Source organism: Flavobacterium pectinovorum (genome assembly GCF_006438875.1).
Classification (GTDB): Bacteria; Bacteroidota; Bacteroidia; order Flavobacteriales; family Flavobacteriaceae; genus Flavobacterium; species Flavobacterium pectinovorum_A.
Map to the genome: position 1 here is coordinate 173,015 of NZ_RCZH01000009.1, position 57,671 is coordinate 230,685.

General features: G+C 33.2%; 49 protein-coding genes (2 of these 49 running past the window's edge). 31 read left to right on the forward strand and 18 right to left on the reverse strand.

Features of this window, described 5'->3' with window-relative positions:
- Positions 1-230, reverse strand: partial view of an aspartate kinase gene (locus EAH81_RS15090; RefSeq protein WP_140508542.1) — the start only. The gene continues 1,030 nt to the left of window position 1, outside the view; 230 of the gene's 1,260 nt are visible here — the first part of the coding sequence; its start codon is at positions 228-230; its stop codon lies off the left edge, out of view.
- A gap of 196 nt (positions 231-426) precedes the next feature.
- Positions 427-915, reverse strand: a complete 489-nt coding sequence (locus tag EAH81_RS15095; protein ID WP_140508544.1) for a GNAT family N-acetyltransferase — start codon at positions 913-915, stop codon at positions 427-429.
- A gap of 266 nt (positions 916-1,181) precedes the next feature.
- Here EAH81_RS15095 and fbp point away from each other — a divergent pair, with 266 nt between their 5' ends.
- Positions 1,182-2,189, forward strand: coding sequence for a class 1 fructose-bisphosphatase (fbp, locus tag EAH81_RS15100; RefSeq protein ID WP_140508546.1), 1,008 nt, complete (start codon positions 1,182-1,184; stop codon positions 2,187-2,189).
- Between the two features lie 167 nt (positions 2,190-2,356).
- On the opposite strand, the gene EAH81_RS15105 is transcribed toward fbp, so the two are convergent.
- A complete protein-coding gene (locus tag EAH81_RS15105) occupies positions 2,357-2,788 on the reverse strand; it encodes a TerB family tellurite resistance protein (protein WP_089353187.1) in 432 nt (143 codons plus the stop codon).
- 169 nt (positions 2,789-2,957) lie between these two features.
- Between EAH81_RS15105 and EAH81_RS15110 the strand changes: the two genes are divergently transcribed.
- From EAH81_RS15110 to EAH81_RS15130, 5 genes are all read left to right on the forward strand, one after another.
- On the forward strand, positions 2,958-3,551 hold the full coding sequence (locus tag EAH81_RS15110) for a HupE/UreJ family protein (RefSeq protein ID WP_140508548.1): 594 nt from the start codon (positions 2,958-2,960) through the stop codon (positions 3,549-3,551).
- A 5-nt stretch (positions 3,552-3,556) separates the two neighbouring features.
- The gene (locus EAH81_RS15115) at positions 3,557-3,988 is read left to right on the forward strand and encodes a deoxycytidylate deaminase (protein ID WP_140508550.1); all 432 of its coding nucleotides are present in this window, start codon (positions 3,557-3,559) and stop codon (positions 3,986-3,988) included.
- Positions 3,989-5,566, forward strand: coding sequence for a S41 family peptidase (locus EAH81_RS15120; RefSeq protein ID WP_140508553.1), 1,578 nt, complete (start codon positions 3,989-3,991; stop codon positions 5,564-5,566).
- A 17-nt stretch (positions 5,567-5,583) separates the two neighbouring features.
- The gene (locus tag EAH81_RS15125) at positions 5,584-5,949 is read left to right on the forward strand and encodes a nuclear transport factor 2 family protein (RefSeq protein ID WP_140508555.1); all 366 of its coding nucleotides are present in this window, start codon (positions 5,584-5,586) and stop codon (positions 5,947-5,949) included.
- Positions 5,950-6,036: 87 nt separating this feature from the next.
- Complete coding sequence (locus tag EAH81_RS15130; protein ID WP_140508557.1) at positions 6,037-6,348, forward strand: hypothetical protein; 312 nt, start codon at positions 6,037-6,039, stop codon at positions 6,346-6,348.
- Between the two features lie 166 nt (positions 6,349-6,514).
- Here EAH81_RS15130 and EAH81_RS15135 read toward each other — a convergent pair whose 3' ends face one another.
- From EAH81_RS15135 to EAH81_RS15145, 3 genes are all read right to left on the reverse strand, one after another.
- Complete coding sequence (locus EAH81_RS15135; RefSeq protein ID WP_140508559.1) at positions 6,515-7,120, reverse strand: FAD-dependent oxidoreductase; 606 nt, start codon at positions 7,118-7,120, stop codon at positions 6,515-6,517.
- A gap of 1 nt (position 7,121) precedes the next feature.
- Entirely contained in the window at positions 7,122-7,325 is a 204-nt protein-coding gene (locus tag EAH81_RS15140) for a hypothetical protein (protein ID WP_140508561.1), read from the reverse strand.
- A 109-nt stretch (positions 7,326-7,434) separates the two neighbouring features.
- A complete protein-coding gene (locus EAH81_RS15145; RefSeq protein ID WP_140508563.1) occupies positions 7,435-8,013 on the reverse strand; it encodes a MarC family protein in 579 nt (192 codons plus the stop codon).
- A 330-nt stretch (positions 8,014-8,343) separates the two neighbouring features.
- Between EAH81_RS15145 and EAH81_RS15150 the strand changes: the two genes are divergently transcribed.
- The 10 genes from EAH81_RS15150 to EAH81_RS15195 all read left to right on the forward strand — a co-directional run bounded on the left by EAH81_RS15150 (position 8,344) and on the right by EAH81_RS15195 (position 21,216).
- A complete protein-coding gene (locus tag EAH81_RS15150) occupies positions 8,344-8,913 on the forward strand; it encodes a DUF3109 family protein (protein WP_140508565.1) in 570 nt (189 codons plus the stop codon).
- A gap of 335 nt (positions 8,914-9,248) precedes the next feature.
- A complete protein-coding gene (locus EAH81_RS15155) occupies positions 9,249-10,226 on the forward strand; it encodes a ribonucleotide-diphosphate reductase subunit beta (RefSeq protein ID WP_041518445.1) in 978 nt (325 codons plus the stop codon).
- A 258-nt stretch (positions 10,227-10,484) separates the two neighbouring features.
- Positions 10,485-12,878 (forward strand): ribonucleoside-diphosphate reductase subunit alpha, encoded by a 2,394-nt coding sequence (locus EAH81_RS15160; RefSeq protein ID WP_140508567.1) that lies wholly within the window; start codon positions 10,485-10,487, stop codon positions 12,876-12,878.
- Between the two features lie 504 nt (positions 12,879-13,382).
- On the forward strand, positions 13,383-14,780 hold the full coding sequence (locus EAH81_RS15165) for a DUF1800 domain-containing protein (protein WP_140508569.1): 1,398 nt from the start codon (positions 13,383-13,385) through the stop codon (positions 14,778-14,780).
- A gap of 12 nt (positions 14,781-14,792) precedes the next feature.
- Positions 14,793-15,959, forward strand: coding sequence for a DUF1501 domain-containing protein (locus tag EAH81_RS15170; RefSeq protein WP_140508571.1), 1,167 nt, complete (start codon positions 14,793-14,795; stop codon positions 15,957-15,959).
- A gap of 184 nt (positions 15,960-16,143) precedes the next feature.
- Complete coding sequence (locus EAH81_RS15175) at positions 16,144-16,476, forward strand: addiction module protein (RefSeq protein WP_140508574.1); 333 nt, start codon at positions 16,144-16,146, stop codon at positions 16,474-16,476.
- Positions 16,477-16,992: 516 nt separating this feature from the next.
- The gene (locus EAH81_RS15180) at positions 16,993-17,820 is read left to right on the forward strand and encodes a prephenate dehydratase (protein ID WP_140508576.1); all 828 of its coding nucleotides are present in this window, start codon (positions 16,993-16,995) and stop codon (positions 17,818-17,820) included.
- A 104-nt stretch (positions 17,821-17,924) separates the two neighbouring features.
- Complete coding sequence (locus EAH81_RS15185; protein WP_140508578.1) at positions 17,925-19,070, forward strand: pyridoxal phosphate-dependent aminotransferase; 1,146 nt, start codon at positions 17,925-17,927, stop codon at positions 19,068-19,070.
- A 186-nt stretch (positions 19,071-19,256) separates the two neighbouring features.
- Positions 19,257-20,114, forward strand: a complete 858-nt coding sequence (locus EAH81_RS15190; RefSeq protein WP_140508580.1) for a prephenate dehydrogenase — start codon at positions 19,257-19,259, stop codon at positions 20,112-20,114.
- Between the two features lie 19 nt (positions 20,115-20,133).
- Positions 20,134-21,216 (forward strand): bifunctional 3-deoxy-7-phosphoheptulonate synthase/chorismate mutase type II, encoded by a 1,083-nt coding sequence (locus EAH81_RS15195; protein WP_140508582.1) that lies wholly within the window; start codon positions 20,134-20,136, stop codon positions 21,214-21,216.
- Positions 21,217-21,301: 85 nt separating this feature from the next.
- Here EAH81_RS15195 and EAH81_RS15200 read toward each other — a convergent pair whose 3' ends face one another.
- Positions 21,302-21,727 carry a hypothetical protein gene (locus EAH81_RS15200; protein ID WP_140508584.1) on the reverse strand — a complete coding sequence of 142 codons (426 nt, stop codon included), beginning with the start codon at positions 21,725-21,727 and terminating at the stop codon, positions 21,302-21,304.
- Positions 21,728-21,779: 52 nt separating this feature from the next.
- Positions 21,780-23,036, reverse strand: a complete 1,257-nt coding sequence (locus tag EAH81_RS15205) for a C10 family peptidase (RefSeq protein ID WP_140508586.1) — start codon at positions 23,034-23,036, stop codon at positions 21,780-21,782.
- Positions 23,037-23,316: 280 nt separating this feature from the next.
- Here EAH81_RS15205 and rsgA point away from each other — a divergent pair, with 280 nt between their 5' ends.
- The 12 genes from rsgA (at position 23,317) to EAH81_RS15265 (ending at position 40,119) form a co-directional block, all read left to right on the forward strand.
- Positions 23,317-24,294 (forward strand): ribosome small subunit-dependent GTPase A, encoded by a 978-nt coding sequence (gene rsgA / locus EAH81_RS15210; RefSeq protein ID WP_140508588.1) that lies wholly within the window; start codon positions 23,317-23,319, stop codon positions 24,292-24,294.
- 131 nt (positions 24,295-24,425) lie between these two features.
- Entirely contained in the window at positions 24,426-24,878 is a 453-nt protein-coding gene (gene dtd, locus EAH81_RS15215) for a D-aminoacyl-tRNA deacylase (protein WP_140508590.1), read from the forward strand.
- 86 nt (positions 24,879-24,964) lie between these two features.
- Positions 24,965-26,872, forward strand: coding sequence for a DUF3857 domain-containing protein (locus EAH81_RS15220; RefSeq protein ID WP_140508592.1), 1,908 nt, complete (start codon positions 24,965-24,967; stop codon positions 26,870-26,872).
- 4 nt (positions 26,873-26,876) lie between these two features.
- Positions 26,877-28,898, forward strand: coding sequence for a DUF3857 domain-containing protein (locus EAH81_RS15225; RefSeq protein WP_140508594.1), 2,022 nt, complete (start codon positions 26,877-26,879; stop codon positions 28,896-28,898).
- A 1-nt stretch (position 28,899) separates the two neighbouring features.
- On the forward strand, positions 28,900-30,915 hold the full coding sequence (locus EAH81_RS15230) for a DUF3857 domain-containing protein (protein ID WP_140508596.1): 2,016 nt from the start codon (positions 28,900-28,902) through the stop codon (positions 30,913-30,915).
- Between the two features lies 1 nt (position 30,916).
- A complete protein-coding gene (locus EAH81_RS15235) occupies positions 30,917-32,833 on the forward strand; it encodes a DUF3857 domain-containing protein (protein ID WP_140508598.1) in 1,917 nt (638 codons plus the stop codon).
- Between the two features lies 1 nt (position 32,834).
- Positions 32,835-34,829 carry a DUF3857 domain-containing protein gene (locus EAH81_RS15240; RefSeq protein WP_140508600.1) on the forward strand — a complete coding sequence of 665 codons (1,995 nt, stop codon included), beginning with the start codon at positions 32,835-32,837 and terminating at the stop codon, positions 34,827-34,829.
- Positions 34,830-34,831: 2 nt separating this feature from the next.
- Positions 34,832-35,158 carry a nucleotide pyrophosphohydrolase gene (locus EAH81_RS15245; RefSeq protein ID WP_140508602.1) on the forward strand — a complete coding sequence of 109 codons (327 nt, stop codon included), beginning with the start codon at positions 34,832-34,834 and terminating at the stop codon, positions 35,156-35,158.
- A gap of 133 nt (positions 35,159-35,291) precedes the next feature.
- Positions 35,292-36,515, forward strand: a complete 1,224-nt coding sequence (locus EAH81_RS15250) for a 3-phosphoshikimate 1-carboxyvinyltransferase (protein ID WP_140508604.1) — start codon at positions 35,292-35,294, stop codon at positions 36,513-36,515.
- 321 nt (positions 36,516-36,836) lie between these two features.
- On the forward strand, positions 36,837-37,886 hold the full coding sequence (gene queA / locus EAH81_RS15255) for a tRNA preQ1(34) S-adenosylmethionine ribosyltransferase-isomerase QueA (protein WP_140508606.1): 1,050 nt from the start codon (positions 36,837-36,839) through the stop codon (positions 37,884-37,886).
- Positions 37,887-38,057: 171 nt separating this feature from the next.
- A complete protein-coding gene (gene kynU, locus EAH81_RS15260; RefSeq protein ID WP_140508608.1) occupies positions 38,058-39,335 on the forward strand; it encodes a kynureninase in 1,278 nt (425 codons plus the stop codon).
- Between the two features lie 355 nt (positions 39,336-39,690).
- A complete protein-coding gene (locus EAH81_RS15265) occupies positions 39,691-40,119 on the forward strand; it encodes a glycine zipper family protein (protein ID WP_140508610.1) in 429 nt (142 codons plus the stop codon).
- Between the two features lie 63 nt (positions 40,120-40,182).
- On the opposite strand, the gene EAH81_RS15270 is transcribed toward EAH81_RS15265, so the two are convergent.
- Both EAH81_RS15270 and EAH81_RS15275 read right to left on the reverse strand, forming a co-directional pair.
- The gene (locus EAH81_RS15270) at positions 40,183-41,994 is read right to left on the reverse strand and encodes a hypothetical protein (RefSeq protein ID WP_140508612.1); all 1,812 of its coding nucleotides are present in this window, start codon (positions 41,992-41,994) and stop codon (positions 40,183-40,185) included.
- Positions 41,995-42,206: 212 nt separating this feature from the next.
- Entirely contained in the window at positions 42,207-43,769 is a 1,563-nt protein-coding gene (locus EAH81_RS15275; protein ID WP_140508614.1) for a hypothetical protein, read from the reverse strand.
- Between the two features lie 117 nt (positions 43,770-43,886).
- On the opposite strand from EAH81_RS15275, the gene EAH81_RS15280 reads away from it, so the two are divergent.
- Positions 43,887-46,277, forward strand: coding sequence for a penicillin acylase family protein (locus EAH81_RS15280; protein WP_140508616.1), 2,391 nt, complete (start codon positions 43,887-43,889; stop codon positions 46,275-46,277).
- A 317-nt stretch (positions 46,278-46,594) separates the two neighbouring features.
- On the opposite strand, the gene EAH81_RS15285 is transcribed toward EAH81_RS15280, so the two are convergent.
- From EAH81_RS15285 to EAH81_RS15315, 7 genes are all read right to left on the reverse strand, one after another.
- A complete protein-coding gene (locus EAH81_RS15285) occupies positions 46,595-47,044 on the reverse strand; it encodes a hypothetical protein (RefSeq protein ID WP_140508618.1) in 450 nt (149 codons plus the stop codon).
- Positions 47,045-47,249: 205 nt separating this feature from the next.
- Positions 47,250-48,707, reverse strand: a complete 1,458-nt coding sequence (locus tag EAH81_RS15290) for a serine hydrolase (protein WP_140508620.1) — start codon at positions 48,705-48,707, stop codon at positions 47,250-47,252.
- Positions 48,708-48,934: 227 nt separating this feature from the next.
- Positions 48,935-49,402, reverse strand: coding sequence for a nuclear transport factor 2 family protein (locus tag EAH81_RS15295; protein ID WP_241676571.1), 468 nt, complete (start codon positions 49,400-49,402; stop codon positions 48,935-48,937).
- 32 nt (positions 49,403-49,434) lie between these two features.
- Positions 49,435-50,964: a serine hydrolase gene (locus EAH81_RS15300; RefSeq protein WP_140508622.1), complete on the reverse strand. Its 1,530-nt coding sequence runs from the start codon at positions 50,962-50,964 to the stop codon at positions 49,435-49,437.
- A gap of 79 nt (positions 50,965-51,043) precedes the next feature.
- Positions 51,044-51,850, reverse strand: coding sequence for a helix-turn-helix transcriptional regulator (locus tag EAH81_RS15305; protein WP_140508624.1), 807 nt, complete (start codon positions 51,848-51,850; stop codon positions 51,044-51,046).
- Positions 51,851-51,887: 37 nt separating this feature from the next.
- Positions 51,888-52,721 carry an alpha/beta fold hydrolase gene (locus tag EAH81_RS15310; RefSeq protein WP_140508626.1) on the reverse strand — a complete coding sequence of 278 codons (834 nt, stop codon included), beginning with the start codon at positions 52,719-52,721 and terminating at the stop codon, positions 51,888-51,890.
- A gap of 85 nt (positions 52,722-52,806) precedes the next feature.
- On the reverse strand, positions 52,807-53,412 hold the full coding sequence (locus EAH81_RS15315; protein WP_140508628.1) for a GNAT family N-acetyltransferase: 606 nt from the start codon (positions 53,410-53,412) through the stop codon (positions 52,807-52,809).
- Between the two features lie 488 nt (positions 53,413-53,900).
- Here EAH81_RS15315 and EAH81_RS15320 point away from each other — a divergent pair, with 488 nt between their 5' ends.
- Positions 53,901-55,241, forward strand: coding sequence for an FAD-dependent oxidoreductase (locus tag EAH81_RS15320; protein ID WP_140508630.1), 1,341 nt, complete (start codon positions 53,901-53,903; stop codon positions 55,239-55,241).
- An 80-nt stretch (positions 55,242-55,321) separates the two neighbouring features.
- On the opposite strand, the gene EAH81_RS15325 is transcribed toward EAH81_RS15320, so the two are convergent.
- Positions 55,322-56,839 (reverse strand): helicase HerA-like domain-containing protein, encoded by a 1,518-nt coding sequence (locus EAH81_RS15325; protein WP_140508632.1) that lies wholly within the window; start codon positions 56,837-56,839, stop codon positions 55,322-55,324.
- Between the two features lie 379 nt (positions 56,840-57,218).
- Between EAH81_RS15325 and EAH81_RS15330 the strand changes: the two genes are divergently transcribed.
- Positions 57,219-57,671, forward strand: the 5' portion of a protein-coding gene (locus tag EAH81_RS15330) for a MotA/TolQ/ExbB proton channel family protein (protein ID WP_140508634.1). 372 nt of this gene lie beyond the right edge of the window; only the first 453 of its 825 coding nucleotides appear in the window; the start codon lies at positions 57,219-57,221; its stop codon lies beyond the right edge, outside the window.

The following is a 57,671-nucleotide window of genomic DNA, read 5'->3' on the forward strand; positions in this document are numbered from 1 at the left end:
TCTAATAAGATTTGATTGTGATATTTCTTTATTTCCTGTACAGATGAATTTAACTCTTCTGATTTATCAAAATAATTCTTGATAACAACCTCAAGAGCATTTGTCGTTTTTCCCATAGCCGAAACTACCAAAATCACATCTTCGTAACCTACTTTTTGTAAAACGTCATATACGTTTTTTATTCCTTCAGCATCTTTAACTGATGCTCCACCAAATTTAAATACTCTCATTATTAATTTTAGATTTAGATTTTCGACTTCAGATTTGGGCAATATGAAACCTAAGTATATTTTGTAATTTTTTTTGCCACAGATTAAAAGGGATTAAAAAAATTTTAAAATCTGTGTCCGTTCGCCACGAATTTCACGAATTAGCACAAATTAAATTAGTGTAAATTTGTGAAATTTGTGGCAAAAAAACTTATGTCTATTTTTTCTCTAAGAATGAATTAATTCCTGCTTCATCCATTTGAACAACTCTCCATTCTTCAAGGATTTTTGCACCGGAGTTTTCATAGAATTTAACTGCCGGAGTATTCCAGTCCAGAACATTCCAATCGATTCTTCGAACATTATCTCTTTTTCCTTGTTTCATTATTTCCGAATAAAGTGCAGATCCTAATCCGGTGCCGCGCATTTTTTCCTTAACAACTAAGTCTTCAAGGTGTATTGTTTTTCCTTTCCAGGTAGAATATCGGTAATAATATACTGCCATTCCAACAATTTCTTTTTGTTGTTCGTCATTTTCAATTTCTGCAACAAAAACGTGAAACAATGGTTTTTCGCCAAAACCGTCGCGAACTAAATCCTCTTCAGTGATCACAACTGCGTCAGGTTCTTTTTCGAATATTGCCAACTCCTGTATTAATCCTAAAACAGATTTCATGTCTTCGGGATTTCCTTTTCTAATATTCATATTATGTGCAATTTATTTTATTGGTCATATTATGGTATTGCTTTTTGTTTTTTCAGATGTTTTTTTACGCAAACGATCTTCTATAGCAATTTCATATATTCTTATTATTAATCAGTTATAAGCTAAAAAAGCGTGTTTTTCACCTGTACTTTTTGACTTTAATTAGCAAATATACAATAGTAGCAAACTAACAAAATAATTTTTAAATCATTCTCACAAAAAAAACGATATTTGTGACTTAAAAATAAATCTACAACGATATAGTAATGGAAGAACGCAATAAAACACTAGGAGAGTTTATTATTGAGAACCAAAAAGCATTTCAGTATTCGTCGGGGGAGCTTTCCCGAATTATCAACTCTATACGTTTGGCGGCAAAAGTCGTAAACTATAAAGTAAACAAGGCTGGTTTAGTCGACATTATTGGCGCTGCAGGCGAGCAAAATGTTCAGGGTGAGGACCAGCAAAAATTAGATGTGTATGCAAACGAAGTATTTATCCAGACGTTAATAAACCGTGAGATTGTCTGTGGAATTGCTTCTGAAGAAAACGACGATTTTATTACTGTTCAGGGGAGCGACAACAGTCATAATAATAAGTACGTGATCTTAATGGATCCGCTTGACGGATCTTCAAACATTGATGTAAATGTTTCTGTGGGAACAATTTTTTCTGTTTTTAGAAGAATTACTCCAATAGGAACTCCGGTAACAAGCGAGGATTTTTTACAACCGGGGATCAATCAAGTTGCAGCAGGTTATGTGATTTATGGTACTTCGACAATGTTGGTTTATACAACAGGTCATGGTGTAAATGGATTTACATTAAATCCTGCTATCGGAACATTTTATTTGTCACATCCAAACATGAAATTTCCGAAAGATGGAAATATTTATTCGGTAAACGAAGGAAATTATGTTCATTTTCCGCAAGGAGTAAAAAACTACATTAAATATTGTCAGCGTGAAGAAGAAGACAGACCTTATACTTCAAGATATATTGGAAGTTTGGTTTCTGATTTTCATCGAAATATGATCAAGGGCGGAATTTATTTATATCCAACAAGTTCGAAAGCACCAAAAGGGAAATTACGTTTGTTATACGAATGTAATCCAATGGCTTTTATCGCGGAGCAGGCAGGAGGAAAAGCGACAGACGGTTTTGGAAGAATTATGGAAATCCAACCAACAGAATTGCACGAAAGAGTTCCGTTTTTCTGCGGAAGTTATAATATGGTAGAAAAAGCTGAAGAGTTTATGGCGGAAGCGCTTTAGTTTCAGTCACAGTCTCAGTTTTCAGTCTCAGTTTACAGTCTGAACTAAAAAACAAACCCGACACATTTTAAAAATGTGTCGGGTTTATATTTTTATTTAGTTTTAACTGTCAGTTTGAAAACTGAAAACTGCGACTGTAAACTATTTTCAAATCTGAAAACTGAATACTATTTATGCATATGTTGCATTTCGTATACGAAAGTATCACCGTCTACTTTTTTGTCTACTAATGATAATGCTTTTGCAATTATATGGTTTACGTTGCTTGGAGTAAATCCTAAAGCAATTCCTAATTTTCTTAACATTACTTCTTGTTGGTCTTCAAGATGATGATCAACATGCACCATTCTGGTTAAATCGTATAAACGCTCTAAACGCTGAACATGCAAATAAGGTGGGTTGATAGGGTATTTTAATGGATCGTTAAGAATTTCTTCATACTCAGTTTCTGAAATTTCTAAACGTGAAGCTAATTTGTCCAAGAAATTCTTTTCCTCAGGATGTACAATTCCATCGGCTAATGCTACACGAACAATAGCTGAAAAGTGACCTTTATTTCTTTGTTTGAATTCGCTATCAAATAAATCTGAAAATGACATAATTATAGTTTTTTTAAGCTACAAAGATAAATCTTATTTTAATTTAACAATTTTAAATTTCTCATAAAATTTAACTTATTTTTATTCGTTGTTTAGATGGTGAACTTTGTTGGTTTTTCAAAATAAATCGTAAGTTTACAACCCCTAATCAATTAATATTATTGCCCCTATGTCAGATTTTTGGATTTATTTTCAAATAGGATTGAAGCACGTTCTGGATATTCATGCTTATGATCACGTTCTTTTTTTAATCGCATTAACAGTTCCTTATTTATTTAAAGACTGGAAACGCATTTTGCTTTTGGYTTCTGTTTTTACAATAGGTCATACCTTAGCATTATTACTTTCGGTTTACGGAATCATTGCTATAAAAGTAAATATTGTTGAATTTTTAATTCCGATTACAATTTTAATAACGGCTGTTTTTAATCTTTTGACAGCAGGGAAGGCATCTAAAAATGATGGTGTAAATTTATTATTTTTTGTGACCTTGTTTTTTGGGATTATACACGGACTTGGGTTCTCAAATTATTTTAAGACTATTTTAGGAGGTTCACCAAGCTCAAAATTACTACCTTTAGGAGAATTTGCGCTAGGAATCGAAGCGGCACAATTAGTAGTTGTGTTTGTAGTCTTGGTTATATCATATATAGTACAAACGGTATTTCGTTTTTCAAAACGCGATTGGGCGCTTGTAATGTCGGCTTTTATCATTGGAGTTGTGATTCCGATGATTATAGAAAGCCCAATTTGGAACAGATAAATTAAATGAAGCTAAAGAAATTAAATAAATACGATAAAGCTTATTTGCGCATCGCAAAAGAGTGGAGTTTACTCTCGTATTGCAAACGAAAACAAGTTGGGGCTATTATCGTAAAAGACCGGATGATTATTTCTGACGGATACAACGGCACACCATCCGGATTTGAAAATTGCTGTGAAGACGAAGACGGATTAACCCGTTGGGATGTTTTGCATGCCGAAGCAAATGCGATTTTGAAAGTTGCCCGATCAACTCAGTCTTGCGAAGGAGCAACGTTGTACATAACATTGTCGCCATGTAAAGAATGTAGTAAATTGATCCATCAGTCCGGAATAAAAAGAGTGGTGTATCAAAACGGATATCGCGATGATTCCGGTATTCAATTTTTATTAAAAGCTGGTATTGAAGTCGAACATATTCCTGTTTTAGAAGAGTAAATGAAATTTAATTCAAAATATTTGCCAATCGTTATCGGAGCAACCTTTGCTCTTGGAACCGTACTCGGAAGCAGAATGAATGCGCCCGTTGATGATCAGTTATTGGCTAAGAATTACTCTAAAACCAAGCTGAACAAATTGATTGATTTTATCAATAACGAATATGTTGATAGCATCAATACCGATTCTATTGTGAACTTAACAGTAGATAATATTCTATCAAAATTAGATCCGCATTCCGTTTATATTCCACCAACAGAACAAGCTGAAGTTGCCGAAAGTATGAAAGGGGATTTCGTAGGTATCGGAATTAATTTTTATATGTATAAAGATTCTGTTGCGATCATAAAACCTATCGAAAACGGACCTTCGGCGAAAGCGGGAATTAAATCAGGAGACCGAATTTTATTTGCCGGAAAAACAAAATTGTTCGGAAGAAGCTTGCCGTCAGATAGTTTGTTTTCTAAGTTGAAAGGAAAACAAGGAAGCGAAATAGAATTAACTGTTTTTAGAAAATCAGAACAAAAGAAGCTTAAGTTTAAAGTAAAAAGAGATATTATCCCGATAAAAAGTGTCGATGCTTCTATAATGATAGGAAGTAATACCGGTTATATCAAAATCAATCGTTTTGCTGAAACTACTTTTGACGAATTTAAAACAGGATTAGCCAGATTAAAACAAAACGGAATCGAATCTTTAGTAATTGACCTTCGAGATAATGGCGGTGGCTATATGGAAGAAGCTATTGCTGTTGCCGATGAGTTTTTGAAAGACAAACAACTAATTGTATTTACTAAAAATAAAAATGGTACTACCGAAAAAACTTATGCTACAAAAGCAGGAAGTTTTGAAACAGGTAAAGTATATATTTTAATTAATGAAAATAGCGCATCTGCCAGTGAAATCTTAGCTGGAGCACTTCAGGATAATGATCGCGGAATTATTGTGGGACGTCGTTCTTTTGGAAAAGGATTGGTGCAGCGTGAAATGGACTTTAATGATGGATCTGCCGTTAGACTGACAGTAGCGCGTTATTATACGCCAACCGGAAGATCGATTCAAAAACCATACAAAAAAGGAAACGAAGAATATTTTAAAGAATCTGAATCTCGTTTGAAATCGGGAGAGCTTTATGCAAAAGACAGTATTAAAGTGGCGGATTCTCTAAAATTTAAAACACCAAAAGGTAAAATTGTTTACGGTGGCGGCGGAATTGTTCCGGATATTTTTGTGCCAATTGAAGCTGAACACGGAAATGAGAATGTCGCTTATTTGCTTCAAACGGGGATCGTTGGTCATTTTGTTTTTGAAGAATTAGATAAAAACCGTAACGCATTTTCAGGTCTTCATTTTAATGAGTTTTTGGCCAAAATGAAAACTTCAGATACGTATTTCAAAAAGTTTAAAGCCTATATTTTAATGACAGGTTTAGACTTAAAATTAGATAAAACCAAAGCTTTAGTGAATCGCTATATTACTGCAGAATTTGCCAGACAATTGTATGGTGAGTTGTATTATTATGATGTGATTTTGAAAGAAGACGCGATGATTAAAGCAGTTTTGAATCCAAAAAAGTAACTTTAATTCATTTTTATATGAAAACAGGAGAGATCGTGAATGCTGAGATTGAACTTTTGACAGCAATTAAAAATGCTGATGTTTCTGCTTTAGAAAAAATGCTTCATGATGACTTACTTTTCAATTTGCCGGATGGTCAGACAATTACCAAAGAGTTTGATTTGACTGTATATCGTTCCGGAAAAATGAAAATTGACGCTTTGGAAGCTTCAGATCAGATAATTAATATAATTGACGATACGGCGGTTGTTGCAGTTACTGTTCTGTTAAAAGGGAATTATGATCAGAGCCCTTTAAACGGAATTTTTAGATATATCAGGGTGTGGAAACAATTTGATGAAAACTTAAAGGTCATTGCAGGAAGCTGTGTTGAATTGAAATAGAATTAATAATAACTTAAATAAAACTTAGCGAACATAGGGTATCGCGAGGTTTCGGGATTGCGAATTTTGCGGTTAATAAAATAAAATATGAAAAATTTAAAAAGAGTAGGTTTTTTAATAATGCTAATGACTTTTGTAATTTCTTGTGCGACTATGAAAAGTAATAATGCAGTTTCGGGAAAAGTAGATTCAATCGAGTCGGGGAAAGATGGTTACACAGCTAAAATTTCTACAGATGCGAAAGAAGTTTATTTTGCAACAATTAGTATTGTAAACCTTGGTGGACCTCAAAATTATAAACAATTAAAAATTGGAGATGTTGTCTCATTAAAAGGAGAAATCTGGAAAACCGATGATGAAAAACATATCAAAGTAACAGAAATTGTTTCGGTTAAATAAAAAATTAAACATAATTTTTTGAACCATTAAGAAGATATTTAGTTTATTAAGCTTTGCGGCTAAAATAGTTTTACCATTAAGAGATTAAGATTATTAAGTATCAAACCTTAATTTTTCTTAATCTCTTAATGGTTCAATATAAAAAAAAACTTATGTTTTAAATTTTTTATCGAATGCTGTCGTGTGCATGAGTTTGTACGCCATTATTCCATAAAGTTAGAATATCTGTGGCAACAGCAGCGCCACTTCCGGCAGCAATATCGAGTTGGCTTCTCCAACCTGCTAAAGTTCCAATAACATAAATACCGTCGGCTACTTTATGATCGTCGTTTTTAAGCTGAATACGTTGTTTTTCAGGTAACGCTTTTTTATGCGGTTCTATATATTGCATTAAACCTTCGATGTCAAAAGTATTGGCAGAACCAATCCCCACAACGATATTTTTGGTTTTATAAGAGTCTTTGTTAGTTGTTACAGTAAATTCGGGATAAGATCCTGCGACCTTAATTACTTTTTCGTTTGGGATTTGTGTAATGTGCGGGTAGCTTTCGGCTAAATGTTCTGTGCTTTCAGTCAGTAATTCTGAACCCAATTTGCCTGGTTTTATGCCGTAAGCATTGTAGAAAATTGCTTCTTGTAAAGAAGAACTTTTTTGATGTGTAAAAACACCGATTTTTTTATCGGTAGCAAAAGCTTTGTTTTTGGCAGATCCTAAAACCAGTGCACAAGACATACTCGAAACACCACCGCCAATAAGTAAAACGTCAAACATATTATCTGTTATCGTGCATTTTTTCTTCAATCCTTTTAGAAATTCTAAAAATCAAAAGAATCAATACGGCACAAAACGAAGCTGCGATTCCAATAAGCGCCACACCACTATCTCCTTGAAAAGGATTTTTGAAGTCTAATTGTGTAATATTAAAAACAATTAAAGCTAATGCTAAAAGCACTAAGATTGTAGTAAAAATTTTCATATGGTTGTTTTGTTTGTCTAAAATAATAAAGTAAAACCTTCAGATGTTAAAATAATGTCCTTAAGTTGTATTTTAGAAATTTTATGGGGTAAATTTATAAAAATAATTGTTAGACGAACAAACCTTTAACATTAGCAGCAAATAATTTAACAGCAATTGCTAAAAGTATGACTCCAAATGTCTTGCGGACCACGCCAAGTCCGTTTTCTCCTAATAAATTCTCGATTTTTTTGGAAGATTTTAAAACAATATAAACTAAAATTATATTCAATAAAATGGCAATAATGATATTAATGGTGTGAAATTGAGATCGAAGTGATAATAAAGTCGTCATAGTTCCTGCTCCGGCAATCAACGGAAACGCCAAAGGAACAATAGAGGCAGATCCAGGTTCTTCGTCACGATAGATTCTAATTCCTAAAATCATCTCTAAAGCAAGAAAGAATAATACAAACGAACCTGCAACGGCAAATGAATGCACATCTATACCGATAAGGCTTAAAAAACCTTCTCCAACAAAAAGAAATACAATCATAATAAGTCCGGCAACAATCGAAGCTTTTTCAGATTCAATATGTCCCACCTTTGATCTTAGATTTACAATAATAGGAATTGACCCTACGATATCAATTACGGCAAAAAGCACCATTCCAACAGTAACGATTTCTTTAAAGTCGATTTCTAACATAATTACTTTGATTTTAAGGGTTTAAAATTTTGTGCAAAGGTAGATAATAAAGGTAGGTGTTTTTTTGATACAATGTATTTTTGTTATAAAAACACGTTATAAGTATTGAAAAAGTGAGATATGTAACAATTGTTATTAGTTACACAGAGTTTCGCAAAGTATTCTCGCAAAGATTAACAAAGCTTGAATTGTAAAAAGATTAAAAACAGAATGATTCTTTGTGTCCCGAGGCTTCGGGATTGTGAAAAACTCTGTGAATCTTTATGGTAGATTTTTTATCCGTTTTCTTTGTCTATCTTTGCACTTTATAAATTTTAGTACTTTATTATCATGTTTCAATTAGGTAAAACCATTATTTCAGAGGATATTCTTGAAAAAGAATTTGTGTGCAACTTGTCAGCTTGTAAAGGAGCTTGCTGTGTTGACGGAGATGCGGGTGCACCATTAAGCGAAGCAGAAACTAAAATTCTGGAAGAAATTTATCCTAAAATAAAACCTTTTTTACGAAAAGAAGGAATTGCGGCTATCGAAGCGCAGGGAACCTGGGTAAAAGGAACTGATGGTGATCTTGAAACGCCTTTAATCGATGAGAAAGATTGTGCGTATGTTATTTTTGATGGTAAAACTGCACTTTGTGGAATCGAACAAGCGTATAATCAGGGAATCATAGATTGGAAAAAACCGGTTTCTTGTCATTTGTATCCAATTCGTGTAAAAGACTTCACAGAATTTGCTGCGGTGAATTATGATAAATGGGATATTTGTGATGATGCCTGTTCTTTAGGTAAAGAATTAGAAGTTCCGGTTTATAAATTTGTCAAAGAAGCGCTAATTCGCCGCTTTGGTCAGGATTGGTATTTGGAACTTGAAAAAGTGGCCGAAGAACTTAAAAAATCCTAGAAATTTACGCGCGTTAGTTATCACTTTTCAGAGATATATTTTAACTCAAAAAATAAAGTTTTAACTCAAAAAAAACTTTTAAAAACAATTAAAAATTTCTTGCTTTTTATTCCAAAAAGTCTATATTTTACGGGCTTCAAGGTTGTTTATTCGTTTTTAAACCATTCATTTACAATAAATTAATTATTGTCTGAAAAATATCTCATTTTTACCCAGTTGTTAAAAACTACGTCGAATTGTGAATAAGTTTGGCTTTCATTTTTAGCGATAAATGACAATCTTTGTAGTCTATTGAATTAGTAGAAATTCAATACAAAAATTAAATGAAAATTACCATGTCACAAGTCGAGCCAATATTACAAGAAAACAAAAATCGTTTCGTTATTTTTCCAATTAAACATCATGATATTTGGGAATGGTACAAAAAGATGGAAGCTAGTTTCTGGACTGCTGAAGAAATTGACTTGCACCAGGATTTGACTGACTGGAATAATAAATTAAGTGACGACGAAAGATATTTCATTAAACATATATTAGCATTCTTTGCAGCTTCTGACGGAATTGTAAATGAAAACCTTGCTGAAAACTTTGTAAACGAAGTTCAATATGCCGAAGCTAAGTTTTTCTATGGTTTCCAAATCATGATGGAAAACATTCATAGTGAAACGTATTCTCTATTAATTGACACTTACGTGAAAGATGAAGCCGAGAAAGCAGAATTGTTTAATGCTTTGGAAGTTTTTCCTGCAATTAAGAAAAAAGCAGACTGGGCTTTAAAGTGGATTGAATCTGATTCGTTTGCTGAAAGACTAATTGCTTTTGCAGCTGTTGAAGGAATTTTCTTTTCAGGAGCTTTTTGTTCTATTTATTGGTTGAAAAAACGTGGATTAATGCCAGGTTTAACTTTCTCTAATGAATTGATTTCTCGTGACGAAGGTGTACACTGTGACTTTGCAGTACACTTGCATAATCATCACTTGATTAACAAAGTGCCAAAAGAAAGAATTAAAGAAATCATTGTTGACGCTTTAGACATCGAAAGAGAATTTGTTACAGAATCACTTCCGGTAAGTTTAATAGGTATGAATGCGGTCTTAATGACACAATACCTGGAATTTGTTGCGGATAGATTATTAGTAGAATTAGGTTGCGAACGTGTATATGGATCAGCGAATCCGTTTGACTTCATGGACATGATCTCACTTCAGGGAAAAACCAATTTCTTTGAAAAACGTGTTGCGGAGTATCAAAAATCAGGTGTGATGAACACAGACAGTGATGCTCAGAAAATTTCATTCGATGCAGATTTTTAGACAACAAGAATAATTTTAGCGCGATCTAACAAACGCTAAAAAGAATAACAGTAGAATTTTTAAGATTGAATCCTCAACCCAAATCGTTGATTCAATAACAATTTTTAATGCCTTTTCGGTCTATTTTTTAGGCTGGAACAGATAACTATTGAGAATCCTACAATTCTCAACACATAATTTAAAAACACGCAATGTTTAAGTCCTGGAATTCGTTATTCCAGTGTCTTTCATTTTTTCAATAACTAAAATAGTAAGCTTATGTATGTAGTAAAAAGAGATGGCCACAGAGAGCCGGTAATGTTTGATAAGATTACAGAAAGAATCAAAAAATTGTGTTACGGCTTAAACGAGCTTGTAGATCCTGTTAAGGTAGCCATGCGTGTTATCGAAGGATTGTATGATGGGGTTTCAACTTCTGAACTGGATAATCTTGCGGCAGAAACGGCGGCTTCTATGACAATTGCGCATCCTGATTATGCACAATTAGCAGCGCGTGTGGCAATTTCAAACCTACATTCAAATACTAAGAAGTCGTTCTCAGAAACGATGAAAGATATGTACAATTACGTAAATCCAAGAAATGGGCAAGAAGCTCCATTACTTTCGGATGAAGTATTTAATGTAATTCAGGAAAACTCTGCTTTCCTTGATTCGCATATCATTTATACAAGAGATTTTAATTACGATTACTTTGGTTTTAAAACCTTAGAGCGTTCCTATTTGCTAAAAATAAACGGTAAAATTGTCGAAAGACCACAACATATGTTGATGCGTGTTTCGGTTGGTATTCACCTTGATGATTTAAAATCGGTAATTGAGACTTACGATTTAATGTCCAAAAAGTTCTTCACACATGCAACGCCAACATTGTTCAATGCGGGAACTCCAAAACCACAAATGTCTTCTTGCTTCCTTTTGGCAATGCAGGATGATAGTATTGATGGTATTTACGACACTTTAAAACAAACGGCTAAAATCTCGCAATCAGCGGGAGGAATTGGTCTTTCTATTCACAACGTTCGTGCAACAGGATCTTACATTCGTGGTACAAACGGAACATCAAACGGAATCGTTCCAATGTTGAGAGTATTCAACGATACGGCACGTTACGTAGATCAGGGTGGAGGAAAACGTAAAGGAAGTTTTGCGATTTATATCGAAACATGGCATGCTGATATCTTCGATTTTTTGGATTTAAAGAAAAATACAGGAAAAGAAGAAATGCGTGCAAGAGATTTATTCTTCGCCATGTGGACTTCAGATTTATTCATGAAACGTGTACAGGAAGATGCGTCATGGACTTTAATGTGTCCTAACGAATGTCCTGGATTATACGATGTTTACGGAGAAGAATTCGAAACCATGTATTTGGATTATGAATTTAGAGGAAAAGGTAGAAAAACCATTCGTGCACGTGAATTATGGGAGAAAATCCTTGAATCACAAATCGAAACAGGAACACCTTATATGTTATACAAAGATGCAGCAAACCGTAAATCAAACCACAAGAACTTAGGAACCATTCGTTCGTCAAACTTGTGTACGGAGATTATGGAGTTTACTTCTAAAGATGAAATCGCAGTTTGTAACCTTGCTTCAATTTCATTACCAATGTTCATTGATAACGGAAAATTCGATCACGAAGCACTTTACAATGTTACAAAACGTGTAACCCGTAACCTGAACAAAGTAATCGACAGAAACTACTATCCGGTAAAAGAAGCTGAAAACTCAAACATGCGTCACCGTCCGGTAGGATTAGGTGTTCAAGGTTTAGCGGATGCTTTCATCTTGTTGCGTATGCCGTTTACAAGTGATGAGGCGAAAGTATTAAACCAGGAAATTTTCGAAACATTATACTTCGCAGCCGTAACCGCTTCTATGGAAATGGCAAAAGAAGAAGGGCCATATTCTACATTTGCAGGTTCTCCAATGTCACAAGGAGAATTCCAATATAATATGTGGGGAATGAAAGATGAAGAATTATCAGGACGTTGGGACTGGGCTTCATTAAGAAAAGAAGTAATGGAGCATGGAGTTCGTAACTCATTATTGGTTGCGCCAATGCCAACAGCTTCTACTTCGCAAATTCTAGGAAACAACGAAGCTTTCGAACCCTATACATCAAACATTTACACGCGTCGTGTATTGTCTGGAGAATTCATCGTAGTAAACAAACATTTACTGGAAGACTTAGTAAAACTAGGTTTATGGAACGAAGATTTGAAACAAGAAATCATGCGTCATAACGGATCTGTTCAAAACATTGATATTATCCCGCAAGACCTGAAAGATTTGTATAAAACAGTTTGGGAAATGTCAATGAAAGACATTATCGATATGTCACGTCAGAGAGGTTATTTTATTGATCAATCACAATCGTTGAACTTGTTCATGCAAGATGCAAACTATTCTAAATTGACGTCAATGCACTTCTATGCTTGGCAATCAGGTTTAAAAACTGGAATGTATTACTTAAGAACAAAATCTGCGGTTGATGCGATTAAATTCACATTGAACAACGATAAAAAAGAAGAAACAGCACCAACTTTAGTTCCGGAAACGGAATCTATCAGTGTTGAGGATTACAAAGCAATGTTGCTAAAAGCACAAGCTGGAGATCCTGAAGATTGTGAAATGTGTGGGTCTTAAATTTTTTAGAAGAAAGAAGATAGAATAAAGAGGAAAGATTTTATTCTTAATGTATAGAAAGCAGTTATTGTAATGATAGCTGCTTTTGTTTTTTTAGAAGTTATTTACTTCGTCAGTTCACTTCGTTTGTGTCCCGCTTTTCGTTGCAAACGAAGTTCACTGAACTCCAATTAAAAATAATATAATGTGAAGTTGAAGTAATCTTTTTATTTTTAAAGAAAAAATAAAAAAGGATTTCAACTTCAATCGGGGCTATTTAATTACCGGAATTTTGTGAATTACGTTCCGAAGGAACAAATTATATTGTAGGGATGGATTTTAATCCATTCTACGCAATCAAAGTCGACAATCAAAGTCACATTACAATATCCCCCAAAATTCACCGTTTAATTTATTACCAAAGATTTTAAAAACTTAGCACCTTAGTACCTAAGAAACTTAGCGCCTTTTCTTTAAACCTTTAAGAGAAAGTTGAGTCTTAATTACTAAACAAATTCCTGTGTTATGAAAAAAAGCAATCTTTGGTCGTTACGATTGGGCTTCTCAGGAAAAGAAGCTGCAGAAATCGAAAAGTTAGGATTAGAAAAATTCCTAAAGAAATCGTATGATTCAAAGGTTGACAAACAACTTCCTGCTTTTTTGGAAGATGACCCCAAGACACTTGCCGAATTAAAGGAATTAAAGCAAACCATAAAGAATGCAGATTCTGAAGCCCAAAAGAAAATCCTAAAAAAAGCAATCTATTCAGGTGTTGAACTGCGACGGTGGTGGATTAATAAAATGCGAACTGACGAATTTCCTCTTCGGGAAAACATGGTTTGTTTCTGGCACAATCATTTTGTGTCAACCTCACAGAAAGTAAAAGTCAATTATTGGATTTACCAGCACAATATGATTTTGCGTGAAAATGCTTTTGGAAACTTCAAAGAACTCACAAAAAAAATCGTAAAGTCGAATGCAATGGTGAAATACCTTGATAATGTCGACAATAAAAAAGATAAAAACAACGAGAATTTAAGTCGGGAACTACTGGAATTGTTTACCATTGGAATTGGAAATTATACCGAAGGTGATATCAAAAACGGCGCACGTGCTTTAGCTGGATTAAATCTGGGAGAAGACAGTGCTGTTTACAGAAGGTTTATTGAAGATAATAGCGATAAAACCTATTTCGGTAAAACCGGAAATTGGAAAGCCGATGATTTGGTTGATATTATTTTCGAACAAAAAAACATTCCATATTTAATTACCCGAAAGATCCTGAAATGGTTTATTTATGATAATCCATCTGAAGAATTGGTGATTTATTATGGAGATTATTTTCGAAAGAAGAATTTTGAAATTGAACCTCTGTTAACTAAAATATTCACAGAAGAATATTCAAAAGAAAATTCGGGAACTAAAATCAAAGATCCTTTAGTATATATTATTCAGCTTATTGATGAATTAGAAGTAAAAGATTTTGATGATGCGATGATAGCACTTTTTTTAAGACAGCAAGGAATGGATTTATACAATCAGGTTAATGTGAAAGGTTGGGATGGTGGAAATTCCTGGCTGACTTCTCAAATATATTTACAGCGAAATAATACTTCTGATTTGCTTTGCAGCGGAAGAAGTATTTCGAGGAAAATATTAAATACAATGAGTGGAGAAGGAGAGCCGCCAAAATCGGAATTTGAGAAGATTGATGTGAAAATTGATTTTGACTCCAACGGAAATAATAAAACAATCATTACTGAATTATCCAACAGATTATTATTTAATGTAAATGAGTCAACGCAAAAAGACATGGAGAATTTACTTAAATATGATTTTGATCCAAAAGAAGAACATGCAAATTTTGCTGTAACTCGATTGTTTAATTACATTTCAAAATTACCGGAATATCAATTAATCTAGAAGTTTAAAGCTATGAACAGAAGAGATTTTATATCGATAACAGGAACATTTACAGGCGGATTATTTTTGCTTCCTGACTTTTTGCATGCATATGGCACACAGAATAATTTAGTTGTTGGAGAACAATGCGTTGTTTTTGTTCAGCTTAATGGAGGAAACGACGGACTGAATACTTTTATTCCATACGATAATCCGTTGTATTATGATTATAGAACGAAAATTGCTTTAGGTAAAGACGTAATTGTCAGTAAAAATAAAGGAATGGCATTTCATCCGGCATTAAAAGATTTTGCTCAAATGCAGCAAAACGGAGATTTAACGGTAATTCAGAATGTGGGTTATCCCGAACCGATTCGTTCTCATTTCCGCAGTCAGGAAATTTGGCAGACTGCAACTGATTCTAATAAATATATTAATGAAGGCTGGTTGGGGCGTTATCTGGATTTGCAATGTAATGGACATCAAGCTACAGCCGGGATAAATTTAGACTCAATTGACAACTTGGCTTTGAAAGGAATAGAACCTAATTCGATTACTGTAAAAGACCCAAATCGATTTAAAGTAAAATCGGATAAAGAAGAAAATGTAACGCTTTCGGAAAATCCGCAATTAGATTTTGTTCGAAAAATTGCCAACTCGGTTACAGAGGGTTCTGATGAAATTCAGAAAGCGTTAGCAAAATCGAAGGCTGAAATAAGTTATCCGAAAACAGGATTGTCTAAAAACTTAGAATGGATTGCGAGATTAATAAAAGGGAATTTGAATTCTAAAGTGTATTATACATCACTTGGCGGTTTTGATACACATGATAATCAGTTGATAATTCACGATAAAAGGTTAACAGAACTAAATGATGCACTTTTTAGTTTTTATCAGGATTTAAAACAATCAAAAATGCTTGAGAATGTTACTGTTGTTGTTTTCTCTGAATTTGGGCGACGAGTAAAAGACAACGGAAACGGAACGGATCACGGAACTGCTGCTCCAATGTTTATTATTGGTGGTAATAATAAAGGAACAATTTTAGGTCACAATCCGGATTTAGCGAATTTAGATAATGGCGATTTAAAATATGAAATTGATTTCAGAAGTGTTTATGCCTCTTTGTTGCAACAGAAATTGAATTTTGATTATGCTAAAATTGGGATTAGGAATAAACCTGTTTCGGGATTGTTTTAAAATTTTATAGCCACGAATTCACGAATTTGTGATCTGTAATGCGGGAAATTTAATTTTGCAAATGCAGTAATTTTGTGCTAATTCGTGAATTCGTGGCGAAAAAAAATGTGTGTTCTTATTAAACTCAATGCATTGTAATTTTGATTAAATTTGTAACATTGATAATATTAGTAATACTGAAAATATGGAAATTAAAAATTTATCTAAATATAGTAATGCTGAAAAAATTGTTTTGGCTGAGCAACTGTGGGATAGTGTTTCTAAAGAGAATTTAGAGGTTTCGGATGATGTTAAGAGAGAATTAGACATTCGGATTCAGAATTTGGAAGAAGGTAAAACTGAATTATATTCTTGGGATGAAGTTAAAGAATACTTGGAAAAGAAAAAAGATACTTTGAAGACATTAGATCAATTTATCGAGGAACATTATGGAAAAGGTGGAACGCCAAAACGTGATAAATTAGACAAGGGATTTGAAAAGTTTAAAAAACGGTATCTTAAAAAACAAAATTTATAATTGTTATCGAGTTACTTGCGGAGATTTCTCCTTCGTCGAAATGGACAAAATACGTATAAGAATGATTTTTGGGGTATGTTTTTTAAAGTAATCCGTATTCAGTTTGAAGCAGTCAATTTGTGCAAATTTGTGCAATTCGTGTTTCAATCACTTCGCATATCTCTTTGAGCTCTTTGTCAATCTTTGTGGAATCTTCCTCAAAACCAATTGCCTAAATCGCATTTTAAGGCTGATTAATTTAAATATCTTACAAAACTGAGGTAATTTGTTAAGAAATCCTTTTTTGTTTCATAAAATGCAATATTTTTTTTGGTGCAGTGAAAATAATTTATACATTCGCAGAGAATTTATTGAAAAACACAAACAAAATGTCTAATAACCGTTTTTATTTTAGCAACTCTTTTTATTTCTTCTTTAGTAGAAGTGAGGATTGTGCTATGGTTATTTGAGAAAATTAAAACGACAAATAAAACTAATATACAATCCTGATGCAAATCAGGATTTTTTTTTGAATATATGACAACTAAAATTGCAATACAAGGTATAAAAGGTTCTTTTCATCATCAGGTAGTGAAGGAGTATTTCTCTGAAAATGTGGAAATTGATGAATGCTTATCTTTTGAAGAATTGATTGACAGCTTGCTTTCCGGAAAATCTGATCAGGCAGTTATGGCAATTGAAAATTCGATTGCAGGACCAATTATTCCGAATTATGCATTGATTGACAAGAATAATTTGCACATTATTGGAGAGCATTATTTGAGCATTCACCAAAATTTAATGGCGCTGAAAGGTCAGAAAATTGAGGATATAAAAGAAGTTCATTCACACCCAATGGCAATTTTGCAATGCATGGATTTCTTAAAACAATATCCAAACATTAAATTGGTAGAAGACAAAGATACCGCCGAAACTGCCAGAAGAATTCAGGAAAAACAGTTAACCGGAATTGCGGCAATTGCAAGTAAAACAGCATCTGAAATGTATGATCTTGAAATTATTGCGCCGGAAATTCAAACGATCAAAAACAATATGACCCGTTTTGTGATTATTAAAAAGCAGAATTCATTTTTGCCAGAAAATGAAATCAACAGAGCTTCGATCAAATTTGAATTGGATCATAAAAGAGGAAGTTTAGCAGCAGTTTTGAACGTAATGAGCGATTGCAAATTGAATTTAACCAAAATTCAATCGCTTCCAAAAATTGAAACTCCCTGGAAATATTCGTTTTTCGTAGATGTGACATTCGAGAAATACGAAGATTTTGCAAAAGCCAAATCGCTACTAAATATAATGGCAGAATATTTAAAGGTTTTGGGAGAATATAAGAATACGAAACCATAAAAAAGGAAATTCCAATTTTTTGAAATTCCAAATTCCAAATCTGATCCTTCGACTTCGCTCAGGAGGACAAAAAAGAAAAAACTCTAAAAGAGAATACATAAATCATGATTACACCAGCAAAAAGATTAGATAAAGTTGAAGAATATTACTTCTCATCAAAATTGAGAGAAGTTCGTCAATTGCAATCTGAAGGAAAACCGATCATCAGTATGGCAATTGGAAGCCCTGATTTGAGTCCGTCTAAAGCAGTAATTGAGGCAGTCGCTGCAGCAATTCAAGATGAAAACGGGCATGGTTATCAAAACTATCAGGGATTACCGGAATTGAGAAAAGGTATGGCAGATTTTTATCAGGATCAGTTTGGTGTTGAGTTAAATCCAAATAATGAGATTTTGCCTTTGATGGGTTCGAAAGAAGGAATTATGCATATTTCGTTAGCATTTTTGAATGAAGGTGATCACGTTTTAATTCCGAATCCGGGTTATCCAACATACACTTCGGTAACTAATTTGGTTGGAGCTGTTCCGGTTTATTATGATTTGAAAGAGGAAAATGCCTGGGAACCGGATTTTGAAGCATTAGAAAAACTGGATCTTTTAAAAGTAAAAATCATGTGGCTGGGTTATCCGCACATGCCAACAGGAGCAAGAGGAAGTTTAGCGTTATTTGAAAAATTGGTTGCCTTTGCTAAAAAACATAATATATTATTGGTTAACGATAATCCGTATAGTTTTGTTTTGAATGATAACCCAATGAGTTTATTGCAGATTGAAGGCGCAAAAGAAGTGGCTTTAGAATTGAATTCACTTAGTAAAACGTTCAACATGGCGGGCTGGAGAGTTGGAATGGTTTTAGGAAAGCCTGAAATTATAGATGCAGTTCTGAAAGTAAAAAGCAATATGGACAGCGGAATGTTCTATGGAATTCAGAAAGGTGCGGTTGCAGCTTTGAATTGTGATAAATCATGGTTCGAAGACCAAAACAAAATTTACAGAGGTCGTAGAGAACTAACAGAAAAATTAGCAGAAAAATTAGGCTGCAAAGTTTATAAAGAAGGAGTTGGTCTTTTTGTCTGGGCAAAATTGCCGGAAGGAATCGAATCCTCAGAAAAGTTCATTGACGAAATATTATACGAGAAACATATTTTTATCACCCCGGGAACAATTTTCGGAAGCAATGGTGAAGGATATATAAGATTCTCGTTGTGTGCGAAAGAAGAAAAAATACAGGAAGCGATAGATAGGTTCTAAATTTTAGATTTCTGATTTTAGAGTTTAGATTTCCTGCAAGGTTTTTAAAACCTTGTAGGTACTAATCAAAAGTTCTTGAAAAAACGAGAAGCCCTAGCCCTGATAGTAGTGGAAATCCTTTTGTGCCGGGGTTCGGCATAAAAGATTGAAACGGATAGCAGGAATTAGCTTCTAATAAAAATAAATATGAAAGTATACGTAATAGGAATAGGGTTAATAGGAGGCTCGATGGTGTTAGATATAAAAACACAGCATCCGAACGCAACTATTTTTGGAATTGATAATAACGAAAAACACTTGCAGGAAGCAATTGATTTAGGTGTTATCGATCAGGCAGGAAGTTTTGAGGGATTGGCAGAAGCTGATTTTGTAATTGTTTCGGTTCCTGTGGATGTTGCACTGACGGTTTTGCCTAAAGTATTGGATTTGGTTGGTGATAAAACGATTGTTTTTGAAGTAGGTTCGACTAAAAAACCAATTTGTGATGCAGTAGCAAATCATCCGAAAAGAAGAAATTTTATTGCAACACATCCGATAGCGGGAACAGAGTTCTCAGGACCTTCGGCGGCAATAAAAGGATTGTTTCAAGGGAAAACAAACATAATTTGTGAGGTGGAAAAAACCACTTTTAAATTGCAGGAGAAGGCGTTACAGCTTTTTAGCAAAATAGGAATGAGGATTCGATATATGGATCCAACTTCGCACGACAAACACATTGCTTACGTTTCGCATTTGTCGCATATTAGTTCGTTTATGCTAGGAAAAACGGTAATGAACAAAGAAAAAGACGAACAGGATATTTTTGATATGGCGGGAAGTGGATTTGAAAGTACCGTTCGTCTGGCAAAAAGTTCGCCAGCAATGTGGACACCAATTTTTAAGCAAAACAAAGAACACGTTATTGAAACATTAGAAGAATATATTTCAAATCTGAGTCGGTTTAGGGATTTGTTGAAAGAAGATAATTATAATGCCATTTTTGAAGAAATGGAAAGTACCAATAAGATCAAGGAAATATTAAACGGATTAACAATTAAAAAATAAAAATAAACTAAAAATTAAGATGGAAAATAAGAAAGAAATGAGAAAGTGGTTAGATGATTTCAATTTAAATCACCCACTTGTGATAGCTGGACCTTGTAGTGCAGAAACGGAAGATCAAGTATTGAAAATTGCGCATGAATTGAAAGATTCAAAAGTTAGTGTATTCAGAGCTGGAATCTGGAAACCAAGAACGCGTCCGGGAGGATTTGAAGGTGTTGGAGAAATTGGTTTAAAATGGTTACAAAAAGCTAAAAAAGAAACTGGTTTATTGATGGGTACTGAAGTTGCAACTGCGGCTCACTGTAAACTGGCTTTAGAACATGATATCGACGTTTTATGGGTTGGTGCGCGTACAACTGCAAATCCATTCGCAGTTCAGGAAATTGCTGATACTTTGAAAGGAACGGATAAAATCGTTTTGGTTAAAAACCCAGTAAACCCGGATTTAGCTTTATGGTTAGGTGGTGTTGAGCGTTTACATATGGCAGGAATCGAGAAATTAGGTGTTATTCACAGAGGTTTCTCTACTTACGAAAAAACAAAATACAGAAATATTCCAGAATGGCAAATTGCTATTGAATTGCAAAATAAATTCCCTGATTTACCATTAATCATCGATCCATCTCACATTACAGGAGATCGTAAAATGATTTTTGAAGTAACGCAAGAAGCTTTAGATTTGAATTACGATGGTATGATTATCGAGACGCACTATGATCCGGACAATGCTTGGTCTGATGCTGCTCAACAAGTTACTCCAGACGCTTTGAAACAGATCATTAAAGATTTGACGATAAGAAAAACGGACGATACTACAGATCAGTACACTCAAAAAATGACTAAACTTAGAGCTAACATTGACGTTCTTGATGCTAACTTATTAGAGTTATTAGGAAAGCGTATGAAAGTAGCTGACGAAATTGGTCAGGTGAAAAAAGATGCAAACGTAGCGATTCTTCAAAACAATCGTTGGAATGAAATCTTAGGAAAAATGATTCTTGAAGGGGAGAAAAAAGGTCTTACTGAAGAATTTGTTTTGAGAATGTTCAAAGCAATTCACCAGGAAAGTATCGGTCACCAAGAGAAAATTTTCAATGCATAATTGAAAAAGGCCTAAAAAGAACAAAGACTATATTCGAGTTTAATCAAACAAGAATATAGTCTTTTTTTTATGAAAAATTCGAAATCTATTTAATAATTATTAAGGGTTTTGATTTTAGTTCTTCCCAAGTATTGTTCTTAAAAATCCACACTTTATCTAAAATCACTGAATTTTCAGATCTTCTGTATTGTGCTTTAATGGTGTCAATGTCAGTTTTATTCCAATGAATGTAGGTCAAAGGAAATTTTTCTGATGAGGAATGATTTAGGAAAATCTTAATAGATTTATTTTCGCTATTAAACGAAACATTATTTGGGTAATCTAATATTGGTGCATCATTGCTTTCTTTATGTTGTAAATTACTTAAACTATATTTAGCAACGATATTTGCAATAGGATATTGATTGCTTCCAAGAAGACTTACACCATTAGGACTTTTAAGCTCAATGTCTATTGTAGCTCCAAAAGAAGCAGATTGCTCAATTTGCCTATCGTCATTAGAAGTTATCATAATTGCTATTAATATTAGAGAAAGAATTTTCAAAATTATCTTATTTAATTATTTAGTGAATATTGTACACCATTTTGTTGCCGTTATTAAAACTGGATGTACCAGGGTTAAAACTTCCAGCAGTAAAATAACCATCGTAACTTCCGTCCCATCCCCAGTTCATGTGGAGCATTGGTACCAATGTTGCGCCGCTACAATTACCATTGTCATCTTTCCAGTAAATAGTATCGCTTCTGTAGCCATCGCAAACCCATAAATGAGCTGAAGTGTTAGAAGGATCTGCACCATATATAAGAACAGGTTGGTTTGTTGATAAATTTGAAATAACAGTATTCACGTTAAAATTTCCAAGATCTGCCGATGAGTAACCGAAAGTATTTTTTAGAGCAGGTGCAATATTTGCCGTCGGGGCTGAAGAAGCTGAACATCCATAAGTCATAGATACTGCTGCGCCAATGTTTTTCATTAAAAGTTGTGTGTCATAAGTCCCTGCACTATATTGTCCATTGTYCGGCATATTTGCCCAATTGTAAGAAGCGGGTATTTGACGATAGCGCATAACTTGTGCCATAGCAGTAGCAACACATCCGGTGGCTCCTTTATATCCCAAATAATAACTATATGAACAATTCAAGGCTAATAAATTGTTATAACCATCTCCCTGTCCCCAAGTAGATCTAATGAAAGGTCCTACTATTACAGTCGTTGACTCTGGACATGTTTTAGGGTCTGGTTCTATTGGTTTTGCAGTAGAGCTATTTTTCGATTGTACATATCCAAGTGATGATACTGTTCTCCATTCTTGTTTTATATCTTCGTTTTGAACTTTAACAGTGTTAATTGTCGCCTGAATTTGATTTTTTTGATTTTCCATCCAAGAAGCGACAGGAGGAATAACAGCGTTGTCATTAGTTTCGAAATTTCCAGTATCTGAATAAGCAAGAATTGGACTTATACGGTTGTCGGCTGCTACGATTAAGAAACCACCCTCATTATAGTTTACAACATAAAAAGTACTTGCTTTTTTTGATGTTTTGTATTCTTTGGTGTTTTTAACTGTTTTTGATTGCTTTAGTCCTTTACTTGTAGGGCTGCCAACTTTAAAGAAGTTTTGAGCAATTAAATTAATGGTTTCAGTTGGGACTTTGTTTTCTGCGTTATAAGAACTGTTTAGATCCTTTGAATCCTCTTTTTCATTGCTACATCCAATTAGGGAGAAGATACCAAGAATTAAAAATAAAACTTTTTTTAGATTCACAGAAAAAAAGCTGTCCTTTCTGCATTGTGGTTTAATTTTGTTTTTTTTCATTGTTTGTTTTTTGGGTTAATAAATAACTAAGTGAGAAATAAATCTGTTATTCGTTGTTAAAAATAGTATAATTTCTGTTAAAAAAGAAGTTGAGGTATGAAACATGATATTTTTTTTACAAAACCAATCGCGGTGTATGTTTTTTAGAGAAAGTTCAAATTTTTATATTATTTACTTAAAAAAAAGTTTGTGATCAGAACAATAGAAAAACAATCATTTATCTTTGCAAAGATTTAGTTTTCAAATCTGAAATCTAAAATCAACAATCTAAAATTAAAGAATGACAGGACTCGTATATAAATCTACAGGAAGTTGGTACACCGTAAAATCTGAAAAAGGTGATTTTATAGAATGCCGTATGAAAGGGAAGTTTAGGATGAAAGGTATCAAAAGTACTAATCCTATTGCTGTAGGTGATATTGTAGATTATGAATTAGAAGAAACTTCGGATGCTTTAACCGGGACGATTTTTAATATTCACGAAAGAAAGAATTACATCGTTCGTAAATCGGTTAATTTATCGCATCAAATGCATATTATTGCGTCGAATATTGATCGTGTTTTTTTATTGATAACGATTAATAATCCGCCAACAACATTCAATTTTATAGATCGTTTTTTGGTAACTGCCGAAGCTTATAATATTGAAACAATTTTGGTTTTTAATAAAATTGACACTTTTGATGAACCAACGCTCGAAGATCAATTGTATATGCAATATGTTTATCAGCAGATAGGCTATAAATGTCTTCGTGTTTCTTCGACTGAAATGAAAGGAATCGAAGAGTTGAAAGACATGATGATTGGCAAAGTAAGTATGTTTTCCGGGCATTCGGGTGTTGGAAAATCTACTTTGGTAAACGCTATGGAACCAACTTTGCATCTTAAAACCAAAACAATTTCTGAAGCAAGTAAACAAGGGCAGCACACGACAACTTTTGCCGAAATGTATGATTTGTCTTTTGATGCAAGAATTATCGATACTCCGGGAATTAAAGGTTTTGGAATTGTCGATATGGAAAAAGAGGAAATCAGCGGTTATTTTCCTGAATTTTTCAAATTAAAAGATCAATGTAAATTTAACAATTGTCTACATAAGGAAGAACCTCATTGTGCCATAAAAGCGGCTTTAGAAAAAGATGAAATTGCATGGTCACGTTATAACAGCTATTTGAAGATCTTAGAAGGTGATGATGAAAATTATCGTACAGATAATTATGATGAGGATCGAAAAGCCAGCGATGAACTAAGGAAGTAATTATTAATTGTTGATGGTTAATTATTGATATCAAACTTTACTTAATCAAAAAACTAATCATCAGAATAATTTCTCAAATAAATAAACGCCAAAATAAAGTAACAATTTACAATTCATAATTAACCATTAAGATGAGAATAGTTCTTCAAAGAGTTTCAGAAGCATCAGTAATAGTGGATGGAAAGAAAACAGCAGATATTCAAAAAGGATTATTAGTCTTAGTTGGAATTGAAGATGCGGATACTCAGGAAGATATTGACTGGCTTGTTGGGAAAATCATAAAAATGAGAATTTTTGGTGATGAAAATGATGTCATGAACTGCTCAGTTCAGGATATAGATGGTGATATCATAGTAGTAAGCCAATTTACACTTCATGCTTCTACAAAAAAAGGTAATCGTCCTTCTTACATTAGAGCTGCAAAACCTGAATTTGCAATTCCTATGTATGAGAATTTTGTAAAATCTTTAGAAAAAGACTTTAATAAAAAAGTACAGACCGGAATTTTCGGTGCCGACATGAAGGTTAATATATTGAATGACGGACCGGTAACGATTTTAATGGACAGTAAAAACAGGGATTAAAAAATAATTAAACAAAGATTAAAAAATAATTAGACGAGTGTTAAAGATTTCTAAAAATAATATATATTTGGCGAAATTACTTACTAATGAAAACCCTTTTTTTTGCGTTACTTTTTTTCTTTGTTACGCTTCTTTCTTCTGCCCAAAAAGGCGAATACCCAGTATCAAAAATTTCCGATAGTCTTAAAGAAAATGCCAATGCTATAGTTCGTTTGGATCAAATGGATATTATCATTGCATCACAGCGTAGTATGACTTTGAAAACGCAGAGAGTTGTAACGGTTTTAAATGAAAAAGGTCTTGGAGATATCAATGCTTATGAGCACTATGACAAAACCAGTGGGATAAAAAGTATTGAAGCAATTGTTTATGACGAGCTTGGTAATGAAATCAAAAAGATTAAAAGAAAAGATTTCAAAGATCAAAGTGCCGTAAGCGGTAGTACTCTTTTCTCAGATAGCCGTGTAGTTTATCTGGATTATACTCCAATTTCATATCCATTTACGATTGCTTATACCAGTGAGGTTGAAACTTCGAATACTGCCTTTATACCAAAATGGTATTTTTTAAGTGGTTATAATGTGAGTATAGAGAAATCCATACTAAATGTTTCTTATCCAAATAACCTTGGATTCAAAAAGAAAGAGTTCCAATTTTCCGATTTTAATATAAAAAAAACTATAGATAGCGATACAAAACTTAGTTATGTTTCCGTAAATCTTTTTGCTAGAAAAGCAGAAGATTATAGTCCTTCAGAAGAAGATCTTTTTCCTAAAGTTATGATGGGACTGGAACATTTTCATTTAGAAGGTGTTGACGGTACAGCTACTACATGGGAAGCATTTGGTAAATGGTATAGCGAAAAAATTCTTGCAGGAACGACAGTTTTGCCCGAAGAAACTGTAACTAAGATAAAAGCATTGGTGGGTGATGAAAAAGATCCAATAAAGAAAGCAAAAATTATTTATGATTATGTTCAGAAAAAATCAAGATATGTAAATATCGCAATTGGCATTGGAGGTTGGAAACCTATGCTCGCTTCTGATGTAGACAGGTTAGGATATGGAGATTGTAAAGCATTGTCAAATTATACAAAAGCACTTTTGCTGGCAGTAGATGTTCCATCATATAATACTATTTTATATGGAGATCGCTATAAGTCAAGTATTCAATCTGATTTTGTTTCAATGCAGGGAAATCACATGATACTGGCAATCCCGAATGGTAATAATTATACGTGGCTTGAATGTACAAGTCAGGATGATCCTTTTGGTTATCAAGGTACTTTTACGGACGACAGAGATGTTTTGGTTGTTAAACCAGAAGGAGGTGTAATTGTTAGAACTAAAGTTTATGAGGATCCGGGTAATACACAAAAAGACAAAGGGACTTATGCAATTGATGAAAATGGAAATTTCTCAGGGTCGATATCAGTTATTTCAGAAGGTTCACAATATAGTTCTAAATCACAAATAGAAACTTTACAACCTACAGAGAAAGAAGCACATTACAAGAAATATTGGGACAACATCAATAATTTGAAATTAGGTAAAATAACTTTTTCAAACGATAAAGAAAATATTCGTTTTACTGAAGATATTCAAGTTAGTGCAATAAGCTACGCGACGATTTCAGGTAACAAAATGATGTTTGCAATTGATGCTTTTAATCAAAGTTCAGGAAATGTCAAACGAATCCGTAATCGTAAAAATCCATTTCAAATTCAACGTGGTTATTTGGATACCGATGAAATCGAAATTAATCTTCCATTAGGTTTTACCATTGAATTTTTGCCTTCAAACTTTGAATTAAAAGGGAAATTCGGAGAATACAAAACCGAAATCATCAAAAAAGAAAACAATAAACTGACTTACAAACGCTCTATGTTTTTAAATAAGGGGAAATATTCAAATAAAGAATATGATGAATATCGCCTTTTTATGGAGCAAGTGTCAAGAAACGATAATGCCAAAATTATTTTAACCAAGAACTAATCAAATGAAATTTATTAAACTTTTTAGTCTTTCAATCCTTTTGTTGTTTATCTCAAAAGTAACGGCACAGGAATTTAAATTAGGAAAAGTGTCCATCGCAGAATTGGAGCAAAAAGTGCATCCTAAAGATTCTTCTGCGGTTGCTGCAGTATTATATAAAAAAGGTAAATCCAGAATTGAATACGATCAAAATGATGGTTTTATCAGTTTGACAGAAGTAGAAACCAGGATTAAAATTTATAAAAAAGAAGGTTATGATTGGGCCAATCAAAGCGTTTGGTATCAAAACTCTGACGGCACTAAGGAGAAAGTTGATTTCTCGGATGCGGTAACATATAATTTAGTAAATGGCAAAATTGAAAAAACTAAACTTGCCAGTAACGGAATTTTTAATGAAGTTATTAGTAAATACAGAGCAGTAAAAAAAATAACAATGCCTAATGTTAAAGAAGGTTCCGTTATAGAATTTAGCTACATTATTAGAAGTCCTCGTGACGGAGTGATTCGTGAATGGGATTTTCAGACTAGTATTCCTGTAAATTACTCGGAATTTAAAACTTATATTCCTGAATATTATGTTTTTAATCCCAGACAAAAAGGATATATTTTTCCTAAAGTAACTGCTGAAAGAAAGAACAGATCAATACTTTTCACGGTTAAAGAAAGATCTGGTGGTGGTGGATTTACGGCTGCCAGAACGGATATTTCTACTGAAAAATTTGATTATTTAGAAAATCAGACAACTTATACGGCAATTGATTTTCCGGCTATGAAGGATGAAGATTTTGTGAATAATATTGATAATTATACTTCAAGTGTTCAGCATGAATTAGCGATGATAAAGTGGCCTAATAGTCCAACAAAATCATTTTCGACAGATTGGAATTCAGTTGTGAAAACAATTTATGAATACGATGATTTTGGTCCTGAATTGAATAAGACGGGTTATTTTGAAGAGGATTTGAAAAAAATATTAGTAGATAAAAACACGAGTGATGAAAAAATACTCGCTATTTTAAATTACGTAAAAACTACTGTGAAGTGGAATGATTATTACGGGTATAGCTGTGATAATGGTGTTAAAAAAGCGTACAAGGAAAAAACAGGAAATATTGCGGATATCAATTTAATGCTAACGGCAATGTTGCGTTATGCAGGTTTGACGGCAAATCCGGTTTTGGTAAGTACTCGTTCTAACGGAATTGCAATTTCTCCAAATAGAACTGCTTTTAATTATGTAATTGCTGCAGTTGAAACTCCAAATGGGAATGTTTTATTAGATGCATCTGCCAAATTTTCAACACCAAATATTCTGCCTTTTAGAGTATTAAACTGGTATGGAAGATTAATTCGTAAAGACGGAACTTCTGAAGAGGTTGATTTGATGCCTAAAAAAGCTTCTGGTGACACTGTTTTCATGACTTATAATCTTGATAGCGAAGGAAAAGTTACCGGTAAGGTTAGAAGACAATGTACTGATTATAATGCGATGATAACCAGAGGTAATATTGATGCTGTAAAGGAAGAGGAGTATTTAGAAAAACTGGAGAATAAAAATGATAAAATAGAAATAAGTGATTATACGAGAACAAATGAAAAAGAGATTTTGTTGCCAACTATAGAGACATACTCTTTTACAGGAAATAATTTAACGGAAGTAATTGGAGGGAAAATATATGTTCGTCCAATGTTGTTTTTTGCAAATGAGAAAAATCCTTTCAAACAAGATATTAGAGAATATCCGGTAGATTTTGGATTCCCATTTGTTGATAAATACAATATTACATTACAAATTCCCGAAGGCTTTACAGCTGAAGTATTGCCACAACCTGTTGTTTATAATATGCAGGATAATTTAGGAAGTTTTAAATTTAATATTATGGCTAACGGAAACGTATTGCAAATAAGTATTCAACATCAAATTAATGAGGCGATCGTTTCTGTTGAACAGTATGAAATGCTAAAAGAATATTACAAAGGAATGATTGCAAAAGAAACGGATAAAATAGTTTTAAAGAGAATATAACATGAAAGTCCAAATTTTAGCAGCAATTTTTTTATTTTCAATTTTTGGTGTTTCAAAAAGCAATGCACAAACTTTTCAATTAGGAAAAGTGTCCGTTGCTGAACTGGAACAAAAAGTGCATCCAAAAGATTCGTCTGCGGTTGCTGCAATATTATATAAAAAAGGCAAAGTAAGAATTGAATATGATCCCAGTGAAGGATTTGTTGCCTTAACAGATGTTGAAACCAGAATTAAGATTTATAAAAAAGAGGGCTACGATTGGGCTACTCAAAAAGTTTGGTATTATAATTCATATGATTTAAAAGAGCGTGTATTCTTTACGGATGCTGTTACTTATAATTTAGTTGATGGTAAAATTGAAAAAACAAAAATTAAAAGTGATGGAACATTTGATGAAGTTATAAACAAATACAGAGGGCAAAAAAAGATTACAATGCCCAATGTTAAAGAAGGATCTGTAATAGAATTTAGATATACGATTAAATGTCCGCGACCTAGTATTATTAGAGCTTGGGATTTTCAGACTAATATTCCTGTAAATTATTCTGAATTTTCAACTTTTATACCTGATTATTATACTTTTAATTTAAGACAAAAAGGATATATTTTTCCTAAAAGTATTGCGCAAAAAAATCCTAAGTCAATACTTTTAACAAGTAAGGAAAGATCTGAAGGGCGCGTTTCAAGCACTACTTTTTCAACAGATAAAGTAGATTATGTAGAGAATCAAACAACTTACAAAGCGATAGATTTTCCGGCAATGAAAGAAGAAGCTTTTGTAAATAATATTGATAATTATATTTCAAGTATTGAATATGAATTGTCTTCGGTAAAATTTCCAAATTCGGCAATTGAAAACTTCTCAACTGATTGGAATTCGGTTACAAAAAGAATCTATGAATACGAGGATTTTGGACCTGAATTGAATAAAACAGGTTATTTTGAAGATGACTTAAAAATACTTCTGGCAGGAAAAAACACACCCGAAGAAAAAATAGCGGTAATTTTAAGTTTTGTAAAAGCCAATGTAAAATGGAATGGATATATGAGCTATGCCTGTGATAGCGGGGTAAAAAAAGCATACAAGGAAAAAACTGGAAATATAGCAGATATCAATTTAATGCTTACAGCCATGTTGCGTTATTCCGGTTTAACAGCAAATCCTGTTTTGGTAAGTACGCGTTCAAACGGAATTGCTTTATTTCCTAACAGAACAGCTTTTAATTATGTTATTGCAGCTGTTGAAACGCCAAATGGAAATATTTTGATTGATGCTACTGAGAAATTTTCTGCTCCAAATATTTTGCCTTTAAGAGTTTTAAACTGGTCAGGAAGGCTGATTAGAAAAGACGGAACATCTGAGGAAATTAATTTAATGCCAGGTAAAACATCAGAAGATACCGTTTTTATGAATTATAGTATTGATGCTGAAGGTAAAATTACAGGAAAAACCAGAAGACAAGGTACAGATTATAATGCTATGGTGACCAGAGATAATATTGATGGTGTAAAAGAAGAAGAATATCTGGAGAAGCTTGAAAATCTAAATAATAAAATTGAAATTAGTGAGTATACCAGAACAAATGAAAAAGACATTTTTTTGCCAACTATAGAAACATACTCTTTTACAGGAAATAATTTAACAGAAGTAATTGGGGGTAAAATATATGTAAATCCTATGTTGTTTTTTACCGATGAAGGAAATCCGTTTAAGCAGGAAGTTCGCGAGTATCCAGTTGATTTTAGCTATCCGTTTTTAGACAAATATAAAATTACAATTCAAATTCCTGAAGGTTTTGTTGTTGAAACTTTGCCCGCTTCAGCAGCCATTAATATGGAAGATAATTTGGGAAGCTTTAAGTTTAATATTGCTGCCAATGGTAATTTATTGCAATTAAGTATTGCACATCAAATAAATGAAGCCATCGTTTCTGCTGAAAAATATGAAATGCTAAAAGAATATTACAAAGGAATGATTGCCAAAGAAACAGAGAAAATAGTTTTAAAGAGAATCTAATATGAAGCTTAAAATTCTGGTAATACTTGTTTTTCTATTTTTTAACATTACAACGAAAGCTCAAAATTCTGAATTAGGAAAAGTTACCATTGCTGATCTTGAACAAAAGTTAAATCCAGCCGATTCTTCTGCAGTCGCTACTATTTTATTTAGTAAAGGAATAGTCAAAATAGGCAGTGATGGTTCTTCTGAAAGTATCTTCCAAAGACGCATAAAAATTTACAAAAAAGAAGGATATGAATGGTCTGATGTTCAGGTGACTTTTCCAGCCGGAAAATCAAGCAATTTAAGTATAACAGATGTTTATACTTATAATCTGATAAATGGTAAAATGGTAAAATCTAAACTAAAAGAAGAAGGAGCATTTATCGATAAAACCAATAAACGTTACTGGATAAAAAAGATAACGTTTCCTGATGTTAAGGAAGGATCTATATTAGAATATAAGGTAAGGAAGCAAGGAGGTTTATATATTGAGGATTGGAACTTTCAAGAAGATATTCCAGTTAATTATTCAGAGTTTAGAACGATAATTCCGGATGCTGTTTCATTTAAAAAAAATGTTAAGGGTTTTTATGCTCCAAAAGTAACCAACCAAATAGCTAATACTTATGGCTATATGGCAAGGGAAACGATTTATGTTGTTCAGAATCTGACGGCTATGAAAGACGAGGATTTTGTTAGTAATGTAGATAATTACCGATCCGGAATTTCTCATGAAATAGAATCTATTCAGGTTCCTGGTCAGTTTTCTCATTCCTTTTCTACAGATTGGCCAACTGTTGTAAAAACGATCTATCAATTTGAAGACTTCGGACCAGAATTAAATAAAACAGGTTACTTTGAAGATGATTTAAATTTACTTTTAAAAGCAAAGGTTAATCCTGATGAGAAAATTAAAGCAATTTTTGATTATGTAAAATCAACAGTAAAATGGAATAACTACGTAGGATATGAATGCGACAAGGGAGTTAGAAAGGCTTATAAAGAAAAAACAGGAAACTGTGCGGATATTAACTTAATGCTTACTGCTATGTTACGTTATGCTGACCTTAAAGCAAATCCCGTATTAATAAGTACACGTTCTAACGGAATTCCTTTTTTTCCAACTATAAATGCTTTCAATTATGTAATTACTTCTGTCGAAACCCCAACTGGAAATGTTCTATTAGATGCAACAGATAAATTCTCTACGATTGGTATTTTACCCTTAAGAGATTTAAACTGGACTGGAAGACTAATACGAAAAGATGGTACATCTGATGAAGTTGATCTAGTACCTAAAAAAATGTCAAGCGATTTGGTGACGATGTGCTATGATATCGATCAAAAAGGAGAAGTTCTGGGAAAAATAAGAAGACAATATTCAGAGTACACTGCATTAGAATTTAGGAATATTGTAGATGAAGAAAAAGAAGATGTTTATCTGGAAAAATTAGAAAATGAAAACAATAAAATCGAAATAAGTGATTATAAAAGAACTAGTGAAAAAGAACTTTTATTACCAATTCTTGAAACCTTTTCATTTGCCGGGACAAATTTATCAGAAGTAATAGGTGAGAAAATTTACATTACTCCAATGTTGTTTTTATTAGAAGATAAAAATCCCTTTAAGCAGGAAGTTCGTGAATATCCGGTAGATTTTGGTTATCCATTTTTGGATAAATACAATATAACAATTCAAATTCCTGAGGGTTTTGTTGTTGAGACTTTACCTGCACCGGCAATTCTTAATATGGAAGATAATCTGGGAAGTTTTAAGTTTAATATTGCTGCCAATGGTAATGCATTACAATTAAGTATTGCTCATCAAATTAATGAAGCGATTGTTTCTACTGAAAAGTATGAAATGCTAAAAGAATATTACAAAGGAATGATTGCGAAAGAAACAGAAAAGATAGTTTTAAAGAGAATATAATATGAAATTCCAAAGTATAGTATTAGTTTTTTTATTTTCAATTTTTAGTGTTTCTAAAAGCAATGCGCAAAATCATGAATTAGGAAAAGTAACTATTGCTGAATTACAGGAAAAATTAAATCCAAAAGACACCACTGCTCCCGCAACAATCTTGTTTAAGAAAGGAAAAACTTTTTTGACTTATAACAAAGACAATGGATTCTCTGCAAACAATGTTTATGAATTTAGAATCAAAATTTACAAAAAAGAAGGACTAAGCTGGGCCAATCAAAAAGTGCGGTTTTATATTGGGTATGAAAATCTAAACGAAGACAGACTAGATTTTTCAGATGCAGTAACTTATAATTTGGAAAATGGAAAAATCGTAAAAACAAAACTGGATAATCAAGGGATTTTTACAAAAAACATAAATAAATATTGGAGTGAAAAAATAATTACGCTGCCAAACGTAAAAGAAGGCTCAATAATAGAATACAAATATGTTCTTAGATCCGAGAATATTGTTAAGCTTCCGGATTTTCAAATTCAGTATGATATTCCCGTAAATTATTTCGAGTATAAAACGGAAATCCCGGAAATGTATATTTATAAACCAATTTTGATAGGACGACAAACAATCGATACCGATTCAAAATTGATTAATGCAGGTCAAAGTTTTGAAAACGAACACAATCAAACCAGCAGACTTTCGTACCGACAAATTAATGCAATTTTTTCCGGAAAAGATATTCCGGCGTTGACCGATGAGCCTTATGTTAATAATCCGGATAATTACAGAGGATCTATTCAGCATGAATTGGAAAGAATCAGATATGTCGATCAACCGGATAAAGATTATACAGTTACATGGGAAGGTGTCGCGACAACAATCTTTAAAGATGAAAGATTTGGAAAAGAACTTAATGAAAGGACTTTTTTACTGGAAGATGTAAAACGATTATTGGCTAATGTTGAAGCCCCGGCAGATAGATTAGATATCATTTTTAAGTTCGTTCAAAATAAAATGAATTGGGACGAAACCAGAGGATGTTATACTGATAAAGGAGTTATAAAAGCCTATAAAGATCAAACAGGAAATGTAGCCGAAATCAATTTTATCCTGATCAATATGCTTAAAATAGCCGGCATAGATGCAAATCCGGTTTTAGTAAGTACAATCGAAAATGGAGTTCCGGTTTATCCCACACGAGCTGGATTTAATTATGTGATTGCCGCTGCCGAAATCGACGGAAAACAAATACTTCTGGACGCAACTCATAAATTTACAGCGACTAATATTTTACCGTTAAATGTTTTAAACTGGAAAGGAAGATTAATTAAGAAAGACGGGGCTTCCCAAGAAATTAATTTAGAACCTGTCACAGCATCCCGGGAAATGTCTAATTTGATGGTTAAGATAGAGGCTAATGGAAAAATGGAAGGAAAAGGAAGGATTCAAAGGACAGATTATGAAGCCTATAATTTTAGAATTCATAATGCTGATAAAAACGAAGAAAACTATCTTGAAAAATTTGAAGAACAGTTAGGAGGTTCAAAAATTTCAAACTATACCATCGAAAATAAAAAGACCAATTTATCAGGTCCGGTTTTAGAAACTTTCACATTTGCATCAGATAATCAGTCTGAAATTATAGGAGGTAAAATATTTATCAATCCTTTATTGTTTTTCACCAGAACCAAAAATCCCTTCAATCAGGAAAATAGACAAATGGCAGTTTATTTTGGATATCCAACGGTGGAAAGATTTGGAATAAATCTGGAAATTCCTGAAGGATATATCATAGAATCTTTACCGGCTTCGATACGTATTTCTTCAGAAAGTAAAGAAATTGTATTCTCATTAAATATTTCAAGTGAGGGAAATAAAATTCAAATTTTGAGTACAAAAGAAATTAACAGTAGTATTTTTGCAGCTGACGCGTACAAAGGATTGAAAGAACTTTTTCAGAAAATGATTGCGAGTCAAAACGAAAAAATTATTCTTAAAAAAATATAATCATGGATTTGAAAAATGCACAGCTTGATGTAGATACCTGGATAAAAGAACACGGTGTTCGCTATTTTAACGAGTTAACCAATATGGCACAACTTACGGAAGAAGTTGGCGAAGTTGCCCGAATTATTGCCCGCAGGTATGGAGAACAATCTGAAAAAGAAAGTGATAAAAATAAAGATTTAGGCGAAGAATTAGCCGATGTTGTTTTTGTAGTTTTATGTCTTGCCAATCAAACCGGAATCGATTTACAAGCCGCTTTTGACAAAAAAATGAATTTAAAATCAATTAGAGATAAAGATCGCCATAAAAACAACGATAAATTAAAATAATTGTGAAATATCACTCATAAGTTTTGAATTATGAGTTTTGAATTTTGAATTATGAATGGGGAGTGGTAAATTGCGGGGCGAATTACGTTTCTAATCATTCATAATTCATAATCTACAATTTACAATAAAAAAAATGAATTTACTACTTCAAACAACTCAATATAACTTACAAGGACAAATTGCAGTAACAGGATCAAAAAGCGAGACAAATCGTTTATTATTGTTGAAAGCATTGTTTCCAAATATTACACTTGCAAATACTTCAAATTCTGATGATAGTGAAGTAATGCAAAAAGCCTTAATAGGAACTGATGAAATTGTAGACATTCATCATGCAGGAACAGCAATGCGTTTCTTAACCGCTTATTTTGCGGTAAATGATGGTCGCGAAGTCGTGATGACAGGTTCAAGCAGAATGCAGGAACGTCCGATAAAGATTTTAGTAGAAGCTTTGGGACAATTGGGAGTAGAGATCTCTTACGAAAAAGAAGAAGGTTATCCGCCAATTAGAATCAAAGGAAAAAAAGTTACAGCTTCAAAAGTAACTTTGGCAGCAAATGTAAGCAGCCAGTATATTTCGGCACTTTTATTAGTAGCTTCAAAATTAGAGAACGGTTTAGAATTGACATTAGAAGGAGAAATTACTTCGATTCCATATATCAAAATGACATTAGCTTTGCTGAAAGATTTAGACATTCAAACCAGTTTTGAAGGAAACGTAATCAAAGTATATCCAAAAAACGAAGTTGTATCCAAAGAAATGGTTGTAGAATCAGATTGGAGTTCGGCTTCTTATTTCTTTAGTTTAGTGGCTTTAGCAGATACAGCTTCAATAACTTTGAGCAGTTACAAAGAAAATAGTTTACAAGGTGACTCAGAATTGGTATCGCTTTATGAGAAATTAGGAGTTCAAACTACTTTTCAGGACAATAAAATGACCTTGGTGAAACAAGAGAATTTTAAATTTGAAACCGTAAATTTTGAACTAAATAATACACCGGATATTGCGCAGACTATTGTTGTAACCTGTTTAGGATTAGGAATTGGCTGTCATTTAACGGGTCTTCATACACTGAAAATTAAAGAAACAGACAGACTTGAAGCACTTAGAATTGAGTTAACAAAATTAGGAGCTAATATTTCAGTAACCAATGATAGTTTGACTTTAGTAGCTTCAGAAAATATCAATCATAATGTAAAAATTGCGACTTACAATGATCACCGTATGGCAATGGCATTTGCTCCTTTAGCGTTAAAAGTACCAATTATTATCGAAAATGCTGAAGTAGTTTCTAAATCATATCCTGATTTCTGGAATGATTTAAAAGCTTTAGATTTTCAAATTTCTGAGTTATAATAATAAACCATATAAGTAATATAAGTTCATTTAAAATAATTGAACATAATTTGAATAGCCTCCAGTTTTAACTGGAGGTTTTTTTATATTTTGTTTTCGGCTTTCGCCAAATTAAAGAATCCAATTAAATGAACTTATTATTACTTATATGGTAAAAAAACGTTTTTTTATGTTGTTAAAACTCCACTGAATCAACGACTTTTAAAAATAAACACCAAAACACTTGACAACGCCTATCTCACAGTCGTATATTTGCACACGATTAAAAATCAGGTCTTCAAATAATCCTGATTGAAAATCTATAACTCATAACTTTCTCAAATGAAATTATCACATTTTCAATTTAATTTACCGAAAGAACTTTTAGCGGAATTTCCAGCAGAAAACAGAGACGAATCTCGTTTAATGGTAATCGATCGTCAAAAACAAACTATAGAGCACAAAATGTTCAAAGATGTTATCAACTATTTTGATGACGGTGATGTTTTAATTCTAAATAATACTAAAGTTTTCCCTGCTCGTTTGTACGGAAACAAAGAAAAAACAGGAGCAAGAATTGAAGTTTTCTTATTAAGAGAATTAAATTCAGAGCAGCGTCTTTGGGACGTTTTAGTTGATCCGGCTCGTAAAATCAGAATTGGTAACAAACTTTATTTTGGTGACGACGATTCATTAGTTGCTGAGGTAATCGACAACACAACTTCTCGTGGTAGAACTTTACGTTTTTTATATGACGGTTCTTATGAAGAATTCAGAAATAAACTAACAGAACTTGGAGAAACTCCAATTCCTAAATACATCAATAGAGAAGTAACTGCAGAAGATGCTGAAAGATACCAAACTATTTATGCAAAAGAAGAAGGAGCGGTAGCTGCACCAACTGCAGGTTTACACTTCTCAAAACACCTTTTGAAAAAATTAGAAATCAAAGGAATTAATTTTGCTGAAGTAACATTACACGTTGGTTTAGGAACTTTTAATCCGGTTGAGGTTGAAGATTTATCTAAACACAAAATGGATTCAGAAGAATTGATTATCAAACAAGAAGCTTGCGATATCGTAAATGCAGCTAAAATTGCTAAAAAACGTATCTGTGCTGTTGGAACAACTTCTATGCGTGCCATTGAAAGTTCAGTTTCTTCTCAAAATACTTTAAACCCTTTTGAAGGATGGACAAATAAATTCATTTTCCCTCCTCACGATTTTAGTATTGCAAACTGTATGATTACAAATTTTCACACACCAAAATCAACATTATTAATGATGATTTCTGCTTTTTGTGGACATGATTTAATGAAAAGAGCATACGAAGAAGCAATCAAAGAAGGATACAAATTCTATTCTTACGGAGATGCAATGTTAATTATCTAATTAGATAGTTCAAATAAAATATAAAACCTGTCAGAAATGATGGGTTTTTTTATTTAAAATTGGTTTCATGTTTTTTTGTTTCAGGTTTCAGGTTTGCAGAACGTTAAACTTGAAACCTGAAACCTGAAACAAAAAAACTATTTCTTATTTTTACGGCTCAAAACAAAACAGATGACTTTTCAAAATACACGCGAATTCGCACGAGAACTTGATTCGCAAGACACATTAAATCACTATCAGGATCAATTTATTTTTCCGAAAGTAAATGACAAACGGGTTATTTATTTTACAGGAAACTCTTTAGGATTACAACCAAAACGTACCAAAGCGTATATTGATGAAGTAATGAACGATTGGGCAGATCTTGCTGTTGAAGGACATTTTTACGCCAACAAACCGTGGTGGGATTATCAGGAAAGATTTGCTGAGCCATTAAGCAAAGTAGTTGGTGCTTTGCCATCAGAAGTTACGGTAATGAATACTTTGACGGTGAATCTTCATTTGTTGATGGTTTCTTTTTATCAGCCAAAAGGGAAACGTTATAAAATTATCTGCGAAGAAAAAGCATTTCCATCAGATCAATATATGTTTCAGAGTCAGGTTCATTTTCACGGTTATAAAACAGAAGATGCGATTGTAGAAATCAAGCGCCGTGAGGGAGAACATAATATTCGTCTCGAAGATGTTTTGGCAAAAATTGAAGAAGTTGGCGATGAATTGGCTTTGGTTTTAATTGGAGGTGTAAACTATTATACCGGACAAGTTTTCGACATTAAAACAATTACTGAAGCAGGTCAAAAACAAGGTGCAAAAGTAGGTTGGGATTTAGCACACGCTGCCGGAAATATCAAACTGCAATTACATGATTGGAATGTAGATTTTGCTGCGTGGTGCAGTTATAAATACATGAATTCCGGGCCGGGAAATGCTTCCGGTTGTTTCGTTCATGAAAAACACCATAATAATCCTGATTTACCTCGATTTGCAGGTTGGTGGGGACATAATAAAGAACGCCGTTTTAAAATGGAACCAACTTTTGATCCGGTTCACGGAGCAGATGGTTGGCAAATTAGTAATTTACCAGTACTTTCTTTAGCGCCGTATTTGGCTTCAGTAGAAATGTTCGCAGAAGTTGGTATGGATGCTTTAATTGCTAAAAGAGATAAAATCACAGCTTATTTAGAATTCATCTTGCATGAAATCGATAAAGAAGTAAAAGGAAATTTCGAAATAATCACACCATCAAACCCTAGTGAAAGAGCGTCTCAATTATCTGTTTTTTTACATGGAGAAGGAAGAAGCTTATTTGATTATTTAATGAAAAACGGAGTAATTACAGATTGGAGAGAACCTAATGTTATTCGTCTGGCGCCAGTTCCTCTTTATTGTTCTTATGAAGATATGTATGATTTCGGTCAGATATTAAAATATGGAATTTTAGGAAAGTAAAAGCGAATTAATCTCGCAAAGTAGCAGAGTCGCAAGTTTTTTTATTTTAAAGCCACAGATTATCAGGATTAAAAAGATTAAAAAAAATCTGCTCGATCTGCTAAATCTGCGTGAAACAAAAAACTTTGCGACTTTGCGACTTTGCGAGATTTTTTTTAATATGTAAAAATCTGCGTGAAACAAAACAGCATTAAAAAAAATCCGTTTAAATCCGTGTTTTGCTTTAGCAATCCGTTTCATCCGCGTTCAAACTCATTACATATTCTAATTCTGTAACCTTTCTTCGAAATCATGTAACCACAACAAGATAAAGCGACCCTAACTTTGTAGTGTATAAATTTTTAAAACTACAATCATGAAAAGCTTATGTATTTTACTAGTTGCTTTATCTGTCATTTCTTGTCAAAATCAAGGGAAAGTAGATATTAATAAGGCAAAACAAGCTAGCATTGATTCGATGAAAGTTGAGATCAATAGACAAAAAGTCATTGATTCGATGAGAACGGAAATGGCAAATTTAAGAGAAGAAAAGAGAACGGAATCTCAAAAAGTTGTAGTAGTACATCAACAAGCTGATGGAACTGCAACAACAACTACAACCAAAAAGAAAGGTTGGAGTAATACCGCTAAGGGAGCCGTAATTGGCGCCGGAGTTGGAGCTGTTACCGGAGCTGTTATCAGTAAGAAAAAAGGTGAAGGAGCCATAATTGGTGGTTTAGCCGGAGCTGCTGTTGGTACTGGAACAGGTGCAATCATTGACGGAAGTAAAAAGAAAAAAGAATAGATAGTAAAGATCTGCCACAATAATAAAACCCCGATTCAGAATTGTGAATCGGGGTTTCTATTTTTATACTAGTGCCAAAGTCGGAATCTTAATTGCGGCTAATTCTAATTTATAAAAATCAAAGTCATTTTTAATCTTATATATATCTGCTGCAAAATAACTTGATGGAGAAAGTAAAGTTTGATAATATTCAATTCCTTCGAGAATATTGGCTTTAAAAGTATTCCATTTTTTGAGTTGAGAATTGGTGATATCTCCAGAAATAGTATCAATTTCATTTCTAAAATAATCAACGTACATTTTTAATTCTTTCACAAAAACATTTGGCCTGTTATCAGTTCTTATAATTGATTTATTTCCATAAATATGACCCAACATATCAGACAAGGAAACTTCTTGGTCAAAATACGCCATATTAGGCCCAGGACAAATAACAACGCCTTGAGCTTGTCCTTTTATTTGAATATCATTTTCTAAATATGCGGCATTAGCTAATCCAACACATAAACATGATTTTTCGGTAATAGCAAATTTTGTCTTTTCGAAAACCGGAGTAGACATTGTATCTTTTACAATTTCTAGTTCTTCGAGTTTTAAATCCTGGAATTTTTTCGAAGCTGTGCAAATTCCTTGTGGATCGTATTCTTTGCTTAAAGCAAGGAATTTTTTAGGACAAGAACTTCCGGCTTTATTTTGCTCAATTCTTTTTTGTTTTAAAATTTCATTTGTAGTTCCTCTCAAAGTATTAAACGGAACTCCCAAAGGTGAAATGTGACTTAAATATAAATCCTTTTCTGTAGCATTTATCAATAATTCGCGGGTTGCTTTATCAACAGAAGTTGCTTCGGGAACCAATAAAAATGGAGATCCCCAACCTACAGAATCTACTTTGTAATTTTCTAATAGAAATTCATGTTCTTCGGCAGTTCCTACGCCGCCCTGAACGGTAATTTTAAGCGGTAAAGGATTTTCAGGAGTGTGAAGTTGTTTTTGCTGTAATACTTTTATCATCAGCTCATGTGCCGATTGAATAAGCTGATCCCTTTTTTGTTTGAATTCTTCCAGAATTGGACCTAATAAAAGTCCGTCTGTAGCAAAAGCGTGTCCACCGCAATTGAGTCCGGATTCAATTCTGTATTCTGAAACCCAAAGACCTTTTTTTGCTAAAAAGTTTCCCTGAATCATTGCCGATCTAAAGTCGCTTACTTTTAAGATGATTTTCTTTTTGAGTTCATTATTTTGATTTGGAAAGAAATCAGGAAAATTCTCAAAATAACTAAACAATCTCGGATTCATTCCTGCAGAAAGTACAACCGAGGATTCCAGATTACTATTGGCAAAACCTCTTAAAGCCGCATGAGCATCATTAAACTCAATAGGAAGCTGTTCGTTTTTGTCGAAATTATCTTTATCAAGTTTGGTCATGATATTCACATCGATTAAACCGGCAGAAAGATGTGATTCGATATAACTCTGAATATTTTCTTTGAAAGAAATTCCATCTTCAAGCAAATTCTGAAAACCTTTTTTGATGTCTGACGAATTAGGTAACATCGCAATATAATTTTCAACAGCAGTTTTGCTTTCTGCTAATTCAGTTTTAAAATTGTCGAATTTTTGTTTTACAATCTTGTCAACTAAATTAAGATAAGATGTGATTCTTTCCGCTCTGTAATCCTGAAATTTCTGACTGATCTCTTCGTAAGGGAAATTGAATTTGGTGCTGTAAAAATTACGCATCTTTTCAATTAAATCATCATCGGCGATAGAAACCACAGATGAAATACCAAATTGTGCCACTCTTATTGGGCTGTCAATCGTATATGCAAGTCCCATAACGGGAATATGAAAAGTGTGTAAAGGTTTTTTTGACATTTGTTTTCTAATTAAAATAAAAGCAAATGTTGGAAAAAGAATTTACCTAAAACATGATAAGTGTCATGTTTTAAAATGATTGAAAAATGGTCGCCACGAATTTCACGAATTTACACTAATTTTTAGTTGTATTGGTTTAAAAAGAATTCGTGCTAATTCGTGAAATTGCTTCGTCTGTTCGCCATCGCTCGGGTCGTGGCGAAAAAAATAATCTAAATCAAAATCTTTTTTAAAGACTCTGCGATGCTTCTCCATAGAAAATTGTAGAATGACTTTTCGGGAATGCGATCCAATTCAACGTCAGCTTTTTTGCTTTTATCGCCAGAGTCATTTTTCAGCAATAAATTAGCAACGGCTGTTTTTAGTTTGGCCTCTTTTTCACGATCTTTCTTTTTAAATAATTTTACTTTTAGATCTTCATAATCAAGTATTGCATTTCCTTTGGCGCTATCGTCATTTCCGTAAAAATTAAAATGATATTTATTAAATTTCCCTGTGAAGGTTGTGTTTATATAAGGTTTTGTAAATCTTTCCATTGCCGCGACATTAAAATTCGAGATCGTTCCCTGAATATGAAAGCTGTCTTTTTGATCAAGAACATTAAAATTCCAATTGACGTTTAAAGGTGACGTTTTCATGAACAGACAATTGACTTTGATTTTTACATCGGCCATTTTTTTGAGACCGAAACCACTTTTGATGTTTGTTACCTGCATATTAAAACGGTCGAAATTTAAAATGCCGGGACCTTTCGAAAAATCAATTTCTTCTTCATAAACCAATTTCGATTTAAGAATTTGTATCGTATCGATTTGAAGCGGAAATTTAATTTTGCGAAGTAATGCATTGTAGAGATATTTTTTACTCAAATCATCTTTCGGCATTTTGTTGCGATAAATATTAGCGTCAACATGATGGGCAACAATTGAATTTGCTTTAAAAAAGAAACGTTCATTTTTAAAACCCCAATCCATTTTTTCAATATCTGCCGAATCAAGTTTTATCGTGTAAATGTCTTTTTCTTTCTCTAGTTTTGGAACAAATTCTTTGCGGGTAAATTCGGGTAAATAAGAGAAATTCGTAACTCGTAAAAAGCTGTTTTCTGTACTGATTTTACCAATATTCAGATGATAAAACACATTTGGCTTGTAATACAAACTATCACAGACCAAATAATATTTTTCGAAGTGCATCGGAATTTTTTCTTTCAATGTAGCATCAGTGATTAATATGCCTTCAAGTTTCAGGATAATGTTTTTGATGCTAAAAATGGGTTTACTGGTTTTCAGAGAAACCACGTCGACACTTCCTTCGTTGAGGTAAATGTTGGAGACGGCAATAATTTTCCGAAAAGGCTCAATGATTTCAGTTTGAATGCTTTTGCGATTGTTTATAAGCTTTTCGTCTTTTTTGTACAAAATCACTCTGGCTTTGTTGATTGTAATGCTTTCGGCCTGAATAATATCGTGAAAAGCCAGATCCCAAATATTAAAATGTTTAATAGTGATGGATTCTATTTTGGAGTAAATACCAGTTTTTGTTTTGGTGTTTTTTGGTTGGTTTTTGGGATGAACCAATAAAGTCTGCGCATTGATATCTCTGGACCAAAGCGAGACTTCAATTTTTTCGTAATTAATATTATAAGCCGTTTTGTTTTTCTCGTGTATAATGATTGGTAATTGTTTTTTTATCCAATAATTGAGACCAATATTGACTAAAATCACAAAAAGAAAGAGAGAAATTACAACTATTGCTATTTTTTTATAGACAGACATTTATAGTATTGATTTTAAATACATAAATTTAGACTTTTAAAAGCGGTGTTCCTTACAGGATTTAAACATTAAGTTACATCATTACAGAATCATTTATCATTATACGTTTTTATAAATATGAGAAAAATTAAAAAAATACTGCTGGTTCTATTGGTGTTGATTGTTGTTCTTGGAATAGGTTTATGTGCCTATATCTTTCATTTGAAACCCAAATATGAGGGAGAAGTTCAGTTGAAAAATCTCGAGAAAGAAACTACGGTATATTTTGATGATTTTGGTGTGCCCCATATTTATGCTGATTCTGAAAAAGATGCTATGACGGCTTTGGGTTATGTTCATGCGCAGGAAAGATTGTGGCAAATGGAATTGCTTCGCAGAATTGCACCCGGAAGATTGTCTGAAATTTTTGGATCTGTTGCGCTTAAAAATGATAAGTTTTTCTCCGGAATTGGTATCGAAGAAGCTTCGGCGAAAGCCATTGCCAAATTAGATAAAAACAGTCAGAGTTATAAAATGACAATAGCTTATCTGGATGGAATTAATCAATATTTAGAAGAAGGTCCAACGCCGGTCGAGTTTACTTTGGTTGGAGTAAAAAAGGAAAAATTTACTATAAAAGACGTTTATAATATTTTTGGATATATGTCATTTAGTTTTGCAATGGCACAAAAAACAGACCCTTTATTGACTTTTGTCCGTGATAAATATGGAGCCGAATATTTGAAAGATTTAGGAATTGAAGGTGAATTTAATACGACGAGAATTAAGATTTCTAAAGAGAATATGGAAGAATACACTACGATTTCAAAATCTGTAGCGGCATTGTTGGATAATTCGCCAATTCCTCCATTTGTTGGAAGTAATAGTTGGGTTGCGGAACCCAATAAAACTAAAAGCGGAAAGGTAATTTTTGCAAATGATCCGCATATTGGTTTTTCACAGCCGGCAACTTGGTACGAAGCACATTTAGTTACGCCAGATTTTGAATTATACGGCTGTTATTTAGCCGGAACTCCATATCCGTTACTAGCTCATAATCGTAATTATGCTTATGGATTGACCATGTTCGAAAACGATGATATTGATTTTTATCAGGAAAAAAATAAAGCAGGAGATCCAAACCAATATCAAACGCCAACAGGTTTTGCAACTTATGAAACCAGAAAAAAGACAATCAAAGTAAAAGATACTTTGGATGTGGTTTTGACGGTTAAATCAAGCCGACACGGACCAATTATGAATGATGTTTTAGATCGTTTGGACAAGAAAAATCCAATTGCAATGTCATGGATTTACACGCAACAACCTATCCAAATTTTAGATGCCGTCTATGGACTTTCGCATGCTAAAAGCAAAGACGATTTTAGAAAAGCAGTTCAATTGGTTGCTGCGCCGGGATTAAATGTAATGTATGGCGATGCTAAAGGAAATGTAGCTTGGTGGGCAACAGGAACACTTTATAAACATGATAAAGGAGTGAATTCATTTCTTATTTTGGATGGTGCAAGCGGTAAAGATGATATTAAGGAATATCTTGATTTCTCAAAGAATCCATCATCTGAAAATCCGAAGTGGGGTTATGTTTATTCGGCAAACAATCAGCCGGAAGCAATTGATGGTTATTTATATCCGGGATATTATTTGCCTGAAGATCGAGCCAAAAGAATTTCCGGTTTAATGGATGCAAAATCAGATTGGGATAAAGAAGCGATTAGTAAAATGATTTTTGATAATACTTCTCCAATTGCGCCAGGCGTGGTTAAGAGTTTAATTTCGAATGTAAATAGTAGTTCACTTTCGTCAAAAGAAAAAGAAGCTATCGAAGTTTTGAAATCATGGAAAGGAACCAATAATTTGGAAGATGTTGGTCCAACGATTTACAATAAATGGATTTATTTATATCTAAAAAATACTTTTGAAGATGAAATGGGTTCTGAAAATCTTGCTTTATTTCTGGATACCTCTTTAGGCAAACAAATTATTGCGAGACAAATTGAGAATGAAAACTCAGTTTGGTGGGATAATATTAAAACCAAAAACGTAAAAGAAACCAGAAGTGAAATTGTTTCAAAATCTTTCCATGAAGCTGTAGCGGCACTTCAGACACAATTAGGAACTCAGGTTGCTGATTGGAATTGGGGAAAAGTGCATACAGTTGAACACGAACATCCGTTAGGGAAAGTAGCAGCATTACGTAAATTATTCAACGTTGGTCCTTTTGCAGATCCGGGTTCAAATGAAGTTATAAACAATCAGTTTTTCGGATTTAATAAAGAAGGGAAATATTATGTAAAAGGTGGACCTTCAACAAGAAGAATCGTCGATTTCTCAGATATCGAAAACAGTTGGAGTATTCTGCCAACCGGACAATCCGGAAATCCGTTTAGTAAACATTATAGCGATCAGGCGGAAATGTACAATGCCGGAAAATTCAGAAAAATGAAATTGAATAAAGAAGAGATTATAAAAACATCAACTAAATTGGTTTTTAAGCCGAAAAGGGAGTAGGTTTTTTTGTTTCGGGATTTTGAAGTTTCAAGTTTCAGGTTTCAAGTTTTTGGCTTGTGTGGTTTTACCGCAAAGCACGCAAAGTTTTTTTGCAGAGTTTCGCAAAGGGTTTGCGTTTTACTGCAAAGAGCACAAAGGTTTCGGCTTACCTAATCTTTGTCAAAGTTTAAACTTTGACAAAGATTTGAAGACCTCAGAACCTCAGAACCTCAGAACCTCAGAACCTCAGAACCTCAGAACCTCAGAACCTCAGAACCTCAGAACCTCAGAACCTAAAAAAAACCTTTGTTCCTCTGAACCTCTGCAACTTTGAACCTTTACTTAGAAATATATCTCCCACGAACAACATCATTGGCAAATATCTCTAAATTATATGCAAGCGCATCGTTAGTTGTCATTGCATTTGCAGTTTGAAAGGCTGTGTCTTTTTGATATGTTTTTAATAAAGTTTCCAGGTCTATTTCGTTATAAAACGCAAACATATTATAAACCGCATCTTTGAAGTTTTTATAATTGATGCTTTCTGTTGTTTCAAGCGTTTTTTGATCGTTCCATTTTTCTGCTGTAGCGGCTTCGTTTATGGTTGTCAGGCAAAAATCTATGACATAATTTTTGTAATGTGCTGCATCAACAATTTTGTCAATGATGATTTTATTTTGTTGTGTTGGCATTGCTACTTTTGGTGCAGATGTTTGAGAAATAGCAACAAAAGGAATAAACATGCATACTAGTAACACTAAAAGAGTTTGCTTCTTTAATTTTTTCATAGGTTATAAATTGGTATAAATTACAGCTGCAACAGTTGTAATTTTAGATTTGTTTTGGCAGTGCTAAAATAGTTTTTTTATAATAAATATGGAATCAGAAAATGAGATTTCACATAAAAAAACTCCGATAATTTTGGTGATAAACCAGAACTATCGGAGTTAGTAAGATTAGGATTACCGTCCTTGAATACTTATCTTATAAAGATTATTTTTTAGTAAGTTCTTCAAGAACTTTTTTTCCGCTTTCGTTTTTTGGATTCAGTTCCAGTGATTTCTTGTAATTTGCAATAGCGAGCGTTTTATCTCCATCGGCTAAATAAGCTTCACCTAAACTATCATAAGTATTACCTGATTTAGGGAAAGTATCTACATTAATTTTAAAAATCTCGATAGCTTCTTTCTTTTTTCCGGATTGTAATAATTGATAGCCTACCTGATTCATATCTTCTTCTTTTATGCCATAAGTAGGATCAGTTTTTAATTTTTTATAAGTACTAGTTCCTGTAGCTAATCCTTGATTTGTATATACATCGAGCAATTCAAATGCCATTGATTTTTTGGGCTGATTAAAAGGCTGATTGTATAAAATTGCTCTAATTGCCTCATTCATTTCGCCTAAAACAGTTCCGCCTGTATTGTTTAACAGTACAACAAGATTTTTATTAGCAGGAATACGGGAGAGAACAGTATTAAACCCATTGATTCCTCCGCCATGTTCAATAATTCTCACCTTATCTTTGGCTCCGATTTTTACTTCACTCGTAAACCATCCATATCCATAACTTTCTTCTCCTCCGCCTATCGGAATATAAGCTTTGAACATAGAATCCATTGATTGCTGTGAAAGCAATTTAGTTGTATAAAGTGCTTGATCCCATAAGTACAAATCTTCTACAGTAGAATATAAAGATCCTGCGGCATACGGAATACTCATATCAATATAGGAAGCGTTGACGATAACTTTACCATGTTTTTCATAACCGGCAGCTCTGTTTTTCAATATAATATCGCTGTGATCGTAACCTGTATTGACCATTTTTAGAGGAGTAAAAATGATTTCCTGTAAATATTGTTCGTATGATTTTCCTGTGATTTTTTCGATAATATATCCCAATACAAAATAACCTGAATTACTGTAACTGAATTTTTCGCCTGGTGTAAATTCTAATGGCAGATTTGAGAACGTTTTTACAAATTCTTCCGGACTATAGGGGTTTCTACTTAGATCTTTATAGAAATTTGGGAAAGAAGTAAAATTTGGAATTCCTGAAGTATGCGTAAGTAAATTATGAATCGTTATTTTATCACCATTTGCTTTTGGATAATCCGGTAAATAAGTGGTGATAGGAACGTCAAGTTTTATTTTGCCTTCTTCGACCAGTTTAATAATTAGAAGCGAGGTAAATTGTTTACTTACAGATCCTAATCTGAATTTTGTGTCGGGTTGATTCGGAATATCCCATTCCATATTGGCTGAGCCATATCCTTTTTTGAAAATAATTTTTCCATTTTCGGAAACAAGTGCAGATCCGTTAAACTGTCCATACTCATTGTATTTGGTCAATAATTGGTCAATTTGTTTTGCCTTGTCCTGTGCTGATAAATTGATGGTAAACAGTTGCACAAAAAGACAAACTGCAATTAGTTTGATTGAATTTTTCATTTTGATTGATAATTAGTAATAAGGTTAATGAAACGTTTTTTGATTTGATGACTGAAACTTTTTTAAACGTTTGTAATCTAATTTATTAGACGAAATTACAAATTAAAGCGATACTTTTTGATGAGACTCTAATCTTAATAGACGACAAAAGTTTTATTTGGTTTCAGTTTTAATCACTTTTTTTTCAAATACCTTAATTACTATGGAATTATTTCACTTTTTAAATACTATTTTTTAATAGGTCTGTGTTCATAACTCACAATTCGTTTTAATTTCCAATCATTATCTTTTCGTTCCCAGATATGAATAAATTTCCCTGTTCCTTCCGGTTTTCCATCAATATAGAAGGTATGTTCACCTATTTGTACGGCGCCAAAATCTCCTAATTTGTCAATTGTACAGGAATTTAATTTTCTGGTCAATTTTTCAGTTCGTTCACATTTAGCCAATAACGATTTTATTTCATTAGGTTTAGACGTGCTCAATCCGGATCGATCATCATAGAATTCGACATCATCGGCTATTATTTTTTTGAAAAGTGCCGCATCACATTGATTAAATGCAACATCAAAAAGCAAACTATCCATTTTGATAATTTCAGTTTTTAGAAGATCCATTTTTAGAACATCACTATTTGTTTGTGCTGTTACTTGTCTGCTTAAGAACAACATAAAAAGGATTAGTATATTTATCATAGGTGCCATAGTTGTGATTTTGTTTGTGTTTCTCATTTTGTTTCGATATCAATTATTTTTTGACCATTTTCGCCCAAATAATGAGCAACTATTTTTTCGTAAACCTTATAACCATCGTCAACATTGGTAAAAATAACAATACCTTGTTTCGTCTTTGGAAGCAATAAAAAGATGGTTTGAACACCTTTATCCGCTCCGCCGTGTGATAATGCATAATCATTGTTTCCTAAATCATAGATTTCAAATCCAAGACCAAAGTATTTGTTTTTCTTAGTTTCAACCTGATGCGCTGTCATGTCGTCAAAAACTTTTTTGCTCAATCCGTCGCTATTCATTACACTGCATAAAAACGTTCCGTAGTCTTTAATTGTCGTTAATAAATCGTCGGCAGCGTTTGCGGTTTTGTTTTTTGTTGGCTCGTAGGCATTTCCTTTATTGTCGTAACCAATGGCGTATCTTGAAAGATCTACTTTATCATTCCAGATCATTTGCGTATCTGTCATTTTTAGAGGTTGAAAAATTAATTCATCTGCTAATTGATCTAATGTTTTATGGAATTTTTTTTCTAATGCTTTTCTCAAATATTCTAATCCTTCACCAGAATATTGATATTTTGTTCCGGGTTTAAATTTAAAATCAAGTTTACCGGATTCGTTCATATACCTCCAATTTGGGAAACCAGTTTGATGACTCAGAATAATTCTTGTTGTTAATAGTTTCGTATTTGGATCATTTGCAATATCCGGATCTGTCCAATATTTGTAAAGCGGTTCTTCAAGATCCCATTTTCCTGCACTTACTAGTTTTAAAATTACGATTGCTGTTACGGGTTTTGTCAGAGAAGCAACATTCCAAATGGTGTTGTATGGCGCTGCGACACCTTTTTTAAGTTCTCCGAAGACTTTTATTTCCTGTAGTTTTCCGTCATTGATAACGCCAATTCCTAAAGTTGGAATATTATTTTGTATCAGCCATTTTTTTATTTCCTGATCATTATCAAAAATGTCTGATTTTGTTCCTGCGGTATTAACAGTTTGATGATCATAGCTAAAAGATCTTCTTAGTTTCCAAATACCGTTTTCTAAAAGCCAAACATGTGTAAATCGTGCAGTGCTGCCAAACTTTTCTTTCGCATCTGCAAAAGATTCATTTTTCCCAATTGATTTTTCATAAAACTGATGGATTCCCATTTGCATTGCGCCATATAGAACACCTTTGTTGTATAATGGATAAATTTCGGTGCTGTTTGGTACTAAATATCTTCGGGCTTTATAGGTTTCTGTTGAACGGCACAATCCTTTTTTGAGATTGACTAAAAACATAGCTTTGTCAGAAGGACCATCTTTATCATGATAAAATTCAAAGTTGTCACTAAAAAGATTTTCAAACTGAGAAATGTCGCAAGTATTAAAGCCAATATTAAAAAGAAGACTATCTCTCGACATAATAGTTTTGTATAGTTCTGAGTTTTTTTCTTCCTGAGATAATCCAATTTGAAATTGGAAGAGTAGAATACCAATTAAAATTGTTTTTAATTGGAAAAATGATGTATTGATTTTCATTTTGTGATTGATTTGATTGATTGATGATTTTGCAATATTAGTTTAATCGTCACTCATAAAATTGTACAAATGCGAAATCTTATCTTTTTTTTGAAAGAAAATACAAACTTGAATTGAACGTTTTTGGAGTTGTTTTAGTCACATCTTTAAACTTTTTTATAAAATGCGACTGATCAAAATATTTATTATAAAGCGCAACATCGGTCAGACTGAGTTTATCCAAATTTGAATTCACCATTTGATCAACTGATTTTCTGAATTTCAGAATTTGAATGTAATTTTTAATCGTAAGTCCGGTTGCTGATTTAAATCTAATTTGTAACAATCTTTGCGAAACCTTTAGACTTTTCCCGATTTCCGAAACTGTAATTTCTTCGTTGTGAAGTTTTATAATCTCACAGATTTTTTCGATTGAATTTTTAATTGGATTTGAAAAGCTTAATTCCTCAAAATAATTATTTATGATATTTAGTAATTCTGAAATATCACTGTTTAATCCCGAATCAATTTTAGCTTTGAAAGGTAATTCGGTTGGATCGATTTTGAGAATAGCATCTGAAAAATTGCTCAAATCATATTTTGGAAACATCGAAAGTGTCCACGCATGCAGCTGAATTATTGTAACTTTAGTTTTAGGCTGAATATTAACCAAAACTTTATTGGTCATTTGCGAACAGAAGTAGAATCCTTCGCTCATCGTGTATTTGTTTTTGCTTGTATGAACCTCAATAGCATTTCCGCTAACGATTGCCAGATTAAAACAACCGTTAGGTAGAACGAGTTTGTTTTCGATCAGGCTTTCGCCGATACTGTTATCCAAACACCAAATTTTGTTGACAAACCGTTCACAATTTTCGCTTACATAATATTCTGAATATAGGTTCATTTTGAGATTATTATGTTTTTGAATAATTGTTTGACTCTTATTTTTTTCCTGTAAATAATTCTACACTGGATGTTTTCTTAAACGGATCTTTGAAGAAACTCATTAAAACTAAATTAAAAAGCTCTGGTTTTTCATAAGCACCAAAATGAGTGGCGCCCGGCATTACAAAAAAGTTAGAGTTTTCGATATTATTGAAGATTTTAATCGAATGTTCTAATCTTATAGCATCTCTGTCGCCCGACATAATTAAAACGGGACATTTTATCTTTTGCAAATCTTTCTCAGTAATGTTAGGCTGATAAGCTAATAAAGTATAGAGATTTTTGGTATGAGGGTCTTTTGTTGCTTTTAAGGTATCAAGTACCATTTGATCAATTTCGTTAAAGATTGCTTTTTTACCAGGAAATATATTAGCGCCAAAAGTAGCGACTTTGGCTGTTTTATCAGGATGGTTAATTGCTAGTAAAAGACCAAGAATTCCCCCATCGCTTTGTCCCCAAACATTAGCGTTTTTAATTTTTAGTGAATCTAATAAAACACTAACATCATTAGCCATTTGAACATAATTCAATTGCTTTTTTGAATCGTCAATAGATTTTCCATGACCTCTGCTATCAATAGCTATAACCTGAAAGGTTTGTTTGAAATATTCAATTCTACGTGCGTGACCTTTAATAGAACCTCCATTTCCGTGAAGTAAAACCAGAGGTTCACCAGTTCCGTAAATCTCATAATACATTTTAAAACCATTGATTTCCTTGTAGTGTCCGGCTTCCGGATTGTTTCCGTATGGAATTTTAATTTCTGTTTGCGCAGCAATTTCTCCAAAAGTCAATAAGAGGATGGCGAATAGAAGGATTAATTTTTTCATGTGATTGTGATTGATTGATGATTTCTGGAGTAATTAGCTATGATATTACTCAAGGCTAAAATACTATTTTTTTCTTAGTTATACTCTAGTCATTCGTTTTGCTAAATTCGTCAAAATAGTCTCGCTTAGTAGCTTCCCATTCTTCGAAAATCACACTATAATAAACGTCATCTTTACTTATTCCTTCAGAATCAACATAATTGTTTCTAAAAATTCCTTCTTTAATTGCGCCCAACTTTTCAATAGCTCTTTGCGATTTTTTATTTTCAAGATCAGCACTGAATTGTATTCTTTTGAATTGTATGTTTTCGAAACCAAAGTTTAGTAATTCATATTTGCAGGCTTTGTTTAAACCTGTTCCCTGAAATGTTGTTCCGTACCAAGTCCAGCCAATTTCGCATTTTTGGCTTGCATGATTTAGATATCCGTAACGGGTGCTTCCGGCAACTTTGTTACTGGCTTTGTCAATGATTAAAAACGGATAACAAATTCCGTCGGCTTTTTGTTTTAAGGTGCTTTGAATGTAGTTTTCGAAGTCATTATCGTTTCGAACGTACATTCCCATATATTTCCAGATCTCATCGTCAAAAATGATTTCTTTGAGTTCGATATTTCTTTCGTTTTCAATAGGAAGTAATAACACTTTTTCATTTTCTAAGATGATGTTTGATTGTAATAGTTCGCTTTTCATGGGATTTATTTGGTTATAGTTTTGCCGCAAAGTCACAAAGACACAAAGTTTTAGCACAATATTGTCATTTCGACGTAAGGAGAAATCACACACGTAATTCTACAAAGATTGGCGATTTTGTTTGCGGAGCTTCTAGTGTGATTTCTCCTTACGTCGAAATGACAAAAAATGCGACTCACGAGATTATATCTTCAACGAAAATACGCTTTTTCGGATTTCTAATAAATCATTAAAAACAGGATTTTGTTATGAAAACGAGTGTTGCATGAGGGATAGAAACGGCATCTCCCGATTTAGAAAAACAAGGCTTTTTAGCCGTAGTTTTTGTTAATCGGGAATACAGTGGATCCCGAAGTTTCGGGACGACCCGCTCCCGAGGCTTCGGGATGAACGGGTCATGCACATATAAATCATAAATATTTCCTTTATTTTTAAGCTCTTGTAGATTTATTACTTATTTTTACGATCTTATATTTAGATTTTTCTTGATGCAAACTTCACTAAAAATTGCTGTTGTTGGTTCTGGATTAGTAGGATCACTATTGGCAATTTATCTTAAAAAAGCAGGTCACACCGTTCATGTTTATGATCGTAGTCCTGATATTCGCAAAATTAATTTTTCGGGTCGTTCTATTAATCTGGCTATGTCTAATCGGGGTTGGAAAGCACTTGATGGCGTTGGTGTTGGTGATTCGGTTCGTGAAATCGCGATTCCGATGGGCAAACGTGCCATTCATTTGGTTGATAAGCTCAATTTTCAGAATTACGGGCAAGAAGGGGAGTCGATTTATTCGATTTCAAGAGGAACCCTGAATCGGAAAATGATTGATCTTGCTGAAGAAGCCGGAGCGGATTTTTTGTTTGACCAAAAAATCTGGGATGTGACGCTGAGTGATGCAACTTTGCATATAGGCGAAACCGAAAGAGGCGAGTGGGAGGAGAAAAAATACGATATGGTTTTTGGTGCCGATGGTGCTTTTTCGAGAATAAGACACAGAATGCAACGCCAAAGCATGTTTAATTATTCGCAGGAATTTTTGAATATGGGATATAAGGAGTTAAACATTCCTGCAAATGCTGACGCTACTCATAAATTAGATAAAAATTCATTTCATATCTGGCCACGTGGCGAATACATGTTGATTGCGCTTCCTAATTTAGACGGAAGTTTTACGTGTACTTTGTTTATGCCTTTTGAAGGGAAAAATTCTTTTGCTTCATTGACGGATCGTAAAATGGTAGAAGATTTCTTTACGAAAAACTTTCCGGATTCAATTGAGGTGATTCCAAAATTAGCAGAAGATTTCTTTAAGAATCCAACAAGTACTTTGGTAACAATGAAGTGTTTCCCGTGGACGTATGAGGATAAAATTGCTTTGATTGGAGATGCCTGTCATGCTATTGTTCCTTTTTACGGACAAGGAATGAATGCAGGTTTTGAAGATATTACGGTTTTGAACGAAATGATTGAAAAATATGGAGACGATTGGAAAAAGATTTTCTCTGAATACCAAATCTCACGTAAACCAAATGCCGATGCTATTGCAGAGCTTTCGTATCGCAATTTCATGGAAATGAGTACAAAAACTGCCGATGAAAAATTCTTACTCCAAAAGAAAATAGAAAAAGCATTCTCTGACAAACACCCTGATAAATGGATTCCGCTTTATAGTCGTGTGACCTTTAGCGATCGTCCTTATACAGAAGCTTTGGCAATTGGCGATTTCCAAAACGAAATTATGGAACAGGTTTTACGAACGGATAATATAGAAAACATCTGGAACACTCCTGAAATCGAAAATAAGATCCTGGAGTTGTTGCAAAAATAAAAATCAATGTCAATTACAATATCAAAAATCAATTTAAAATTTGACATTGATATTGTAATTGATTTTTGATATTGTTGTTTTTATTTCTTGAACATTTTTGATAATACTCCAAAAACTCCTCTGATAAAAGTAGCGCTAGTTACGACTTTCAATACTGATTTTCCAACAACACTTGCTGTGCTGGGTTCTGATTTTGAAGATCTCGTTGGTGCTTGTTCTTCCTGTTCTGCACTGGCTTGTATTGCATCAGCAATTTTTTTGTTTAGCATTTCATAGGCACTGTCACGATCAATTTCTTCAATATATTTTTTAACGAGCTTCGATTTGTTATTTATCTCTTCGATTTCGTCAGCAGTCAAGATATCCATTCGGCTCATTGGTGCGCGCATCATCGTTGCTACAAGAGGTGTTGGGATTCCTTTTTCGTTCAGAGCTGTAACCAAAGCTTCACCAATTCCTAAATTAGTCAGTAATTCGTCTGTTTTATAATAAGGAGAAGTAGGATAATTATCAGCAGTCTTTTTTATTGCCTGTCTGTCATTTGCAGTAAAAGCCCTAAGCGCGTGTTGAATTTTTAATCCTAGTTGAGCCAAAACACCACTTGGAACATCCATTGGATTTTGAGTTACAAAATAAATACCCACACCTTTAGAACGAATCAATTTTACAATAGTTTCAATTTGTTCTAACAATGCTTTGCTGGCTTCGTTAAAAATCAAATGCGCTTCGTCAATAAAAATGACCAATTCAGGTTGTTCAGCATCTCCTTTTTCGGGCATTTTCTGGTAAATTTCGGCTAGTAAACTCAACATAAAAGTCGAGAATAATTTGGGTTTATCCTGAATATCTGTCAAACGAATGATATTTACGTATCCTTTTCCGTTTTCATCAATACGCATCAAGTCATCGGTTTCAAAAGAGGTTTCTCCAAAAAACAGGTCACCGCCTTGTTGTTCCAGTTCAATTATTTTTCTTAGAATAGTTCCGGTTGTTGCAGTTGAAATCTTGCCATAACTCTCTGAAATTTCATCTTTGCCTTCTTCTGTAATATAATTAATGACTTTTTTAATGTCTTTTAAATCAAGTAAAGGCATTTGGTTATCATCACAATATTTGAAAATTACAGATACAACTCCTGCCTGAGTGTCATTTAAATCTAAAATTCGGGAGAATAATACTGGACCAAATTCCGAAACCGTTGCGCGCAAGCGTACTCCGTTTTGCTTAGATAAAGACATTAGTTCAACCGGAAATGAAGATACATTATAAGGTATATTTATTTTTGCATGTCGCTCAGTAATAAACGCTTCCTCTTTTCCTTCTTTGGCAATTCCGCTGAAGTCTCCTTTTATGTCCATCATTAAAACCGGGATCCCTGCATTTGAGAGCTGTTCAGAAAAAACTTGTATTGTCTTTGTTTTTCCGGTTCCCGTTGCGCCTGCGATTAAACCATGACGGTTTAATGTTTTTAGAGGAATTTTCACGTGTGCCTCAGCAACAGGTTCACCGTCTAAAATGGCGCCTCCTAAAATAATACTATCGCCTTTGGATAAATATCCATTGTTTATATCTTGAATGAAATTCTCTTTTTTATTCATGTTTTTATTTGTAATTTAGATGATTATAAGAGTATTGCTCTATATTTTAACATTTTTAGGTTGTTTTTTTTAGTAGGAAAAAGCTTTTTTCGATTTAAAATAAAACAAAAAATAATTTCGCAACTTTTTAAGAAGATATCAAAGGAATGTTTGAATATTTACTAAAACGTTGTAATTTTCCCATTAATCGTCCTGTTTTTTGTTTTATCTAAAAAAGGAAGTGGGCAATTTAATGAGATATTTTTTAAATTGACGTTAAATTTCCTTCAATAAAATTAAAAAAAGTTTTTTTATTTAAACTAAACGTATAAATTTGCTCCTCTACAAGTTAAATATAACTAAAAAATAAAATTATTTAAAACTATTAAAATTAAAAAAAATGGCAAACGTTAAAGTTAAAAAAGAAAGCACTTCAAATGGAGGAGGAATGATTACTGGAATCATTATTGTTGCGTGTATTTTAGTTGGGGTGTTTATTTGGAAAGTAATCATGGGAGATGCGTCTAACTTCGAGGGTGGTAACCCAGAAACAGGGCACCCGATCAATACATTAGGTCAAGTATATAAAGGAGGTTTCATCGTACCAGTATTATTAGGTATGTTTTTAATGGTTGTTGTTTTTTCTATTGAAAGATTTATCGTTATCGGTAAAGCTGCTGGTAAAGCTAACTTAGATGCATTTATGAAAAATGTACAAGCTAGTATTAAAGAAGGAAACATCGAGGCTGCTATCGCTTCATGTGACAAACAACAAGGTTCAGTTGCAAATGCAATTAAATCTGCTTTGATTAAATATCAAGATGTTAAAAAAGAAGGTTTCAACAGTGAAGAA

Bases quoted from the DNA above. Each gene is read 5' to 3' on its own strand.
- EAH81_RS15145 (WP_140508563.1), bottom strand. From the start codon at position 8,013: ATGTTAGAAATCGACTTTAAAGAAATCGTTACTGTTGGAATGGTGCTT.
- EAH81_RS15250 (WP_140508604.1), top strand. From the start codon at position 35,292: ATGAATTTACTACTTCAAACAACTCAATATAACTTACAAGGACAAATT.
- EAH81_RS15150 (WP_140508565.1), top strand. From the start codon at position 8,344: ATGTTTCAATTAGGTAAAACCATTATTTCAGAGGATATTCTTGAAAAA.
- EAH81_RS15280 (WP_140508616.1), top strand. From the start codon at position 43,887: ATGAGAAAAATTAAAAAAATACTGCTGGTTCTATTGGTGTTGATTGTT.
- EAH81_RS15285 (WP_140508618.1), bottom strand. From the start codon at position 47,044: ATGAAAAAATTAAAGAAGCAAACTCTTTTAGTGTTACTAGTATGCATG.
- EAH81_RS15240 (WP_140508600.1), top strand. From the start codon at position 32,835: ATGAAATTCCAAAGTATAGTATTAGTTTTTTTATTTTCAATTTTTAGT.
- EAH81_RS15265 (WP_140508610.1), top strand. From the start codon at position 39,691: ATGAAAAGCTTATGTATTTTACTAGTTGCTTTATCTGTCATTTCTTGT.
- EAH81_RS15135 (WP_140508559.1), bottom strand. From the start codon at position 7,120: ATGTTTGACGTTTTACTTATTGGCGGTGGTGTTTCGAGTATGTCTTGT.
- EAH81_RS15270 (WP_140508612.1), bottom strand. From the start codon at position 41,994: ATGTCAAAAAAACCTTTACACACTTTTCATATTCCCGTTATGGGACTT.
- EAH81_RS15170 (WP_140508571.1), top strand. From the start codon at position 14,793: ATGAACAGAAGAGATTTTATATCGATAACAGGAACATTTACAGGCGGA.
- EAH81_RS15310 (WP_140508626.1), bottom strand. From the start codon at position 52,721: ATGAAAAAATTAATCCTTCTATTCGCCATCCTCTTATTGACTTTTGGA.
- EAH81_RS15120 (WP_140508553.1), top strand. From the start codon at position 3,989: ATGAAATTTAATTCAAAATATTTGCCAATCGTTATCGGAGCAACCTTT.
- EAH81_RS15175 (WP_140508574.1), top strand. From the start codon at position 16,144: ATGGAAATTAAAAATTTATCTAAATATAGTAATGCTGAAAAAATTGTT.
- EAH81_RS15295 (WP_241676571.1), bottom strand. From the start codon at position 49,402: ATGATAAATATACTAATCCTTTTTATGTTGTTCTTAAGCAGACAAGTA.
- EAH81_RS15195 (WP_140508582.1), top strand. From the start codon at position 20,134: ATGGAAAATAAGAAAGAAATGAGAAAGTGGTTAGATGATTTCAATTTA.
- EAH81_RS15245 (WP_140508602.1), top strand. From the start codon at position 34,832: ATGGATTTGAAAAATGCACAGCTTGATGTAGATACCTGGATAAAAGAA.
- EAH81_RS15300 (WP_140508622.1), bottom strand. From the start codon at position 50,964: ATGAAAATCAATACATCATTTTTCCAATTAAAAACAATTTTAATTGGT.
- EAH81_RS15320 (WP_140508630.1), top strand. From the start codon at position 53,901: ATGCAAACTTCACTAAAAATTGCTGTTGTTGGTTCTGGATTAGTAGGA.
- EAH81_RS15180 (WP_140508576.1), top strand. From the start codon at position 16,993: ATGACAACTAAAATTGCAATACAAGGTATAAAAGGTTCTTTTCATCAT.
- EAH81_RS15305 (WP_140508624.1), bottom strand. From the start codon at position 51,850: ATGAACCTATATTCAGAATATTATGTAAGCGAAAATTGTGAACGGTTT.
- EAH81_RS15235 (WP_140508598.1), top strand. From the start codon at position 30,917: ATGAAGCTTAAAATTCTGGTAATACTTGTTTTTCTATTTTTTAACATT.
- EAH81_RS15165 (WP_140508569.1), top strand. From the start codon at position 13,383: ATGAAAAAAAGCAATCTTTGGTCGTTACGATTGGGCTTCTCAGGAAAA.
- EAH81_RS15160 (WP_140508567.1), top strand. From the start codon at position 10,485: ATGTATGTAGTAAAAAGAGATGGCCACAGAGAGCCGGTAATGTTTGAT.
- EAH81_RS15200 (WP_140508584.1), bottom strand. From the start codon at position 21,727: ATGATAACTTCTAATGACGATAGGCAAATTGAGCAATCTGCTTCTTTT.
- EAH81_RS15095 (WP_140508544.1), bottom strand. From the start codon at position 915: ATGAATATTAGAAAAGGAAATCCCGAAGACATGAAATCTGTTTTAGGA.
- fbp (WP_140508546.1), top strand. From the start codon at position 1,182: ATGGAAGAACGCAATAAAACACTAGGAGAGTTTATTATTGAGAACCAA.
- EAH81_RS15225 (WP_140508594.1), top strand. From the start codon at position 26,877: ATGAAATTTATTAAACTTTTTAGTCTTTCAATCCTTTTGTTGTTTATC.
- kynU (WP_140508608.1), top strand. From the start codon at position 38,058: ATGACTTTTCAAAATACACGCGAATTCGCACGAGAACTTGATTCGCAA.
- EAH81_RS15315 (WP_140508628.1), bottom strand. From the start codon at position 53,412: ATGAAAAGCGAACTATTACAATCAAACATCATCTTAGAAAATGAAAAA.
- EAH81_RS15275 (WP_140508614.1), bottom strand. From the start codon at position 43,769: ATGTCTGTCTATAAAAAAATAGCAATAGTTGTAATTTCTCTCTTTCTT.
- EAH81_RS15130 (WP_140508557.1), top strand. From the start codon at position 6,037: ATGAAAAATTTAAAAAGAGTAGGTTTTTTAATAATGCTAATGACTTTT.
- dtd (WP_140508590.1), top strand. From the start codon at position 24,426: ATGAGAATAGTTCTTCAAAGAGTTTCAGAAGCATCAGTAATAGTGGAT.
- EAH81_RS15290 (WP_140508620.1), bottom strand. From the start codon at position 48,707: ATGAAAAATTCAATCAAACTAATTGCAGTTTGTCTTTTTGTGCAACTG.
- EAH81_RS15115 (WP_140508550.1), top strand. From the start codon at position 3,557: ATGAAGCTAAAGAAATTAAATAAATACGATAAAGCTTATTTGCGCATC.
- EAH81_RS15230 (WP_140508596.1), top strand. From the start codon at position 28,900: ATGAAAGTCCAAATTTTAGCAGCAATTTTTTTATTTTCAATTTTTGGT.
- EAH81_RS15185 (WP_140508578.1), top strand. From the start codon at position 17,925: ATGATTACACCAGCAAAAAGATTAGATAAAGTTGAAGAATATTACTTC.
- EAH81_RS15190 (WP_140508580.1), top strand. From the start codon at position 19,257: ATGAAAGTATACGTAATAGGAATAGGGTTAATAGGAGGCTCGATGGTG.
- EAH81_RS15325 (WP_140508632.1), bottom strand. From the start codon at position 56,839: ATGAATAAAAAAGAGAATTTCATTCAAGATATAAACAATGGATATTTA.
- EAH81_RS15105 (WP_089353187.1), bottom strand. From the start codon at position 2,788: ATGTCATTTTCAGATTTATTTGATAGCGAATTCAAACAAAGAAATAAA.
- rsgA (WP_140508588.1), top strand. From the start codon at position 23,317: ATGACAGGACTCGTATATAAATCTACAGGAAGTTGGTACACCGTAAAA.
- EAH81_RS15220 (WP_140508592.1), top strand. From the start codon at position 24,965: ATGAAAACCCTTTTTTTTGCGTTACTTTTTTTCTTTGTTACGCTTCTT.
- EAH81_RS15125 (WP_140508555.1), top strand. From the start codon at position 5,584: ATGAAAACAGGAGAGATCGTGAATGCTGAGATTGAACTTTTGACAGCA.
- EAH81_RS15155 (WP_041518445.1), top strand. From the start codon at position 9,249: ATGTCACAAGTCGAGCCAATATTACAAGAAAACAAAAATCGTTTCGTT.
- EAH81_RS15140 (WP_140508561.1), bottom strand. From the start codon at position 7,325: ATGAAAATTTTTACTACAATCTTAGTGCTTTTAGCATTAGCTTTAATT.
- queA (WP_140508606.1), top strand. From the start codon at position 36,837: ATGAAATTATCACATTTTCAATTTAATTTACCGAAAGAACTTTTAGCG.